Genomic DNA, 57,671 nt, shown 5'->3' on the forward strand with positions numbered 1-57,671 from the left:
AAAACAGACGCCAGGAAATGATCATTCACCCGCGCCTGCGCGTTTAATCTGTCGCAAAGAAAGGTGATTAACGATGACTTAGTATAATCCCCCGCATTGAGGACAAAAAAGTTGTCAGCTGAGAAATAATTAAGCATCGCATTAACAGGTTGTGTTTCAGACACCAGATAATATTTTATATTCTCAAGCTGCCATCTTTCCGGAAACGGTGGCAATAGAATAATACGTTTATTCTTTTCAACGATATTGACCAGACTGATAACAATATCTTCTTCAACGTGAGACATCAGACTATATTGCTCAACGGAGATCTGCCTGACGATGTGCAAACCCGGATACAGGCTCATGATTTTTTGACAGACCACCCTCGTCGATGCCATTCCCTGATCGCTGACCACCAGCGCCCGCATCCCTTGACCACTCTGATGGCAGATACTTTCTTCCAGAATCGCACCAATATGCATGACCAGATAACCGATTTCATCGGCACTGACGGTAGCGGTGAAAAACTGATCTAATTCACTGAATGCACTGAGCGTTAATTCATACATTAACGGATAGTGGCACTTTATTTGTTCGAGTAGCGGGTTAACAATCGTAATCGCGTTGTTGACGCGAACGCGCATGGCTCTGATATGGCTTAACAGCGTAGCCTGTGACAGCGCGTCGTAATTCACGTTAATAAACCACGATGTACTCACGTAGCTCAAAAAGTGATTCATGATTGTGCGTTCAACCGAATACGCCTCAGGAACCCAATTGTGGCTGGAGGTAGTGGTACAAAAAGCAATAAGGTTCATGGCCGTGAAATCTATTTCACTTTGCGGAAACGGCACGGCTGGATTAATCCATAATGACTGAAGTAAGGCTTCAGCAAGCGTCTTCCAGCCAGGCTCGGCATCACAAAATTCAAAATCCAGTAGCCATTTCCCCCGCGCCATTCTCTCCTGGGCAATAGCGACGATCAGACTTAAAAAATGCAGGTTCGCGTCGCTTATTTCGAGCTTTTTATCGCTAAGAAAGCGGCTTAACACGTTTCTGCAGTCTGGATAAGCCCTGACCAGGTCGGTATTATTACCGCCGTCAGTGGCCTGCGTGAGCCGCAGTTGGTGGTCGTATATACAGCGCCGAAAGGCAATTTCGCTGCCTTTAAGCTTAAAGATGTCATCGCCCTCCGACACGATACGCAACTGATAGAGAGAAACGTGACGCTTCAGCAAAGCCATATCATTTCTAAGACTGTAAATACTGATAAACCATTCGGCTTCCAGCTCAGCAAGCATCACGCCCTGCTCATCAGACAGCAGCGCCTCCAGCATGGCCGCGCGACGCTCCGCACCCGAACGTGTTTCTTTCCAGGGTTGTTGGCACTGATGCAGTAACAGATGCAAGGCATCGGGATCGCTAATCTGTAAAGAGAAGCCCCTTTTGCGCGTATAGATAAGACGGTTACCAGACTGCCTGACAATATCGCCCACTTCTTTGAGGTCAGTACGGATGGTCCTTGTCGACACCTTCATCTCTTTTGCCAGAGCGGACTGGGTGATATCGCCCTGCGCGAGTGTCATGAAGATGTCCCTGACCCGTTTGCTGGTGAACAGTCTCATGGTTATATCCGTTTAATCTGCACCGTCTGCACATCATTTGGCCTGAGCGTCAGGCGCGTCGGCATGGGCGTCACCTCATCCAGCATCACGAAGTGTGCATTCGGGAGTGATGGGATGGCGACGTCGGTTTCGAGATGGGGATTATAAAATCTGACAATGATTCCGCTGTGGTCTTCCGCACATTTCACCGCACTGACCAGCGCATCCCTGAACGTCGCGGGCAGATTCAGCGCACTGTAGGTTTCGGGATAATCGCGTTTCTCATCGTTCCAACAAAAACGCAGTCGTCCGTTCAGGAAGTCGCTGTCCTGATAAACGGGAAACTCGGTCAGCCAGGTTTTCGACACGCGGGCATGTTGGGCCTCATCGAATGTGCCGCGGTAAGTTCGCCAGCCAAAAGCAAAGGACAACGTTTTCAACAGCTGAGCATCAGGCGTTTCTACGATACTTTCACCGGACGCGCGGCCCGGCCGATAAAGCAGATTTTCTTTACCCATAAAGCCAAACGTGCGGAACAGCGTCAGCGAGAGCGTATTGAAATCATCCCCTACGATTTCGTATTCACGAACGCCGTTGGTGTGCAGCGTAAAGCCGTGCTGCTCGTCATGCACATTGACATAGCTTTGCATTGGTTCAATCGAGATCGGCTTTTCCTGCCAGCGTTCTTCTTCCCACACGTGAAGCGCATTAGTTAACTGCACAGGCCGGGTTACAACGCCGAACAATTGATCGGCACATGACACGTTGGCACAGATATCCGTGGCAAAGTGCACACAAAGGCGGTGGCTCAGGCCATTGTTATCAACATCCAGGGTAAACCGGATGAGATCGTCGTCCTGCAACCTGATGTTTACGGACAAATTGAGCGTTGCAGATGTCATTCTTGCCGCCCTTTCGGTCAGATCACCCGGCACCTTAAGGGCATACGTAAGCAACAGACTTTGGCTGATCGCACTTTTCTGACTTTGCACTGCCGTCATGCTGTTTTCGGAGGTAATGATCCAGTCAGCGCGCGGCGGGGAATAATTATAAGAATCGCCATCGTCACCATTTTCCACAAACAGCATCTGCCGCTTATAGCCTTTCCCACTCAGCTTATCGGTAATCGTCAGCAAGCCATTTGCTTCTACCTGGATGTGGTAATAGTCATTTTCGATACTGGTCTGGTTGCTGGTATCAGGCTTAGTGGCCCCGTCTTCAGCAAAATCCATATGCCAACGGCAATAGCCCAGCGCGGGTAAGCCAGGACTTTTGGCGGTCAGTCGCGTGCGGTAGACTTTTTCGGGTTTGTGCCAGGGCTTGCCCGGATCTAAACGGATAGTCTGGTTAAGCACATACTGAGTGAGGTCCTGCTGCTGCTCAATAACGCAGGGAATAGCCTCACCGTTGCTGTCACGTAAGGTAAAAGGCAACCCGGGCAACCAGGCCTCGAAAGTTATTTGCGGAGCTACCTGCCACGGCAGAGGATTAAACACGGTAAAGGTAAAATCATGATGGCGCGGAATGCGCTCTGTGATAAGCCTTGTATGTAACTCCAGTAAATTCTGCGCCAGCCCTTTAGCTTCTTTATAGCGGAAGAAGACATCCTGATTGGTATCATCGCTGTTACATCCGCCGATGCTGTCATGCGCCGCGTTATAAAACATGCGTTTCCAGATGTCGGCAACAATATGCTTTGGATAATCATGCCCAAGGCTCTGGCTGATGGCCAGTATGGGCTCAAGCGTGTTAACCAGCAGCGCTTCAGTCTCATTGTTGAGTAGCTTCAGGTCAGCACGGCAGGAAAAGATCGTTTTATGTACCCGTGAATGTTTGGCTTCGGTGAGTTCACCTTCTAATGTCCGCGCGTCGGTGCCCACCTCCTGCTCCAGCGCCTTGATAAATGTCAGCGGGTTGCTGATTTGATAATGGCGGCTATCATCACGGGCATTAAACTGCTCGACTAATTCTGGCAAGTTGCGGCGCACGGGAGCCTGGTCGAAGCCATGAGGAAACAGCAGGTGCTGGCGATGACTGCGCGCTTCTATAGCCGCCATCTTCTCATCGAGAAAGGCTTTCATGGTTTCAGGCGTTTCATCCAGCAGGCCACCATAGTGGTATCCCCATGGCATTTGCAGGGCAAAAACCCGGTCACCGTTATCCCCCTGCCAGAAAAATTCTGTTTCGTGCAGCGTATTATCGGCGATGCCGCGCCAGAACAAGGCGTGATTGATACCGAACTGGCGATAGAGTTGCGGCATATTGCCGCCCTGCCCAAAGCAGTCAGGGACATAGCCCAGCTTCATTACGTTGCCATGCCTTTGAGCCACTTCCATACCGTAAAACAAATTCCTGACAACAGACTCCTGATGAATCACCAACTGATCCGTTTGGGTAAACCAGGGGCCGGTCAGCAAACGCTCATCAGCGATCAGTTTCGTGAGTCTGGCTCGATCCTCAGGAGCCCACTGAAGATAACTTTCGATAAGTGAACTTTGCGCATCAAGTAAATAACAGGGAAAGTCTGGATTACCCTCCAGCACCTGGATAAGGTTTTTGATATGGTTAAACAAATAAATACGCGAACGTGATGAGGTAAAATACCACTCCTGGTCCCAGTGAGTATGCGTATAGAGATGAACCATGCGTTTCTTCATGTTATTAACCTTACTAAAATAAATTTTTAGTCAAATTTAATTTCAATATCATCGGAGGCGTTATTGATATTTTCGTTGATGATTTCCGACTCATTAAAATTCACTAAGAAATTTGCACCTATGGCTATAATCAGAGTCCCGACCAATGCGCCGAGAAAGTAAGCCCATGCATTCCCCACGGTAAAGCCACCATACAATCCACCCAGTGGCGGCATAATGGGATAAGCTTTAAACAGCGCCACGGTCATTGAGCCCATGGCCCCTGCCAGTATGTTTAACGGAATTAATCGCGCCGGATTTTTTAAGGTAAATGGAATCGCCCCTTCCGAAATACCTAAAATGCCCATAATGACCGAGCCATTTCCGGCTTCTTTTAAAGTCTCACTGAAATTACCGGGACGGAGGAATCGTGCAGCGGCGTAGCCTAAGGGGGGGATAATAATGGCGACATTCACTAAAATGGCCGGTAAATACACGCCACTCATAAACAGCACATTTGCCGTTCCCCATGCGGCTTTATTTACCGGCCCCCCCAGGTCAAAACAGATCATCCCACCCAGTACCGCAGCCAGCACCACCGTATTGGTGCCGTCTTCGGTCATACGCTGGACCCAGGCCATCAGCGAACTGTTGAGCCAGGACAAGACATCGCCCAACAGCAACAGCATCACCACAACCTGCAGCCCAACAGTAATAAACGGCAAGATGATAAGGGGCACGGATGAGGCGGCAGAACCAGTGATGCGGATCTTCCGGGATACCCATTCTGCGGAGTAGCCTGCCAGCAAGCCGCCCAGTACGGCCCCCAGAAAACCTGAGCCGGTGACAGAGGCAATCAACCCCGCCGCAAAACCCGGAGCCAGCCCTTTTTTCCCGGCTATTGAATAGGCAACGTAAGCACCTAAGACATAATTCATTAATCCAATGATTTTGAAGCCGATATCCTGGGCCAGATACAGCCATTTCTCCAGGCCGCTACTGTGAGCGAAGCTGTCCAGATTAGGTTCGCCAAGCAGGATACCGATAATTTTGGCCGCCGCGACCACTAACGATCCGGCAATAATGACAGGCAGCGCAAAAGAGATACCGGTCATTAAATGGTTTTTGATATTGACCATAGTTTTTTTCATTTTGTCACCAATATCACGGGTTACGGCGCGCCTCGACAGCCGCCACGCATTTTGTAATGACCTCGGCTGCATGTCCGACGCACTGGCTGATTTTTACCCTGATTACGGTCTTACCGGCGAAGCGCTCTTCTTCTTCAATCGAGCGATCGGCGGCAATCAGCACAAAGTCCGCTTCAGCAATATGTTCCGGGGTTAATTTATCGATCATCCCCATCGCCCCTTGCTGTTCGATATGTACCTGATGTCCCAACTTGCGCCCCGCTTTTTCCAGCGATTTCGCTGCCATCGGTGTATGCGCTAAACCGGCAATACAGGACGTGACGCCTACAATATTCATGCTTCCTCCTTAAACTGGATTCGTTGCATCATAAACTGATGCAGGGCATCCTTATTTTCGATCGTAAACAACGCTTGCCTGAAATCGTCATCGACAATCTGGCTTGCGAGCGCGTTGATGATTTTTAGGTGCAGAATACTGGCACCCGATTTTGGCACCAACAGCGCGAAGATTATTTTGATGGGTTCGCCATCCAGACTTTGCCATTCAATTGCGTCATTCAGACGAATAAAAATCACGCCGGCTTTTATTACGTTATCCGTTTTGGCATGAGGCATGGCGATTTGGCTCTCAAAGCCTGTGGAATATTCCTGCTCCCGCAGCCAGAGGTCGGTTTTTATTTCCTCCACGCTCATCGCCCATCCCTGAGCAACCGCATGTGAAGCGATAAAATCGAATACTTCGTCTTTACTGGTAAATGCTTTATTTAAGAATATGCTTTCGCGATCAATAAGCATGGTTTCCCTCTTGCCGGATTGTTCCGTACCTTGATGAAAAGCCTAACGGAAACCTAAGGTATGTAAACACAAGCGGTTTCCGCTAAGGTGCGGAAGATGTCTGCGGCAGAGCGGGCCAGAAATGGGAGCGTTGTCTAAATAAAAAACGTTATGAGCGTCAGATCACTTGATTTGATAAGGGAAGGTTTAACAGAAGTAAGTAAGGCCGGAATCTATTTAGGGTGACAGGAAGGGATATATTTGGAGATGTGTGGTGGATTTTAGAAGACGGGAGACAGCGTTATCGTGTTGAGTGTGATTCAACGCGAGGAAAAAAAGGGGATGTGGGCGGAACGGGGGAATGAGTTGGTCTGCAAAGAGGATACCACAGACCAACCTGCGGGCTATTTCATGCGACGCTGCCGGCCAACGCTGGCGAGGCGTTGTGTCCGGCAGTAAATGGCAAACAGGATGAAAGCCTGCCCGTTAAGTATCCAGCGAGCACCAGCCAAAGCAACCAATGCCAGAAGCAGCCACAGGCCCGAGTGGCTACCCGTAACAACGCTGTAGCTCAATAGTAAAACGGTCGATATAAGCAACATCGCACAGACGTAAGCCAGCCCTGCCACACCGGCTGTTTGGCCTCGTGCAAGCAGGTAACTGGCCGTGAGTATCGCGCCAATAATGACGATTGAGGGAACAAAAAAACTCAACGCATGTACCTGTGGGCTGAGCGGAGGTAACGCGTGTAGAAATGTCAGCAAATTAAATGCAAAGGCGACCAGCAACAACATCAGAACTATTGCAACCGGGAAGCCGTTTTGCCTGGGAAGCGACCCGGAAGGCTGTTTGAAATAACGTTCAAGCTCTGGAGTGGAACGGGCTAGTATGGACTTATCCTGTCGTGCGATTACCTGATCTATTTCGCGACCATGCTGCAGTAATTCAGCGATATTACGCCCGACAAGCCATGATAAAAATTGCATTAAAATACCGCCAACGATTGAATGGTTCCCACAATATAGCGCCCGGTGCGCGGCACGTTACCAGGAGCAGCAATGATACCACTGACAGCACTGCCTGCCACAGCCGCTGCGCTCGTCACAACCTGCGCGAGTTGCTTAACAAGTTCTCTTTGCACTGGCTCAACAGGGAAACGTTTTGGGTAAAGTCCTGGATTGTAAAAACAGGTTGTTACCTTTCTGTTATAACGTAATTTCCTGACCCATTCCATGCTATTTCTTTATAAGACATATTGATTTTATTCTTTTCTTTTAAGTAATCCATGATCTGAGATGGTGCCCATCCCTGTCCATATGAAAATAAAGCATCGATTTCGATCAGCTTTGTAATCGCTATAATTTGTTCACTTTCGTTTTCAAAGCTAACGCAGTAAGATTTTCCTTTTTCCAGAAAGCCACGCGTTGAAAAACAAGATATGTCTTGGCCGCAACCTACCGATTCAAACACCACTTTCTTATCATCTAATATAGTTACAATTATGGCGTTTAACATATCAATCCTTAATGCTTTTTATATTTAATTTTTGCCGTCTGTTTCAATTTCAACTGAAGCAACTTTGTTTTAAATTGCGTAATAAGGCTTATCCATTCCGCATAGGAAACATTTTTAACATAGTAATCACCTAACCATCTTGGATGACAGCGTGAAAGTAAACTTTCAATAGCTGAGAACCTCACAGGATCTATTTCGTTTAATGTGAGTACTTTACTCATTAGATTATTAATTTCTTCGGCTTCATTAGCGTAAGAGGATGACATCAAGATATCATATATTTTTTGACTCAACCCTTCTAAACCCATATTAATCCTGTTGACCGTTAATATATGGCTGACCGCAGTGACCACTTTCCATCTAACTCATCAATTCCATTACAACTCTAGCGTAATGCCAACCTCAAACCATCGGCACTCTGCTTAAAAAATTAATATCTTATAATCAAAAAGTACTAAAAGCTGCATAACTATAAGATTTAATTATTTTATACATTCTTATAAGATATAAAAACACCAAGCCTTATTTATGATTTAATTTCTTTCTATTTTGAGTGAGTAGCATGATTTCATATGCATCTTGTGCACTTTGTTGAGCTTTGAATGCCTCTTCTGGACTCACTTTACATTTAACATCTTTATTAACAACCCCACCCTCATCGTAATTTATATAGTACTCCTCATTCTGTTGAGTAATAAACATACCAAAACCACTGAAAATAACTTTTTCCATAACTTTATCCAAATTTTAAATTTTAACAATTATTTTCTTAACTACTTGATTAGGATTAATGGTTGTTTCTGAACTCATGACCAATAATAAACTAACACAGCACACATTTCAGCCTGTCAGATTCTATATCATTTAATTTATTACTTATTAAGAATTATGTTTTTTCAAGCATTTTATCAATTCATTTTTAAATTAGCCCCCATCAAAATTGAAGCTATACCCCTCCTTCTCTGGATTGGGTAGCAATAATAACTTCATAGGCATCACGTTCACTTCTTTGAGCTTTCAGTGCTTCAACAAAAGTAATTTTTGATTCTTTTTCAAACATAGCAACTGTGCCATCGTCATATCGAACGTAGTAATCATCATTTCTTTTTATTATGTCTATACCATAATCTGTAAAAATGAGTTCAGTAACAGAAAACTCCTTATTGAAGTTACTTTTAATTATGCTTATAGTAGCAACCTGAAGTCCAGCTATAGTATCACGACTGATATTTTTTAGTGCGTCGTTTTATAAATGCAATTATTTATTAATTAAAAAGTATTTTTTAAACCTCAGTATTATAAGAGACTTATAGTTCATCATTAATTTTAACAACCACGCCGCAATTCAATCAATTTCATACACTTTATGAATTTAGCCATGAATTCATTAAGCTTCAACTCATTATGTCACTCTATTGAAGTCAACATGGCAATTCGATTAAGTACTCTTTAAGTCTTTTTAACAACACATGATCATTAAGGCAATCAATTGGTCGAATATTTTCCAACATTGCTATTTTTCTTTCACTCCATTCAAGACCACCTTTTAGACCAATCTTACCATTTACTACTATAGCTATATCGCTCATACCATTCATTTTTCGTGCTAAAGCCTTCACATCCTAATCTGGGTAGGCCCCACTAAATGAATCAACTAAATTCCTCCACGCGTCATCTCCAATATAATCCGATTCTATTCCCATTACCGCCTCAAATGATATTAAATTTCTGCCTGTTGAATTACGAATTGACGGAGCGCGAAAACCTTCAATCAGAAAGATCTCTTGTTTAGTGGAAGTGAAAGAAAGAACTAATCTACTACCAAATTTTACATTTCCATTTTCTTTATTAATATTAATTTTAGCTCATCCATGGGGGATGAACTTTTAACATATACAAAACTATGTTTACTTAAAAACAAGATACACATCTGCTTCTTATGGACCTCAGTCTTCATCTGATTTCTTAATAAGACATCTTGTCAAAATCTGACTTATCAATCCATCCCAGCTCATTCCGCGTCTACTGATAAAGGTTAGCCTGCAGGTTGTTTAGTTGACCTTATCCACCAAGCTTTCCACTAAAAAGCCATAAAATTAAAAGACAAATGCCTCATTGCAAAATAACACTCTTGATTCAGAATCAAGAGCACTCTTTATTGAGGGCATTATTGTCAAATACTCCTACAAGATAGGACTCATAACGAGCAGGCTGTAACTCCTTATAAGTAAAAACAACTAAAACATCATGCAGTTCATTTGAACATTTTGTTTCAAAAAATCTTAATTGGCTATTTTTATATCGATACTCTTGGGTTTCATTTCCAGTCAACTTCAACCCTTTAATACTGCTGACTACAGCTTTCATTTTCTTTTCTTCATACATATCTAAATCCGTTGAATTGCGCAATCCATAATAAACCATGCCATCACAGTACGGACACGAAATCAGCTTATCATTCATCAAGAAAGCATTTTCTAAACCATCGTGAATTAATATCTTCTTTTTCTGATAATTAATTAATTTCATACTTTTAGTAAATAGCCATTCTCGATTAGTTTATCAATTATTGAAGGGGTTTCATGTTGAGTTTCGTAGCTTGGTTAACCTAGAAAACACAGATAAGTGAAACATAGTTCTGAATTTCCTGCAGATAGGTCAGCATAGATAAAACGCCCTACACATTGAGGTTAAAAAATAAACTCTCTGACTTACACATTCATCAATAGAGAGTTTTTTACTTTTAAAGCGGAATGCGTTTTTTAAAAGAAAGATATAAAATAATAATTTTTTATTTTTTCCTCGGTACCTTTATTATTTTGTCACTTAAAGAAATTATCACTTCACAAGCATCCCGTTGACTTTTTTGAACTTTTTCAGCTTCCTCTTCGTTAATTTCAGCTTCAAGGTATTCGGGAACAAGCTCACCGGAGTCGAGCAAAGCAAAGATTTTCCCATCTCTATCTACAAGAGTTATGCCGTAATCACAAAATATTTTAATATCCACTTTCAAAGCCTATTAAAGAGCACGCCTTTGCCTTTACCGGCAGGCCGTTAACCCGAAGATCCCGACGCGGACTTTTTCCCCGCGCACGCTACCGATCTGACATGACCTTCTCTAAAAACGCAGCGAGCCCTGGCAGGCACTTCAGCGGATGAGCGCGGTGATGGCCTGACAGAAAGTTAAAGTAAAAAAACGGAAGGTTCGTTAAGATTGCTTCCGGATTAAACCTCGAAAACATTAACCAATCAACTTGATGATATCATTCTTAATATCAAAAGCTAATTTTACTATCTCACCATTGTATTTATCTGCATCCGACAACACCTTATTTATATGAAATTTAATTTTCATAAGAGCCTCACCAGATGTGGCGCTGTAATCAATAGCATCTGTAATATCCTTAGCAATATTCGCGCTATTGACCGACTGTTTCTCCAACTTGCCAGCTAGTATTTTTGAACGAGAATAAATGTCATTTTTCATAATTAAAAGAGATTAAAGTTCTGAATATCAACAGCATCCGGCGGAACCACTACTTCGATCCCACCCCCCAAGTTTTCTCCAACCCCCGGAGCAGGCCTCGTGACAAATTCAGCCCCAGGTTTTAAACGTGCAGTCATCAAGAAATTACTTCTGTCCACATTTTCCTGTGGGATTCCATATCTATTCGCATAGCCCGGCGAATGGGGATGTTCTAAAGCCCAGAATTGTGCACCTACTGTTTCACTACGCCCGGTCGTACCAACACGATATAACGTTGCCCCGTTTTCTACTTGTGATCTGGCTGCCAAAGCCTCAGGAGCGGTTGATTGAGTTGCTGGTCCGTATGGGGTTTCTACATCTTTATGCGTTGAACATCTACTCAGCCCCAGCGGGTCAATCCAGCTTAACGGATCCGGCGCATATGCATAAGTATTTAAACCACCCGCCAGCCCTATCGGGTCCTGCTGGGTAAACCGGCCACTGTCCGGATCATAATAACGGAATAAATTATAGTGCAGCCCGGTTTCACGATCCAGATACTGGCCCTGCATACGCAGGTTCTGATTGTAGCCCGGAACGCGCTGATTTGACTCGCGCAGCAGTTTGCCCCACGGGCTGTTAATACCTTCCCAGGCTTTTTGCCCTTCACCGTCAGTCAGCAACTCCGGCATTCCATTGGCCGCATTATGGAACCAGTAAATCTCCGGGCTTTCCACGCCATCAATACGCGCCAGCGGCTCATAGCTCTGGCTGTCGCTGTAAACGTAGGTCAGCGGAATGCCGTCGTGGATCTCCTGCAGCAGGCGGTAGCCTTCCCACACAAAGCGCGTCGTGACGGCGTTGCCAGACGGCCTGCCCTGTAACAGCTGCTGGCTGGTTTTACTGATGCGTCGCCCCAGCGGGTCATAGCGGAAGCTTACCTTAGTGCGTGGCTTATTGCGGTCCCGCGGTTCGCTGATGACGTCCGTCAGGCGGTGCTCACCATCGTAACGGTAGCGCCAGCGGGTCTGACCGTCATCCTTCTCGGTGGTACGGCCATGGATATCGTACTGCCAGCGGATACCGTTCAGCTCGGTGACGCGGTTATGCATGATGTGGGAAGCAGTATGGCGATCCAGCGGGTTGCCTGCGCCATCCCAGCGCCACTGCTCATTACCCGGCAGTGCGCCTTCCTGAGACAGCAGCCGACCGGCGTTATCGTAGTTCCATAATGTCTGGCTGAACGGGTTATCGTCGCGCTCTTCACGGATCAGGTTGTTGCCGTAATCAAAGTCCCGCCGACGGGACCAGACGCGCGGCGCAGGGCGCTGTGCTTCCCCTTTGAAAACGTCAAGGCGGCGCAGCCTGCCCAGCCGGTCATACTCACTGCGCGTGGTCAGGCCGCCCTGCGTGCGGCTGAGTTCCCGATGCAATGTGTCACGGGTAAACTCGGTGACCGGCAGGTTGTCCAGCGCGATGCTCAGTAAATGACCACTGCCGTAGTAAAGCTGTTTCAGGTTACGGCCATCCGGCAGGGTTAAGGCCGTGCAGTTGCCCAGCGCGTCGTAATCCCAGGCCAGTGCGCCCTGCTCCCCCTGCTCACCTACGATGCGGCCCAGCGCATCATACGTAAACGTAATCTCCTGCTCGGCCTGCTGGCTCCACGCGGTGTCAGACAGCGGCAGATGCTGCGACACTTTACCCAGTTGACCACCACCGCTGTAGTGATAGCGCGTCTGGCCTTCCGGCGTGGTCCGCGCCAGCAGTTGTCCTGCACGGCTCCAGTGATAGCGATGGATAATGGACTGAGGATGTCCGGCGGCAAAGGTGCGTGATACCGTGCGGCCCGCGGCGTCATAATCGTATTTCGTGGCAACGCCATCCAGCCCAACCTGGGCCAGCAACAGGGAATCTGCACCCCACTCGAACTGATACTGCTCGCCGTTCTCGTTTTGCAGCGCCGTCAACCGGCCGCGGCTGTCCCAGCTGCGCTGAATCGTCTCACCCTGGGCATTACGGTTGGCGATTAAGCGTCCGACATTGTCGTAGCGGAATTCACTACGTTTACCATCGGCTGACTCATGGGCCAGTGGCAGGCCGTTGTCGCTCCAGCGCAACCGCTCTTCCCAGCCCTCTGCCCGCTCCAGCAGAACAGGACGGCCCGCTGCATCATAGTGATACCGGGTTTCTTCACCATCCGGCGCAGTCACACAGCTGAGCCAGCCAAGGGGATGATAGCGGTAGCGCGTCGTCAGCCCTGAACAGTCTGTTTCACGGATGACCTGGCCGGCATCATTGAATTCACGACGATAGCTGTTACCCGCCGCGTCAGTTTCTTCGACAACCAGCCCAAACTCATCCCGTTTATAGAAGGTACTCTGCCCGAGCGCATCGACCACGCGCTCAAGGCCATGATGGGGATCGTAATAGTATTTCGTTGTGGCACCGTCTGCCCCTGCGACGACCGTCGGCAGAGAGCGGTGTGACAGCCATTGCACCGCCTGCACACCGCCATCCGCATCTTTCTCTTCAACGCGGTTGCCCAGATCGTCATAGGTGAAGCTCACCGCGTTGCCCAGCGGATCGATACGACGCGTCAGGAGTTCGTTTTCATCCCACTCATAGCGCCACTTCTCGCCCCGCTCATCAATAAAGCAGGTGATGAGGCCTGCGGCATTCCAGTGGTGTTCGCGCTGTTGACCGTCATAGGTAGAGACGCGCGTGATACCGGCCTCTAAGTCGTAATGCATATGGCAGCCGTCGCCGGTATTGGTGCGGTTTTCAACGACGCGCCAGTGATCCAGTTTCTGCCAGCGATATTCGCTTTCCAGCCCGCCGGGCAGTTGATGCCAGACCATTAACCCGTCATCGTTGTAACGGAAGCGACGCGAGACAACGCCTGCGGCATCGGTGACGCTGGTAAGCTGGCCCTGTTCATTGTAGGTCCAGTGCGCTAATGGCCAGTGCTGATCACCATCAAAATGGCTGGCTGATGTCGGACGCCGTGTGTGAAGCCTGTCGTCGTAATGCAGGGTGACATCAATAGCCAGCGGCGCGTCATGAATACGCACCAGGCGAGCCTGCTCATCCCAGCCCATCTCCAGCGCATTGCCGTACTCGTCGCTCAGTGAAGCCAGCCGCAGCACTTGCGGATCAGCGGCCGTACGTCTGTACAGGCGCCAAACCGCACCGTCGTCGTCGGCAATGGCGATATCACCCAGTTCGTTGCGCCTTACCATCAGCCCTTCGCTGATGCTGTAGAGCACCTCTTTTTCACCGGGAACCGCAAAGCTCAGCTCGCGCCCGTTGTCATCAAACCAGGTCGCCTGATTGCCATCCAGCGTTAAATAGCTGTCAAACACCGTCGCCCAGCCAGAACCAAATAATCCGCTGCGCTGTGTCAGGCTGTTATAGCTACGCTGGAAACTGAGCGGGAAGCGGCCAGGCAGGGAGAAATCGCGCTCGGCATCATCATTAAGAACTTTGACGCCGGTGGAGGCATGAACCGGGAACAGCGACGAAAAGGCTGCGTTAATCGCCATATCCGCCATCATCCCGCCCACGGCGCTCGCCAGTGCGCAGGGCATATTTTTCAGGATCTGACTGGGGCGACCACGAATCAGGGAAAGGCCGATCATCATCACGGCCAGGCCTGGCACCTTGCCACTTTTAATTTCTCTTACTGTGACGGTTTCACCACCAATGATGACATTGGGGGAAACATCGTCACTCACCGTGGCATCACAGGTGGTTTTATCCTTTGCCCGCACCGCAGGCTGGCCATTGATAAAGACGCTTTTCGATCCCTGCGCCAGATATTGCGGTGCACTGTGCTTTTCACAGGCCACTTTGTCCTGCTCCAGCGGAGAGGTGCCAGCATCGGCAGAGGCGACCGTGGGTTGCCACATTGCACTGCCAAACTGTCCCACCGCAGAGAGCAACATCCCGCCATAGTCTGCGAAACTCTTGGGCGATTGCGGTTCCGGTGGCGGCGTATCTCCAGGCGTAAGCATCCCGGCCGCGCGTGCAGCTAAAAGACCATTAACGTGAACATTCTCAGAGCCGCTGGCGATCACACCGGCTGGAGAAGGCGGGAATATCATGTCTCCCAGCCCATCGGCCGCTTTAGTGATGTCATCCGAAATGCCCGCAGCATTCGCTAATACACCGCCAATAATGCCGCTGAGCAGACAGCTGGAACCAATGGCTGCCACGCCGGCCGCAGCCATTCCTGCACCCAGCAATGGTGCTGCTGCTGTTGCCGCCGCACCGACCGCAGCGCCGATCACGGCGTAGGCTGCGCCTTCAGCAACAATACTGGTGATATCAGCGAAAATACTGGAGTGAATGATCTCATCGCCCACGCGGGCCGCACGGTTATCCATAGCTTATGCTTTCCGCGGGTTGTTCAGACTCAGGCTTTGTTTGAAGGCACTCCAGCGCTGGCCGTCTTCTTCACTGAAGGCGCGCATCGCGGAGAGGGTAAAAATCATTAAGATGTTGCTATCCGGAACCCGGGCCGCCAACTGTCGCTGCCACACGGCTTGTCCGTTACGATCGAATGCGGTTTCAACTTCTATCGCACGCAAAGCGTTATCCGCGCCAGCCGTAACCCGAACAAACTCAGTCTGCTGAATGTGACCCATCTGGCTGCGCAACGTGTCCCACTGACGTTGAAACTCTTTTTCCGCATCGCTGTCCTCAGGAATCACACCCCGGCTCACCACTAATGCCAGTCCGCTGGCGTCATCCCGCAAAATATTCATGGTGGTGTCCTGCCAGGCAGCAGGAAACAGCGCAAAAGCGCCTTCATTAAACTGATAATTCATAGGGTGTCCGTTTTATTGATTGTTTGTGGCGGGTGGAACCAGGCTACGATAATCGCCATCAGCGTTATCGGCATTTGTGAGTATCTGTGTGTTATCACGAGCAACTTTGATATCAAAAAGCCGGGGAGAAATATCCGGGTCCCCGCCGCAACTGACGTCGTGGTTATCTTCACGAACTGTAATGATGTAGAACGCCTTCTCACTGGTGTCATCCAGGTCGTATCTCAGACATTGATCATCAAGCGCGGTGAGGTGATAAGTATGAATCGCGTCCGTCGCTACGGCGATAGCCTGATCAGCGCTGATTTCATGTTGCTCTGCACTCATGGTGGTATTCAACATGATGTGACTGACTTTTTGCTGGTCAATTTCGAACATCAACTGCTTCTCACCCATCTTATAGATAAGCCAGTGCTGATTATCACTGTTGTCTTCTTTTCCGGGTCCATAGGCTTTCTGAACCTGTTCCATGCTATCGCCGACGATTATATTTCGAGCCGTCGGCACGCTGGCACCGTCCAATAGGATCTCTGCCAGAATTGCATGGCTGTCGTTCCCAACCGCCGTCGCGCTGAATAACTCAAAGCCGTCATAGCTGTGTTGGTAATAGTTGTAGCGCTGCTCATTGATGACCACTTCTCCGGCCACAACTGAACTCAGGGCTTTGCCTGCGCGTATGAAGCTTTGATTGCTCCATGCGTCGCCAGGCGTGAAGGCATAGTCGTTTAGCAGGACAGAGAAATCGTTATCGCTCAGTGGAGGCACCGTCTCTGTCGACAGAGTATTTGCCAGACTTAAAACAGGCGTGAATAAAAACGCCAGTGTCAAAAACAACCTGTTTAACGTCATATATTTTCTAATGAGAGAGGATTATTCAAGCCAGATCATCGCATAAAAAGACAACAATTACTGCCGAGCTTTGTACCAGAGCATCATTGTATGTAGCAGCTAATTTACTCTTCCGTAGTAATAATCACTCTACTCAGGCAGTCCGGATTTTTAACCGTGAATGAAAAGGTGATAACCTGCCCGTTGGTATCAGGGGATGATGTATAGCTGGTAAGCTCATGTTCAGACTGACCACGTGGGTAATCCGTTAACCGGATCGCCTGATAGTGTTTTTTGATTTCATTCAGTGTGATGCATTTACCTTGTGGCGAAAAACTAAAAAAAGGTGCCATGCCGTCAGAGGTTTTACTCAGACGTAACTCAATATCATTGATCAACAAAGTATCTTTAAGCCTGACCTGATCAGCCCGGTAAAAATTGATATATTCATTCTGACTTTGTAATGTGAACGCCAGTGGGGCATTGTGGATATTTTGTACAGACAAACTTTTTACGTTGGAACGCATTTGCGCGACAAAGCTCCATATATCATTTGCTTGCATTTTTGCTTCCACTAATCCGTTTATTGAAAAAAAACCTGCCAGTAACATTATTGCTAGTTTACTTTGCCGGGTAATTTTTATCATACCAACCTCCATAATAATCCTCGTATAACTCATTGGTCGTGGAGGTCTTTTCACCCTTTCCGAATATACGCCCGATCTTCATCCTCGCGTCACTCTCAGTGATGTCCCCTTTTTGCAGAGAGTCGAAGATACCATTGTAATCCTTTTGGTTCGCAGCGTTGCCTGCTATACCAATGTCTCCGCCCTGATGGGCAATGATTTCGCGCTGTACACGAATATTATTTAGTGTGGCAGCGCCTTCATCACTGAGTGTACTGTTCAGGTAACTATTCTTAGAACTCAGATCAATATTGGGTTTATAAAGAGCATGTCCACTCTCATGTGACAGCGACTGTACGACGTTAGCGGCGTTATTCATCTGGCTTTTATCGACTGTGATGATACGGCCCTGACGATCCGCTGAAGTCCCCTTACCGGCCTCACCTTCTTTAAACACCCATCCACGCTTTTTCAGCGTGGTGATATCCTGTTTCATGGTAGGTGATTTCTCAACCAAATTGTCGACATCTTTGCCATAACCGCTAAAAGATGGGGTTTGAACGCCAGACGGATTAGCTACATTGTTTGAAGCGTCAGCAGGTGCGCTTGCCAGCGCACCTGCCCTTTCAGGCTTTCCCGGCGTAAATTTCTCCTGAACAGCCGCGCTGATATCGCCTTTATGCCCCGCTCCTGGCGCAGAGGTTCCCGGTTGCGCCCCTTCGGTGTTCAGATTCAGTTTTCCACCCGTGGTAATATTGCCGTCCTTCTCCACGAAGAAATTGAAATCTTTGCCGATCAGATTGATAGTGCCATTGGCGTTCAGTTCGATGGCACTTTCACCCGACACAAGACGTAGCTGAGTGCCCGACGCCAGAACATACTTTTCGACTACGGCATCAACTTTACCTTTACCGGTCAGAATTTCGGTATCGCCTTTAACAGCCTGAATCTGATTAACTTCGACACGATGCAGCTCGCTTTTCGCTACATAGTGGCTCCGTTCTCCACCCACACTATGCGTTTCATCATTTTTGACATTGGTATCCATGTTCTTCTGCGCCTGGATCCACAAATGCTCCTCGCCCGCCTTATCCTCAAAGCGTAATGCATTCGCGGTATCCGCAGTGCCGTCTTTCGAGCGACTCAGAAAGCCCATTTGTGTGGCGGCAGCCGGTAGTGCCCATGGCGGCATACTGGCTTCGTTATAAACACGGCCAATGATCAACGGACGGTCTGGATCGCCGTTGATGAAGTCCACGACGACCTCATCGTTGACGCGCGGGATCTGCACCCCGCCGAAGCCCTGGCCCGCCCAGGCGCTTGACACCCGCACCCAGCACGAACTCGTGTCGTCTCCCTTCGCCAGACGGTCCCAGTGAAACTTCACCTTCACCCGGCCGTATTTGTCCGTCCAGATGCTCTCGCCTTTCGGCCCCACCACCTTCGCCGTCTGCGGGCCGTGCGTCTTCGGCCACGGCGTGTCCGGCTTCGCACGGTACGTCACCGCCGCCGGCAGCACCGTGAAGTCGATGTTGTGCCGCGTGGCACCCACGTCGCCGCTGGCGTAGCTGTTCTCTTCAAAGTCGTAGTGCGCCGACGTCACCAGGTATTTGCCGTTGTCGCTGAAGTGCGGCGCGTTCAGCAGCGAAAAAGTGTACCCCGGCGCGATGCCCGTTGCCGTACCGCTCCCGCTCACCATGTGGTGCTCCACCTGCCACACCTCCTGGCGGATGCGCGCGTAGTACTCGCCGTGACCGTGCTCCACGAAGCGACCCGGCCAGTCGTACACGTCCACCGAACCCGGGGTCGGCGACACCGGGTTCTGCCGCGCCTGCAGCATCCACGCGTTCGGCTTGCGGAAGTCGTAGTCGTCCGTGCTGTACATCCCCGGCGTCACGCTTTCCGACAGCGCCCACTGGCTCACGCCCTCTTCCGTCACGCTGCCGCCCGACGGCGTCACGTGGTAGGCTATCGTTTCGTAGCCCGGGAACGCCTGATGCTGGTCCGGCGCGTCGCACAGCACCAGCGTGTGCTTGTCCGCCTCGTGACGGAAGAAGTAGTACATCCCCTCCAGTTCCATCAGCCGGCTGATAAAGTCGAAGCTGCTCTCCTGATACTGCACGCAGTATTCCCACACCCGGTAGCTTCCCGCCAGCCGCGTCTCCACGTTTACCCCGTACTCCTTCAGCAGCGTCTGCACAATCTGCGGCACCGTCTGGCTCTGGAAGATGCGCAGGTTGCGGTCGCGCTTCATCGGCCACAGATCCGACTCCACCGTCAGCCCGTACACCGCATAACGCACGCCGCCCAGCTCCTCGCTGCGCACGCCTATCTGAGTAACTTTGCCGTTGATGTAACGCGGATTCACCGCACTCATCAGGCCGTCCGTCGGCAGCGTGAACGTGACCGGCTTGCCCAGCAGCGACTGGCGGTCAATGCGCGCGTCGGTGGAGAGCAGCTCCGCTTGCAGCACGAAAGACTGGGACAGCGCTTCGCTGCCGCTCAGACGTCGGAACAGCAGTCCTTGTGCGGGTAACTGGACTGTAATGCGTGAAAACATAAAATTCATCCCTGTCAGAAAAGGGTTGGTAAAAAGGGGTACGCGTTAAGGCGCAAGCATCAATACTTTGAACTGGCTGGGAACAATACGCATCCCGATCGCATTCGTTGAATTTTGCAGACTCATGCTCGTCAGCCGCGTTGCCGGCGTGCCTTTCAATAACACCGTGAATGAACCGGTAAGATGACGCGAGGGTCCCATGACCGTTCCCGATGCCACACCGGTTGCGACGCCTGGGTTATCACCGTTAGTAAGTGGCGTTACGGTTGCCATATTATGCGCGGGCATTCCCATAAAAAGTATATTTAGCGCATTGGGGATTGCCGTTGGCCCCAACGCGATATCTGGATAAGGAACAGGCACCGGTGCGGGCGTCGGCGTCAGGCACACATCCGGGAAAGCCAGATCCACACCAAAAAGCTGACAATTTGCAAACATGTTTACTCCTTAACCCATATGAATCTGTTCGGAATCCACTTTGGTTATCGCTTTCGAGGTGATTACCGTATTGTGAGCATGCAAACGTGCGTAATCTTCCGCTTTCATATCAAGTTGCCCAGCACGAACTTGTTCGGTGTTGTGTGTGGTACGCAGCAGGTTATGGCTAATCTGGGTAATGGTCTGCCATACGGATTCTGCTCGTTTTCCAACGATGCGTGAAAGACTGATCCATGCCGACAGCTTGTCACCACTGTAATTCATCTCGTTGATATGGCAATCACCCTGTTCAGCGCTAACGCGCAGAGCGGCACTGCTTAAACTCAGCTCACCCACACTGTTGATATGCAAATCGCCAGGTATGCTGAGTTCCGCCTTTTGCGGATCGGCACGCTCCAGCACAGCCAGTAGCCAGATCTGATTTTCGACACTGGTGATTAAAACTGTGTCACCGGTTTGCGGCACAATCACGCAACTTGCAGCACGGCGACAATGCCAGCCTCGGCCTTCACACTCAACAGTCAGGCTGCCATCGGCGAAGCTGTGCGTGACAACGCCAGCCGCCTGCACTGGAGGTAAAATGGCTTTTGCCAGCGTATGATTGACACTATTCATTTCTTGATCTCCTCAACTGCGGCTCTGGCGCTGTGCGCTCCATGCTTCAGCTGCCAGTAATTCTTCATCAAATTCAATAATGCCCTGACGACCAGAGAATTGCGCATTCTCCTGGCGCGCCCGATGCATGCGCGTTCGGGAAAAGGTAGCACCGCGTAAATCTGCCTTGCATATATCTGCGCCGGTAAAATCGCTGTACGTCAAATCGCAACGAATGAACAACGCCTGAGAGGCCTTTACCTGCTGCAGGATGCTTTGGAAAAAACGGCTGCCCGTAAAATCTGTATGCTCCATGATTGCACCGACAAAAATGGCCTGATCGAAAAGGCTCCCTTTGCACTGTGCTCCAGTGAGGTCTGCTTCCATGAACAGTGCCTGGCTGGCGTTCACCTGATTGAGCTGAGCGGCTTTAAGCGAAGCGCCTTTAAAATTACATTGTGAAAGTTGAGCACCATTGAACTGTGCTTCATCGAGCGCGCAGTCCATGAACTGGCAGCCAATAAAACGTTGCTGTGCATAATTCTTTTCACGTTGATCGCACTTAAAAAATACCGTGCGTTCAAATGCACCTGCGCTCATGCCGGTCTGACGTAAATCAATACCGTAAAAGGTCGTGAGCAAACTTTTACAGCCATCGAAGCGGCATTCACCCAGCGGTGATTCAAAAAACAGACTGCGGTCAAGCTCCACCTGGGTGAAATCGCTGTGGTTAAGCGGACATTTCATAAACTGCGTGGTAAACAAACGACTGTGCGTAAAATCGCTACCCGTGAGTTCACACTCGTTAAACATAGTTTCGTTAAGACGCGTTTCTCTGACAGTCAATCCAGACATTTCGCACTGATTAAACACTGTCCGATCAAGCTTCGCATTACCCAGGTCGGATTGAGACAGCTGGCATTCGGTGAAAACGGCTTCCTGAAGATTGGCACCCGTAAAGTTGGATCGGGCCAGTGAAACATTTTGGAATATACCACCTGAAAGATCGCATCCGCGTAAATCCAGTTCATCCAGTTTCACATCACTGATCAGATGGCCTTGTTTGATTCGCTGCTGTAAATCAGCGGCGCTAAGCGTGGTCATACAATTTCTCCATCACGCTTCGGTAACGTTTTAATTCGTTTGGTCCAGGCGCCATCGATCTGAGTGGTGTTGCTGGTAAATGCCTGGGAAAGATCGGCACGAAACAGATTAGCACCAGGGAAACGAGCACCACCCAACTGACTTTTTTGCAGTATCGCCCCCATCAGATTGGCATCAGTGAAGTTTGCTTCCCGAAAATCGGTGCGCACAAACAGGCTATCTGCCAGGTTCGCACGCTGGAAATTCGCACACTGGCAGACAGCCTCACTTAGGTCACTGTTCTCCAGTTTCGCCAGGGTAAAATCTGCACCATTGAGTGGAGTCTGGCGCAGATTACTTTGTCGCAGCGTGGCGTGGGTAAAATCTGCGCCATTGAGGGAACTCCCGGAAGCGACCGCGCAGGTCAACCAGGTTGATCCGCTGAAACTGGCCCCATCTGCCTGGGTTTCAACCCATGAGCAGCTATCTAATTCAGCGCGGTTAAATATGGCTTGTGCAAGCGTGGATTTTAAAAACGTCGTTTTGCTGAGCTTCGCCTCTGTAAAGTCCAGGCCTGGAAGGCTGAGTTCCATAAACACGCAAGACGCCATAATAGCGCGCTGAAAGTGGCATTGGGTAAACCAGGTTTCCCGGAACAACAATTCACTGAAAGTCGCTTCATTAAACGTACACTCATCGAAGAGCGTTTCTTGCAACTGCGTATCTTTAAAGTGTGCGCCGGAGAAATCACTTTGACAGCACTGTGCCAGGGCAAAACTCGCGTTTTCAAAATTACAACCGCGCAGGGAAGCATGATGCAGTTCGGTGCGCGCCAGCATCGCACTCTGAAAATTGGCACCGTCCAGTTGGCAGTGACTTAAATCGGCGCATTCCAGCAGCGTCTTACTAAAGTCGGCTCCCCGAAGATCCATACCAGAAAAGTCAGCGCCGGTAAGATCCATACCGCTAAAGTTGCCGCCCTGTGCCAGCGTTCGTTCCGCGCGTTGACGAATTATCAGTGCCAGATCGCCTTTCAGACGCAGCGCTGGTGGCTGGCTTTTAACAGACATGAGATACATTTGATGGAGAGCATCACGCATCTGTGCCAGCGTCTTCTCACTCAGGCTATCCTTGTTGCGCTGCAGCATTTCTTGCATACGGAACAGTGTTTCCGGACCGCGTGGCTGATGCTCGTCACTTTCGCTTTGCGGATAACGGGCCTCTATCTCGCGCTTACGTTGCTCTGCCCGCGCTTTCATCTCGTCGGCCTGGCGGTTCATCTTTTCGATAAATTCCGGCAAGTCTTCCAGTTTGGGTAGCTCGGGTTCATCGGGTTCGTTAAGCAAGTCACCCACATCCCCGCCGGATGCCTCAATACGCGCACGATGCTGCTCTCGGAGATGTTTTGCCCGCGTTTGCATGTTATCCCGCATCGGACTGGGGGTTTGCTCGACCTGATTATCAATCCAGGGCCCGATGGTCTCATCAGGGATAAGATCTTTTTCGCGAAATGAAAACAGCGCGCCGTTTTCTTTATCCAGGCGTTGCGTGAGCACCTTACGATAGTGATTAACTGAGCGTGGTGCTCCCCGTTTTTCCAACGCGGGCATCAACTGCAAGACATCAGCCGCGTCATCTTCATTGATGCGCGTGTTCCCTTGCCATAACAGAACCATTTGCTCCAGATGAGGAAAGAACCATACCGTGGTTGCGCGCAGTGCAATTTCCTCAAACAGTGTTTCATCTTCGCGCTGACGATTAATAAAGCAGCGTGCCTGCCAGGGAGGAAGTTTGCCCTCCTGCATCGGCTTTTGCGGATGCATATTCCAGATTCGCCAGGCAGCTTGCTCAGGTAAGGTATCGCGATCTGCCCACCATTGATCAGGACTGGCAGCATTAAAGACTTTCCAGTCGATATCGCGCGCAAAACCGGGAAAATCATTTTGTAACCAACTAGAATCGTATTTTTTTCCCATACGACTAAAACGTCGTGGCCAGCTAATATCCAGCGGACCAAACCCCGCAGGCTCAGGCTTTTGTTTAGGCTGAGTAAGAGGTCCGCTCATCGCTTCGATGTTAGGTAAGCGGACGAACTCATGGCCCTGATGCACCTCGGGGTGAATGCCAATTCCATAAGGATTGTCATCATGGCCTTCACCGCCAAAAGCGCGACTCCAGTCAAGCCGCATCTGTTCAAAAGGCTGAGGCGCTGTGATGTTATTTCCAACCCAGTAGCGATCGCCAAATACCGCCAGCGACTTGCTTAGCGTATCGACTTCAATCTTTGCCGCGCAGGCGGTTTTATCGCTTTGATGATGTGTATAGGCATTGCCCGTCGCCAGAAACTCAGCACACACTTTCGGGATGGCCAAATCAAGGACGCCGCCACTGGTCTGTAACTCGCTGGCAGCCAGTTGCCAAAGCTCCATTTCCGGGCGGAGCTTCGGGTTATCACTCAAATCGGCTAACGCCAGCACGGTGACGCCAAGATGGTTTTTACCCTGCCAGCGAAAAGGACGATTAAGTACGCTCAGGCGGAGAGGTTTAATAATTTTCATGCCTGGGCCCCCTTTAAGAACGGCATATTAAAGAAACACCAAGTGTAATCCTGAATTTGCTTTAGATAATTATTTAAATTAATAGCTACATTTAGGTTAAATCCAAAAAATCAATTCAAGAATCTAAACATTAGAAGATAAAAGCCATTCAAGATTAAAAAGATAGCATTCACTTACCCTCTTTCCCTCATCCTCACAACTGAACTGAGGTTACTTCCTTGATTGAAGAGGATTGGGAATATCTAAAATTATTTTTTTAGGATCAGACTTATAATACCTGATTTTTACTTTGGCGCCAGGTTGGTATTTACTTACTTCCATAGAGTTTATGACTGAATCCTTTTTAATTTTTACATCCTCACCATTTTCCGTTCGAAACTCCAGAGTCAATGTCACATTAATAAAACCTGAATTGCCTCCCGAGCGACCGTATGCATTGGTTATCACAGCCTGAGTATCAACTCCGTTAGCAATGATGTTTTCCTTGTCTTTTTTATTTCTAAAATCGCGAACAATTAACGATGAAATAATACAAACAAAAATAACCAATCCAGAAGTTGCTATAATATTTGCAATAATCTTCATGAATTTTTCTCAGGTAAACCATTATAAATGCGGTCGCAGCCTTTAAACTCATAGCCAATGAATTAAACCCAACGCAAGCCATAAGTATTTTCATACCATTGCCGAAATGTATTGTGACAGGGGTATTTTCTAATTTGATATCTGTCAAACCAAAACTCAATGGTGTAAATGACATACTCAACGCTATAATATCAGCACTTTAAATAGCAAAACTCAATAAACTACTAACATGGCTTCACTAGTGCGAATTGGCATTTATTACCCAACATGGTCATTCACCGGATGAAGGCCATCCGTGGAAACCTTTAAAATTATAGGGCAATAAATCTTTTCCCAGATTAACCACAGCCATCTTAGGTGAATTATCACAACCGTATTTGACAGAAAGCTTAAGTCCTTTTTTTTATTTTATGTATTTGACTGGATTTTACGGCACACATGGCAGAATATCTTTTCTTAACATCATTAATGGTAGTATAGAAATAATCATCGCCGTATTTGGCATCATTTTGGCAGCAATTTAATTTTGATACATTGATCACGTTACCTGACCAATTGTCACGAGTAGTTTACTCTTTAATCCCTTTGAATTGTGATTTATTAGGCTTCAACATAGAGAGTGATATCGCAATCGCACAAACGTAATGATAACGCCAATCACAAAAAGAGCCCCAGTTATAAAAATCATATATATAACCTGCTTAGTTCAGTCATGATGAACGTTACATTAATCAAAAGGTAAAATTCACTAAAAACAAATTTCAATATAACAACAACATTTAAAAATTAAGATATCAGCGCAAAATTATATAAAATCAGTCATAATCTATTTTCATACATGACCAGATAAAGATACACAGGCATCAATAAAAAGCAGAACTTAATATTGTTATTTAGCCCTTATTGGTTTCCCATCCTCATCTTTAACAAATAAAATGCTACTGGTTTTTATATCAAACTTACCGTCATACACATCGCCAACCTGATATTTATCAAGCGCAATTAGTATTACCGTTTCTTCGTGTTTTTCGACTAGCCAACGTTTCCCATGCGAGTCTGTTACTCTCAAACTCATCTCCACCACTGGATTATTGTTCAGAAAAAGACCGTTTTGCTTCATCGACAGTATAGTTATCTGCACGTCACTGCCATTCTCGATGACAGCTTTTTCAAACTGATGAGAGCTTCGTACTATTTTATTCGCAAGATAATAAGATGCAAAAATAATTAAAATAGTTAAAACAATATTTATAACACTTAATATTGACATAAATTATCTTTATTAAATCACATGAAGAGAAAAAATGCTTTCCATAGATATGTGTTCTCAATAATATTTATTAAATGCAAAAACTTCAAATTTCATTCTAAAAATCAATCTTCAAAAGAAACATCAGTAACTGCAATTTTTTTAGGTGGCACTCCCTGATACTTAAAAGTCAAACTGAAACCTTTTCTCAATTTACTCACCTCTGATGCGTTTAACACAGTAGCAGCCTTGTAAATCCCTTGAGATCCACCAATGTTAGCTTCAAAAGTAAGCAAGTAATAATGATCATAGTTATTAACTATAGATGTCTGTCTCCATGACTGTAATGTTCCTTTCGCTAAGTGTCCTTGCCAAGAATTTCTGGACAACCAGTATTTAACTTCTAAAGAATCTTCTTTTTGCCCTTTAATCCCCTTTAAAGAGACAACAATAAGCAACACAGTGACACCAATGGCCAATAGAGATAAATTATCAGGAATCATTCTCAAAAATCTCTTTTTATAAACATGTGAAGCAGACCAATAGCGGCACCGGGCTCCCGATTTTTTGATAGTTCCCCATTCTTGTTAAGCCTTTAGAACTGAAAAAGCTGCTATCGCAGCTATTAAAGATAAAATGACACCGATAACCAAAGGTGAGTCAATAAAAAATACATTATCGTTCCAGAATGAGGGGTTTGTCATACAAAGCAATACGCTGAGGATCTTTAGGGTCGTACTTAATTGTTGTTCCATTCCCTGGTTTAAAACGTTCAATTTCCTCAAAACTAAGATCTTTCAGAATACTGGCTTCTACTTCTTGATTCTGTTGTGTTTTAAACCTGAAAGTCATTTTATAAATCGGTTTATTACCACCCCACATGGTAGTCTGCTGGGCTGAAACAATATCAGCACTGACTGCAATACCATTTTTTAAAACAGCACTTTGAACAAAACCATCTTTTATAAGCGGAAGAAAGTGATTGCTGAAATTTCTGGCAATAGCGAAAAAGACCACAATGGATATTGCGAGAGAAATATAAAACCACTTACTGGTAAAAAAATCCATTATCAATCTCTTAATCAAAGAAAATAAGGTAAGTGTTTTAGATTTCCAGTGTAGAGCTCCCGAGGTAATCACTGAATAAAAAGGGGATAACATATTTCTCTCTAAACACTTATGCTCAGCACGGCCATTTTAGGTGGTGTATCCTTGCTGTACTTAACAGCCACATTAATACCTTTTTTAATTTTATGTATATCATCGGGCCTTACGACACCCTTTGCACAATATTTTTTCTCGACCCCATTGATATTTGCAAAAAAACAAAAATCATAAAAGAAATCGTTACCATATTTTGAGTCATTCTGATGCCAACTATCAACTGGTACAATGATTACTTCTCCACTCCAGTTATCTCGTTTAGTCCAGTCTTTGATACCTGTTAACTGTGCTTTATTAGGCTTTAACATAGATAGTGAAAGAGTAACCGCACAGACAGTAACTATAATGCCAATGATAAACGGCGTTTCAGTTAGGAATCCCATTTTCACCTTCACATAAATAGATAAGTTTCGCTAATAAATACGTCTGGCTTTATTTATCGATTTGAAATTTTATAATTTTTCACCCACTGTATGTTGCCGATGTCATATATATGAAAAATCAGCAACGTAATAAGTTCAACTTAAAACATAAAGACTTTATTTTTATTTGCTCCAAAATGAAACAATGACTCAGAAAGTGAGACAAGTCGTTCCTTCTGTACTAACTTATTTAACCACGCCTCAGGAATATCTGAATAGCCATATAAAGCACCTGCGATTTGACCCGCAGTGGCTGCCACACTGCCTGCATCATCACCCAGGTTTGCAGCAAGAAGGATGGCATCTTTGAAATTATTGGTGTTCCAGACTGACCACATGGCTGCTTCAAGGGTATCAATAATATATCCACCAGAACGGATTTGGTCGCGACTTTTATTTTTATACTCGCCAGCATTAATAATTAAAACTCTTGACACTAAAGGTATACAGTGAGGCGATAAAGCAGTCTCTTTATCATAACCATTTAATAGCATATATAAAACAAAGCCATGCAACTGGCATGAAAACAGTGATTCGGCAGCACAATGTGTTGCCTTGCTTTGATTTTTTGTAACATAATGGATTTCTTTTAAAGATCTCCATTTAAAAATAACCGCAGGAGACTGTCTTATTAAGCCCGCGTTCCCCGCTGTGTTTTTACTCGTATTACCGTACCATCCCTTACCATGAATAATGTATTGCTCAAGCGCATAACGCGTCGTGTTACCAATATCAAAGCAAGGGTGATTTACGCTATTTTTCCCTCCTTTATACCATTCAACCAATTTATCCCTAAAAAGGTTAATATCTACCCTTCCAGACTCTAAACATGCTTCGGCCAGACAGATAGCCATAGAAGTGTCATCAGTCCATTGGCCTGGTTTTAATTTGAATGGACCTCCTCCGACCATGTCGTAGACATGTTCTGAATCACGGGGTTTGAATTTAAGTGTGGTCCCAACAGCATCACCAATTGCAAGACCGATAAGCGCTCCTTTTGCTCGATCAAGCGCGTCCATATCAGAATTTAATTGTGGGAAATCTTTGCCCCAGTCTGAGAACTGTGAAGCATCTACCTCCTCACCATACTGTACAGCTTTCCTTGTACTTACAGGTAGCAAATCATGGTAGCGCTGAGCATATTCGTCGATAACTTCGTCACTTTCATGTAAATCGATCACGGTACTTCCTTAAGATGAATTAACAGAATCCCGTTGATATCTCCTCTTTCGTAACAAAAAACTTTGTTGTGGCTTGAATAAAACCTCTGATTCTTTTTCCGTTTATTTTGAAATAAACGTGATATCACGCCCTGAATAGCTATCAACATTCATTTTGATTGAGCCATCAAAATGGTTTTAGGGTATCTGTACTCAGGCAGCCGGTAGTGTCCATGGCGGCAGCACCGTGAAGTCGATGTTGTGCCGCATGGTACCTACGTCGACGCTGGCGAAGCTGTTCTCTTCAAAACAGCTCCAGCGCATGCTTGTACGCCTCGTGACGGAAGAAGTAATAAATCGCGTCAAGCTCCATCAGTTGGCTGAAAAATCGAAGCTGCTCTCCTGATACTGTACGCAGTATTCTCGCACCCGGTAGCTTCCCACCAGGCGCGTCTCCACGTTCACCCCTGCGTTTGCACAATCTGCGACACCGTCTGGCTCTGGAAGATGCGCAGGTTGCGGTCGCGCTTCATCGGCTACAGATCCGTCAGTCCGCACACGGCATAACGCACGCCCTCAGACAGCGGAACAGCAGCCCTTCCGCGGGAAGTTGTACAGTTATACGTGAGGACATAGACATACCTGTTAACTATGGGGATCAAGTAACCAAACGCCTTCCTGATTAATGGTCAACGTTTGTTCGCGTTCGCCACGCTGGCCTGTCACAGAAAACGTGTAATTGCCGGGTGCCAGCTGAAATGCCGCAAAACCGTTGGCTGCCGGAACAACCGCCTGCGGTTTACCATTCACCTCAACACGCTCGCCAGGCTGGAGCTTAATATAAACCTGTGCCACGGGTTCAGGCGGTGGCGCAACCGGTTCCTGTGGTTTTTCCGGTTCGGCCTGTGCGGTCTGGGTTTGCGCTGGCGTTGCTACCGGTTGTTCGACCGGAGGCTGAGAGGCCACCGGCGTTGCTGGCGCGGTCTCTGTCTGAGCAACGGTCGCAGGCTCAGCAGCCTCTTTATCGCCACTCGCCATCATCAGACCGACGCAAACCCCCACCAGCACGCCCGCCGCGACCAGGCCAGGCAGTGCAAAGCGGTTACGCATCAGTTTTTTCAGCGGCGTTGCAGGTGCAGCCGCTGTCTCATCCTCTTGCTCTTCCTGAACTGGTACCAGCATGGTGCCCGGCCCGCTGTACTTAACTTCAGGCAGCGGTTCAGGTGCTTTTTCTGGCAGCACCATTGAAGCCGCGAAAGCGTCAATGCTCTGCGGACGATCTTCCGGTTTCAGCGCCAGCGCGCGATCAACTGCGGCCAGCAAGGTCTGGCTGTAACCGGCCGGCGCGCGTTGCACCAGAGGTTGATAGTTATCTTCAATACTGCGCACCACACTGACCGGCGGCGGTGCGCCAGTGATTAATGTGTGCAGTACGGCGCCCAGAGCGTAAATATCGGTCCACGCGCCCTGCTCGCTTTCATCGTTATCGCTGTATTGTTCTATGGGCGCATAACCCGGACGCAGCATGGTTTCACTTTCATCAGAAAGATTACCGATGGTTTTACGTGCCGAACCAAAGTCCAGTAATACCGGCTCACCGTTGCTCTGGATTTGAATATTATCCAGCGAGATATCACGATGCAGATAGCCCGCATCATGGATCGTCTTGATGGCACCCAACAGCGGTGGCAGCAGGCGACGAATCCAGTTTTCATCAATCAGATGAGGATTTCGCTCACGCATGTTAGACAGCGTCGTGCCACTGTAGAACACCGTGCCCATATAGGCCGTGTCGTTTTGCACCCAAAAGCGCAGAACGTGTAGCAGGTTGGGATGATTAAAACGGGCCAGCAGACGCGCTTCCTGAATAAAGCTGTTCAGGCCCGCATGGAAGGTTTTACTGAAGCGTTCACTTCGCAATACCAGGTTCAGGTCATCGCTGCGCACGGCCAGCGACGCAGGCATAAACTCTTTAATGGCGATATCGCGCTCCAGCTGGTGGTCCCAGGCACGATAGACAATGCCGAAACCGCCGCCACCGATGACATCTTTTATTTCAAATTCGTTGAACCGGTAACCAATCGGAAGTGCATTGGGTACATTCTGGTGATTATCATTTTCCGACATATTCGAAAGCTCTCTGATAACAAACGGCTTTAGACAGCAAACTGGCAAACAAACTCGCCCTGATCACAGCTGACCTGCACGCGACGATAACGTTCATCACGGGCATGGGCGCTGAGCAGTATCTGGCTCATCTGCGGCAACAGGGTATTTGTCAGGATGGCATCGACCATGCGACCGCCAGACTCGACTTCCGTACAACGCTGCACGATCTGGCTGACCACCGAATCGTCAATAATGGCTTCAATACCGTGGTTCTCTTCCAGACGACGGACAATGCGCCCCAGTTGCAGCTTAACAATCTCTGCCAGCATCTCATCGCTTAATGGATAGTAAGGCACCACCAGCAGACGGCCTAACAGTGCAGGCGGGAACACCTCAAGTAAGGGTTTACGCAGAGCGGTGCTGAGCGCATCAGGATCGGGCATCAGTTCCGGGTCGGCACAGAGCGCACTGATCAGTTGCGTTCCTACGTTAGAGGTAAGGATGATAATGGTATTGCGGAAATCGATATGGCGGCCTTCACCGTCTTCCATCCAGCCCTTATCGAACACCTGGAAGAACAGCTCATGTACGTCTGGATGCGCTTTCTCAATCTCATCCAGCAGCACGACGCTGTAGGGACGGCGACGAACGGCCTCCGTCAGCACTCCACCTTCACCATAACCAACATAACCCGGCGGTGCGCCTTTCAGGGTTGAAACGGTGTGCGCTTCCTGGAATTCGCTCATATTGATGGTGATGATGTTTTGCTCACCACCGTAGAGTGACTCGGCCAGCGCCAGCGCGGTCTCGGTTTTCCCCACGCCCGACGGACCACAGAGCATAAAGACACCGACAGGTTTATTGGGATTGTCCAGGCGGGCGCGCGAGGTACGTACGCGTTTGGCAATCAGATCCAGGCCATGCCGCTGACCGATAACGCGCTGGTTCAGCGTGTCCGCCAGGTTAAGCACGGCGTCAATTTCATTTTTCACCATACGGCCCAGCGGGATACCGGTCCAGTCAGAGACCACCGCAGCAACAACGCTGGCGTCAACGGCGGCAAACAGTAACGGCGCTTCACCCTGCACCGCGTGCAGTTTCTGTCGGGTCTCGTCGAGCTGCTCACGCAGGGAGGTTTCCCCTTCCGTGACGCAACGTGCGCGCAGGGCAATCAGCTGTTCGACTAATTCACGCTCCTGCTGCCAGCGCGCGTCCAGCGCATCGCGCTCCGCTTCCAGTGCAGTGCGCTGCGCGGCAATACTGGCCTGACGCGTTTCATCACCCAGCCCCACTTTGGTTTCGCGTTCGGCGATTTCCGCTTCGATTTCCAGCGCAGCCAGACGGTGCAGGCAATCTTCCAGTGCGGCAGGCTGTGCCCCCTGGCTGACGGCAACGCGCGCGCAGGCGGTATCCAGTAACGCTACGGCTTTATCCGGTAGCTGGCGAGCGGGAATATAACGGTGAGACAGCTTCACGGCGGCGCTCACCGCCTCATCCAGCAACAGTATCTTATGGTGTTTTTCCAGCGCGCTGACGGTGCTGCGCAGCATCAGGATCGCTTTCGCTTCATCCGGCTCCTGCACCTGCACGGTCTGAAAACGTCGGGTCAGCGCCGGATCTTTTTCGATGTATTTTTTGTATTCTGCCCAGGTCGTCGCGCCGATGGTGCGCAACTGACCACGTGCCAGCGCCGGTTTTAACAGGTTGGCGGCATCGCCTGTGCCCTGCTGACCACCTGCCCCGACCAACGTGTGAATTTCATCGATAAACAACACAATCGGCGTCGGGCTGGACTGCACTTCATTAATCAGGGCCTGTAAACGCGCTTCGAACTCGCCTTTCATTCCGGCCCCGGCCTGCAACATACCAATATCCAGCAGCCACAACTGTACGTCGCGCAGCGGTGCAGGGACATCGCCGGCGGCAATGCGCAGCGCCAGGCCTTCCACCACCGCCGTTTTACCAACACCGGCTTCGCCAGTCAGTAAGGGGTTGTTCTGGCGACGGCGCATCAGGATATCCACCATCTGGCGGATCTCTTCATCGCGGCCCGCGACCGGATCGATTTTTCCGTCGCGCGCACGGGCGGTCAGGTCTTGCGCATACTGCGCTAAGGTGCTGTCGCCTGCCGCAGGGGGCGCGGCGGCCTCACCGGCTGGCTGCACCAGCGCCTGCTGAACTTCCTTGCTGTTAGCCAGCAAGGTATCAAACTGCTCCAGCAAGGCATCGGCATTCACACGTGAAAACTGCGCTGAAATGCCCTTCAGAACGCTGGCAAGCGTAAAGGTTTTTAACATTCCAATCAGCAGATGACCGCCACGAATGCGTGTCGCACCGTACTTCAGTGAGGCATAAACCCAGGCGCGCTCAACGGCGCTATCGATGTGTTCTGCGAGATCGGATACTGCTCCAGCACCGCGCGGCAGGCGGTCCAGTGCAGCGACGATATCCCGCGTCAGCGCGTTTTCATCCAGTGAAAAATGCTTAATCACCTGCTGAAGATCGCCATCCTGCTGCTGCATAAGCTGATGCAGCCAGTGCACCAACTCGACGTAGGGGTTGCCACGCAGTTTACAAAAGGCGGTCGCACTCTCAAGCGAGGTAAATAACAGCGTATCCAGTTTGCCGAATAGCACGGCACGGCTGATCTCTGACATATCGGTTCTCTTTATTGAAAGAAGCGGGCTAACTATCGGGGAAAGCGGTTGGGCTATGACGGCATCGCCTCAACCTCAAAGGCAAAATCTTCACGATCAACGGGCTGCGGTTGCTGTCCAAGCCAACTGGTGTAGCCCAGCCGGGCCGTACCGCCAAGGGTGATTCCCTTAACGGCTTCGGCCGCCAGAATCAGGCTGAGATCCCACTGCATCTCAATGCCCAGATAGTGACGTACCCAGTCACACACTTCGCGCGAGCCCTGTGCGTGGGGTAAAAAGCGTTCATATTGCTCGGCGCTGAGTGGGCCGATACGCAGACGAAAACGATGTTGCACATCACGCACAGCCACACCGAGAAAGGCGGATTCGCCAAGGCGTGGCATATGGCGTCCGGCAGACAGCCGGGCCTGATCGCGGCTGTCCAGTGATAACCACTGCGGCACGTTCTGTTGCAGCATAACCGGCACGGCAAAGTAATGACGCAGAATGCGAACCAGTCCTTCCGCATCGTGACCATGGCGACTGAGATGGCCTGACAGCATAAGACGGGCATGTAAACTCAGCGAACTGGCCTGCTGCTGAGCAGGTAAACCAATGCCCGCCACGCAGGCCAGATAATCCTGGAAGCGGCGATCGTCGCGGCGATCCAGAGAACTGGTGGGCTGTGAATTCGCCCAGGCCCGGTAAAACAGTAGCGTGGCACGATGGTGAAACAGATCGGCGAAGGCGCTCAGGCTGTGATCCTGATGGTGATCGATACGTCCGCGTACATATTCCGTCAGGTGCGTGGGCAAAGGGCCGTTAGGACCAAACAACCCAAAGCTGTAAATGGAGACGTCGTAGCGTTCGTCCTGCTCACGGGCTTTAACCTGTGACACGGTCGACGGTGCAAAGGCCAGGGATGGCTTTTGTCCAATACGCACGGCTTCAAATTTGGGCAGTGGCGCTTTACCTAAGGCATAACGCTGCCCACTCTGAGCGTCCAGCTTGCGTAACAGCTGAAACAGGTCATAGCGCCAGGGCGCGGCCATGACCGCCTGCCAAAAACCATCAGGCAGGCGAACGGCCCGCTGTAAAGGAATAACGTGCGCCGTCTCACTCATAGCAGGGCCTTTTTACCCATGCGCGGTGGCCAGTAGCCCACTTCGCCGCGCTGTTGGCTGCTCAGGGTGAATTCGGTAAAGCTGTTTAGCGCGACAAGGCGAGAAAAGACCCGCTCCAGCACGCTGCCAAACAGCCACGGACTGGCACCTGAAAATGCCTGTTCATCGACTTCAAGCGCAATACTGACGCCGCGTGCAAACACCACCGGCCCCGGTTCAGGCACCCGACGATGCACGGCTTTGAGGTTGCAGTGACGTATACCGTCAATCTGACGGGTTAACGGCGTTTCCGCCAGGCTGGCATATAAACTCAGCATCTGGCGCAGTGCAGCCGCGCCTTCGCCATCACTGCTGTCCATCAGGCTCAGATAGTTCATCTGCAGGTGGCTAACCAGTCGCCATGCTGACAGCCCTTCGGCCAGCGCCGGGCGCGGCGGCGTCGGGCCTTTGCACAACTTAAGCTGTCCGACCGGGATGGAGTCCGGCATAACAAAGTTGCCCTGCTCCTGCTGTAACAGCATCAACGGCAGATCACGGCTGGTACACATGACTTCAGCCGACAAATAGCGGATGTCACTGTTCCATGGCGTATGGTTTTGATCGACCAACGAGAGAAACACTTCAGAACCGATATAGCCTGTGCGAGTGCCATAGCGCATGGCGTGCTCAGATAATGTGCGCTGCTCACGACGCAGTGAGAAGTAAGCGCCATAATCTCCGCCATCATGGCTGAACGTGCTCCAGAATGGCCGGAAGATCTGCTCCTCGCGCTGCCCTTCCACTGAGGCAAATAAGCGCTTCACCGAATGTATCTCGTAGTCCAGCGGACGAATGTTATCGACCACCAGATGGTATTCATGCTGGCTGTCACTGACCTTAAGCCGTTCGGCCGTTTTGGGGAACAGGTTAATGACCGGTGTGCAGTGCAGGGCAAGGTGCGCGCTGTCTACCACGCTTTCCAGTGCCGCATCGGCTTTATCCAGCAAGATGACGATATCGAAAGACTGTGTGGTGTCGCAGCGGCGCAGGAAAGGTGCCAACTGGCGCAGACTGACAAACTGGAAACGAGCCGGAAAGGCGAAATATTCCTGCAACAGGCGATAACCGTCGAAATTGCGCAGATCGTCCGGCAACAATGCCTGTTCGGGTGCGAAGCCTTCCTGTTGCAGGGCATCATCGGGCAAAAACTGACGTTGCGGTTTTGCTTCCACGGACTGCAGGATGATGCCAACACGGTGTTGCATCAGCAGCTCCATCAGTTTCAGCGCCTGAATATCGGGTCCGCTCAGGAAGAACATGATGTCATCCAGGCTCATCTGGCTCAGCGAGGAAATGCCTTCGCAGGTAATGCGGATACGGAGTGCGCTGGAAGCTGCTGTCGATCCGACCGCTTTCAGTTCGCCTAAAGGGATGTCTGCCGGCACGCCGCCTAACGACACATCGCTGATACGCAGGGGCTGGAGCATGACATCGTGTGCGGTGGTGTAGCTACAGGTAACCCCGGTTTTTTTCAGGTTTTGGCTTTCCATCATCGTGCCGCGCGGCACTAAGAAACCGTTGCTGATATCACCTTTACGGCTGTCCGGTGTGAGCTGTGCTATCGCCATTGAGGGTGTCGGTGAAAGATAGCCTGGTGCCACCATTTCCAGCATCCGCTGGGAAAACCGTGGAAACTCGGCATCCATCTTTAACTGCACGCGCGACGTCAGAAAGGCAAAGCCTTCCATCAACCTTTCGACATAAGGATCGGCAACGTCAATACCGCGCATGCCAAGCCGCCCGGCGACCTTGGGATACTGGGCAGCAAACTCCGCGCCCATCTCGCGCAGATAGGCCAGTTCACGGTTGTAGTAATCGAGCAGCTTGCTGTCCATGATTAACCTGCATCCTGTAGTTCAAAATGGCCGCTCTCTAAATCAACCTGAGTGCGGAACAGAAACTCCAGCGGGTACGGCACGCACCATAACCGGCCTTTAATCTCAATCGATAACACGTTGTGCAGACTCAGGGAGGTCAGGTCGCTTACGCAGCGGACCTGCAAGCCCTGGGGTAAAATACGTGGCTCAAAATGCAGAATGGCATCGGTCATTTTGCGTTGCATATCCTGCCATTCAATATCCGAAATATTTTGTCCCGCCAGCGGTGCCACGCCAAAGTTCAGGACAGAACGCTGTACCTCAGTCAAACCAGTCAGATCGTGCTGCGCCTCGTTATTAATGGTGTTGAATAACCACTGGAGATCGCGCAGAACATTACGCCGCAGCGTACTGTGAGTAATAATGGAACTGTTGCCGGACTCGTTGGTTTTGTCTGGCGCGTCATCCGTCAGCCGATCCAGCAAGGAGGACTGAAGTTTGTCGCGCGCCGTTAGCGTGTCGCGATTTTTGCGCGCACGATAACCGCCATGCAGCTGCGAATAGCCGTCTCCGGACGAATTGTCATTACGACTCATGAGCTAACTCAGTTTCGTTGAAAATAAGCTGTTGCAGTGTCAGTACAGGATAGTCAGCGTCATCACTGAGCCACATCTTTTGCCCGTGTCCGATAAACTGACCGTCTTCGCTGTCTGAAGCCTGCCACTCGGTGACGCTGGCGCGCAGGAAACGTTCGTCTGCCTTGTCCTGCAAAGGATAACGTACCGGAATCTGGCAGATCTGTTCACTGCCATCCACCAGCTGCAGTCGGGTATGACGCCAGACCAGATCCGTGACGCTCGCCGGTGCCTGAAACTCCATTTCACTAATCGCAGCGAACGGAATCCAGTAATAACGTCCATTGGCGATGGCTTCACAGACCGGTCCGAAGCGACTGTCACCGTCCATTATCCAGGCAAACTGGCTTTCCCCTTCCTGGGTCGTGGCGGTGCCGGCACTGGCCTCTGCACTTTCCAGCGCCTGAGCACGCAGTGCCGTACCGGCGGCCTTGTCGCCTGCAATGTCTGCTTTCAGCGCGGCCAGTAAGACTTCGCACCACGGCCAGGCGCTGCCCGGCAGTTGCGGCTCAGCGTCACCGCGTAAAACCGCTGCACGTAGCTGTTCACCTTCGATGGCCTGTTGCAGCAGGGTCACGGTCGGCTGTGCCTGCGGCAGCATGGCCAGCCAGGATTTTAACTGCGTCTGTGCCCGGCTCCAGTTACCGGCAAGGCACAGCAGCTGTACAAAAGCCGCGCGTAAATCGACATCCGCGGGATTGGCCTGAATTTGCGCAGTGATGCTGGAGAGGTTTTCAGCCAGAGAAGCGCTAGCCAGCCGCTGTTGTAATGAGTCCATTCAAACTCCTTATGCCTTAGTTGATGGTGCGATAGACGGCTGCGGCCGGATCTTTAAGTTCCGGATGCAGTTTTTCCACCAACTGCACTTTGATTGATGCAGGGCTGCTTAACCAGGGTGACCAGATTTTACGGACTTCCTGCAGACGGGCACGCAAGGCGTTTTCGTCTGCGGCTTCACTGGCGGGCATCTCAACGACAACCTGATTTACCGCCTGCCAACCATTGAACTGTTGATTGAACGGCAACACCAACCAGCTGTCCGGTGATTTTTCATCACTGAGGACCATGCGCTCACTGTTGACGGTGGTGATGGTCAGCTCATCAACCGGCTGTTTATTATTCAGGCCCGACACCGGGAAACCCTGAAGAAAACTCACAGAAACCGATTTGGACGCGTCCTTACCCATTTGCGTTAGCGTGCTGTGTCCGCTTAACCAGCCATCTTTACCACAGGTTACGCCCTGCTTAGCGGGAACAAAGAGCGCACTGGACTGGGCGGGCTGATGCCACCAGGTGCGGAAATGGCAACCATCCAGCAAGCTGAACTGAAGCCAGGGCGTCGTATCTGCCGCCGGCGAGTTCAGTACCACCGGGGCGGCAGGTGCGGTCTGGGTGACGGGCTGCTGCACGGGCGCCTGCTGTACGGGCGGCTGCTGCGCAGACTGAACCGGTTGCACCGCGGCTGGCGGCGTGACCACAGGTTTCCACTGTTGGTTTTTTGCCGCCGTACCCGCAGACAGCGCGCCGCCGTCAGTATCGGTTAATTGCCAGTGCAACTGCTGTAACGGTTTACATTGTGACGCCATTAACCCGGCGACACGCGGCAGAAAATCATTCAGCACCGACGCCTCTTTGTCACCGTGCGTCACAATGCGCAGATTGACCGTGCTCTTACACCAGCTCGAAAGCTGGTTATCTTTTACATCATCAATCCAGACATCCAGTTTCTGAGTTGGCGACTGCACAATGCGATAGTTCTCTGCAAAGGCATGTGTACTCAACAGCAATGCAGTCAGGCCCACTAATCCATATTTCATGTTGGCGTTCTCAATCTCGAAGAGGGAAAAACTGCGCCGCATCAGACAGCGAGTGCAATAAGGTGGTGTCTTCTGGTGAACCTACCCACACAGCCATAGCGCTGAAGTTGTCCTGCTGACCACCCTGCGGTTGGCTGTTTTTGATAATTTGTTGCATCAGGGTCAGCCACTCTTCTGGCGTATTCACCATATGCAATGACTGCTGCATTTGTTCGAGCGTGACGCCATGCCAGAAACCATCCGTGCACAGCAAGAAAGCATCCCCGTCTTCAATAGGCACCACATCGCTGTAGCTGGCATCCCGCTGTTCATCGCCCATGCCTAACGCAAAATAGAGCAGGTTACTGTTAATGCCTTCCGTCTGGTGCCCGGCATCTTTCATTTGCTGGATCAGGCTGTGGTCGGTGGTAACGTGATAGAGATAGCCCCGACGAAACAGGTACAGGCGACTGTCACCTGCATGCGCCCAGTAAGCCAGTTCATAGTCTCTGTCGATAAACAAACTGACCAGCGTTGTCCCCATCCGGCTGTGCTGACTGTTTGCTTTTTGCTGTTGCCGAATCGCGCCATTGGCATAATTCACGTAATCGCGGATGGTTTGCGCATCCAGATGCGCATTCCCATCGAAGGCTTCCATCAGGCTACTGCGTGCAATTTTTGCTGCCACATCACCGCCCGGAAACCCTGCTACACCATCACACACCACAAAGCAGGCTGAACGTTCACCGATGCTCTCACCGGTTTGATCCTGATTGCTGGCGCGATCGCCCTGATTCGACGTGGAAGCAGTAGAGATATTCATGCGTCATCCGTGTGGGTTTGTGAGTCTTTATACTGATTTACTTCCATGTCATACGCGTGCAAGAAGGCTTCGCCAAACAAGGTATGGAAGTCATCTTCAATTTCACCGGCGGTTTCGCCATAGCGCTGGACAAAATGCTCCCACAACGCGGCTTTACGGCTACCCGGCAGACCAAGGCGCGACACAGAACCCGCCTGGCGTGCTTCGTCTTCAAGTTGATCGGGATTGAAGGATTGCAGCATGGAAGCAATGATGGCGCGAATACCGGCAATCATGCCTAACTGATGCGCCTGCAGATCGATCAGCGCGTCACGCACAGCCTGACGTGGTGGCATAAAGCCGGGCATACGGCTACCAAACATCTGCATCAGGACCGTCTTACCCGACGGCAGGAGCTTGAACGGGTTGTTGGCATCATCCAGGATCACGGTCATGTCGGCTTTCACACCGCGCTTTAAAATTGACCGTGAAGAAAGCAGTGCCACCGTTCCCTGCGAGAACATGCTGAGCATCTGGCCGAACTGCCGCATCTGCTCACGGTCGAACTGCGGCGTCGGTTGCAGGTCCTGTAAACCCATACCTTCCAGTAACGCATCCAGCAACTCACCTTTCAAGGCATCGCCACTGCTGCTGGTACTGCTCTGCTCTGCCCCACCGCTATTGTTGTGAGAGGCAACCGGATCGATACGCAACCGCCCTTTTGGCGTCGGTGAAGGCGTGCGCTGCACCGCCTGCGGTGTGGGTAAGGTAATGCCGCCATAATCAATCGGACTCTGTGCACCTTCAGGCTGGACAGGTTCCGGTTGAGGATCGAAAGCGGGATCGTGAGTGACCTGCGTTTCTGTGTGATCAAACAATGGCGAACTGCTTAAATCGGCCAACTCAACCGGTGCCGTATCAAGGATATCTGGCATCGGCTGGTGATTTTCTTTGTGCTGTAATGGCGCCGCTTGATGGAGCTCTTTCTGCTGTAAGGGTGCAGACTGATGGCTCTCTTTCTGCTGCAAGGGCGCAGCCTCAGGTGAAGAAAGCACCACATCAGGCTGGGCCAGCGGCACCGCACCGCTCATCATTAATCCCAGGGGATCGTCATGATGGCGCGGGTCCGGCGTTGCCTGGCTACCAAACAGATTTAACGGGTCCACGTCGGTGGACATTTCCTCTATTTTTGGCTGCCCTTGCGCGTTTTGTTTTGCCGACAAGGTACTGGGTGTGCGGTCATCAAAAATGCTTTCCTGAGCAAACAGCGCATCTTCTTCATCAAACAGGCTGCTTGTTTTAGGTTGCTGACCGATATCCAGGGGTTTATCGCTGATCAACTGCGCCAGCGGATCTTCGGGATTACGGTTCGCAGCGGTAGAAGTTAATGGATTCGCTTCAGGCATTTCTGGCGCGGGGCTTTTACGCTTCGATAAGTCGTCAGAAATCGAAAACTCTTTGGCAAGGCTGTCCCAGATCTCGCTTGGAATCGCTGCCGTACTGGCAGCGGCCGGGGCGGCCGAAGCCTGAACAGGGGCCGCATTGGGCACAGCCTGCGGCTTTGGCGCTGCCGCTAACGGTGGCTGTTGCGGTTGCTGCTCGCCATTGAGATCGTTTACCAGCAGGCGATAGTCGTCAATGCCAAGAACGTCCCCATCCTGCAACTCCACCTGGCGTCCCCGTTCAAGCGGGATGTCATTCAGCAGCACGCGCGTGACATTGCCACGGTTAGTCAGGCGGCATTCACCCTCAGCAGTGATGTGCACGATAGCCTGCAGGCGGGAAATAGTGCGGTCGTCGTCAGGCAGTACCAGATTATTATCCACGCCTCGACCAATTGTGCCGCCGGGAGGAAGAAAATCAAAACTTGTATGCGGCGGTTCATGGCCGGGTTTAGCGGTTATTATCGTAAAGCGCATCACGGATTCCTGCGGTTAGCTGTTCGACATCTATATCGCGCGTCTCTCGGAAAGAAAGGCGGGATATAGGTGTAAAGGAAGGTTACTTAAAAAATAAGATTTAAAGCTCAGCTAAAAATGAAAAAATGAAAAAATGAAAAAATGAAAAAATGAAAAAATGAAAAAATGAAAAAAATATTTTAATTGAACTTAGTTAATCCTGTAAGATCAATAAATTTTTTAACAACCACCAGATTTAACATCATGAAATAACACGACCAACGAAAGCCGATGGTATTTATACATGATACCATCGGCTTATTTTTATTACTTAGATTTCAAATAAAGCGTTTTCAACTCTTTGATATCTTTAGCTCCAGACGCACCAATTTTTTCCGTAAGTCCTTGATCAAGGGTAATATCACCACTTTTGTTATCAACTGAAAAAATAATTGATTCATCAGACGAAGCATTTGGAGAAGAAGCTTCATAAATCACAGCAATTTTTGTCGAAGTGTCATTATCTTTAGAGATGATACCAACCGACTTGGTTGAAGCACAGGTCTCGGCTTCCCAATTGTCAAAACCTATAGTAGGGATAACTTCACTTATGAGTGGTTCTTTCTTTGACCACCCGATAAAACACACATTATTATCCTGAGCGTTAAATCCATGACCAGAAATAAAACTACCAATTGTTTTATTATCGCTAATCAAAGCAAAACTTTGTCCATCAACCGGGGAACCACCGCTTATCATTTTATCGGTAGACTTTTTAAACAAATCCTTCTGAAATACTGCACTTTTTATTGGATGGAGATATGTTTTTGCAACCGCATTGCATGATGCCAGCATTGTTAAGACAATCAGTAAATAACGCATAATTTCTCCATCAACCTTTTAAAGCAATCTGATAATTATTAGCCAGTTTATTATCATAGTCGTTTTGTCTGTACTTAGGGCCATTATAGGTTCTGGCGAATGTGCTCCATTGCTTGTTTTGAAGAGCAGGAAGTAAATTCGGGGTGTTTTTGATGAAATTAACGAAGGCGTCTAATTGCCCCTGAACTGTTTCCATTGATTTTACAAAATCGTTAACACTTCCAAAGCCTGCAGCACGATAATTCTCGCCCATAATCTGAAAAGCACCCCAAGATGCAGATTGTAATGCAGCATTCTTATCAAGCGCTATTGCTTTGTTAAGCTTGCCATATTGAGCGCTAAATTTACCGTAACCACCAGAGTTTTTGTTAGAAATTTCAGGGTCACTATCATACTTACCATTAGTTAAGCGATGGAAATAATGTCTTTCGTATAGTATTGTCGGGCGTCCGTTTTCATCAAAAGCGCCACGAGGTGTCTCAGTCAGAACGACAGATTTTATAGCAGCTATTTCACATCCAAGCTCTTTTGCAGCCTGTGTTAATTGTTCATTACTAAATACTACAGCGCGAGTGGAGCGGTTCGTATTTGTGTGAAATGAAGAATGGACGATAAGATTACGCATAGTTATTCCATTAGGAGAAATAATCCCATCCGGATCTTTCATATGCACAACTTTATCCTGAAATTCTTTTATTCTATTAATTGTACCGGGGCCAATAATGCCATCAACATTCAACTTATTTGAAGGCGTCGTTACAACACTGTTTTTGTTCAATAATGTTTGAATAGTAACGACGTCAGCATAGAGATTCCTTTGTCCAATCCCAACAGCTGCACTGATCCTTGCCATATGCGAGCCTCATTTCCGAAAGAGTGATTAGAAGGAGCAGTAAAGGCCTCTTTTAAAAGAGGCCTTATCTATATTACGCTTCTTTATTTTCTTTAATGTTCCAGCCAGCGCTACTTTCAGCACCTTTACCGCCAGCAGAAGTCTGCTCCCAGTATTGCTGTTTCACTTTAGATGCCTGGAAAGCATAAGTCACACCCACGGTGTCGCCATTATCAGCACCGGTATACTGTACTGAGGTTACCAGGACATCATCTAGTGTGATACGCGTATACTCAACTTGCTGACCACCTGCTTTACAAACAGATAATTCAACTTTGGTGAGGTGCTTACCGCTTGCGCAATGCTTCAGGATTGCTGTGGTTGATTTGTCAACAAGCGCATTCACATGCAGGTCGTTGAAATTGACTTTACCTGCACCACCACCTCCGCCAACACTCATATTGCCGGGCTGAGACGCTCCCCATGAAAAGGAAGTGATATCAGTCCAGCCAGTGTGGTTTGAATCTTTTGATTCACCGGTAACACCTTCTACTTTCATGAACATATCAATAGCCATAATATTTACTCTTCGTTATGGAAAAAGTTGTCGCTTTCGAAAAAGCATCTATATGGCAAAGAGAAAAGCATGGGGCTGAATAAAACAGTCCATATTTTACTTTTGCCTCGACTTCGGGTGTTGCTACAGGCATCCCGAAAGATCCCACCACAATTAACCGCAATAGCAGGAGATTTTTTTGCTGTATGGGTATTTCAAATTAAGGTCTTTGTGCAAAAGGCAACGACACTTATAGAGTGAAACCATTATGTTGTGCACTCTGTTTCACCCAGATTACGCTGCTGAAATAAGCCTGAACACCGACAAACTGGTTGTAATAATTATTTCATCCGTTGTGCTCACACCGCCGTTATTTATAACGTAAAGGCAGGCGGAACATTATACTGACTAATGCACGAAGAAAGCGCGACACTCTTCGCGACAAACACCACTTTCGGAAAAGGTTTATTCCGCTTCGTCCCAAGCGATATTGTTAAAATGTGGGGTAAAACGTAAGCCAGCCATTTTTACTAAACGGCTTGCCTTCATGCAGAAGTACAGTGCGTTATGACAAAAAGAGCACACCCCGCAGGGCGTGCCTCATGTTTTAACGATTAGTTTTCATTCGACTTCAGCGAGGGCAGTTTTGATACCAGACGCAGTGATACCGTCAATCCTTCCAGCTGGTAATGCGGGCGCAGGAAGAATTTCGCAGCGTAATAGCCTGGGTTATCTTCCTGTTCTTCCACATTCACCTCTGCAGCAGCCAGTGGCTTGCGTGATTTGGTTTCCTGAGAAGAGTTAGCCGGGTCACCATCGACATAGTTCATCACCCAGTCGTTCAGCCAGCGTTCCATTTCGTCACGCTCGCGGAAAGAACCAATTTTGTCACGCACAATACACTTCAGGTAGTGAGCGAAACGGCAGCAGGCGAACAGATAAGGCAGACGAGCGGCCAGACGGGCGTTGGCGGTGGCATCAGCATCATGGTATTCCGCTGGCTTTTGCAGCGACTGCGCACCAATAAAGGCCGCAAAGTCGGAGTTTTTACGGTGAACTAATGGCATAAAGCCATTTTTCGCCAGCTCGGCTTCACGGCGATCGCTGATGGCGATTTCCGTTGGACACTTCATGTCCACACCGCCGTCATCGCTTGGGAAAGTGTGGCATGGCAGATCTTCCACTGCCCCGCCCGACTCTACGCCACGAATCGATGTGCACCAGCCATACTCTTTAAATGAACGGTTGATGTTAGCCGCCATCGCATAGGCTGCGTTAGTCCAGCTGTAGTTGCCGTGATCAGAACCGTCGGTCTGCTCTTCAAAATCAAAGCTGTCCACCGGATTGGTGCGGATACCGTAAGGCAGACGAGACAGGAAACGCGGCATCACCAGGCCCAGATAGCGCGCATCTTCCGACTCACGCAGGCTGCGCCATGCAGCATATTCGGTGTTCTGGAAGATTTTGGTCAGATCGCGTGGATTAGCCAGTTCCTGCCAGGATTCCATCTGCATAACGCTTGGGGCCGTACCGGTGATAAACGGACAGTGGGCCGCAGCACCGATACGTGCCATCTCGCCCAACAGCTCGACATCCTGCGGGCTGTGATCGAAATAGTAATCGCCAACCAGGCAGCCAAAGGGTTCACCACCAAACTGGCCATATTCCTGCTCGTAGATTTTCTTAAACAGTGGGCTCTGATCCCAGCCCACGCCTTTATAACGTTTCAGCGTGCGGCTCAGTTCCTGCTTAGAAATACTCATAAAGCGAATCTTGAGCATTTCATCAGTTTCAGTGTTGTTCACCAGGTAGCTCAGACCGCGCCAGGCGCTTTCCAGCTTCTGAAAGTCATCGTGGTGAATAATCTGGTTTACCTGCTGAGACAGCTTTTCGTCAATTTCAGCGATCAGCGCCTGAATCGTGCGGTAGGCATCGCTGGACATAGTAACGGTGTTTTCCAGCGCCTGCTGTGCCAGCGTTTTTACCGCGCTTTCTACCGCTTCGCGCGCCTGATCGCTTTTAGGACGGAATTCTTTGTTCAGTAACGCACTGAATTCATCCTGGCTAAAGCTGGCGCCGCCCTGCGATTGCGGTTGTTGAGAAGTCTGGTTCATTACTGCTCCTCCTTACCTTCAGGGGCATCGGGCTGCTTAGGCACGTGTGACAGCGCCTGCATCAGTGATGGGTCCTGTAAAATCTTACCGATAAGCTCTTCAGCCCCGTTTTTGCCGTCCATATAGGTCAGCAGATTCGAGAGCTGGGTGCGTGCTTCCAGCAGACTGTTCAACGGGTCAACTTTGCGGGCAATGGCATCTGGAGAAAAATCGTCCATGCTTTCAAAGGTCAGATCGATGTTGAGTTTGCCGTCGCCGTTCAGCGTGTTGTCTACCTGGAATGCGGCGCGTGGCTTCATGGCTTTCATACGCTCATCGAAATTGTCGATGTCGATTTCCATGAATTTACGATCGTCAACGCTGGCCTGCGGCTCCAGCGGTTTACCGGCTAAATCGGCCAGGACACCCATGATGAATGGCAACTGAATTTTGCGTTCGGCACCATAAACTTCCACGTCATATTCAATCTGAACGCGGGGCGCGCGATTGCGGGCGATAAATTTCTGCCCACTGGACTTCATTGTTGGCATGGTTCTCTCCATAAATAATGCGCGGGTATAGGCTCGCAGGAGGCGCGCAGGTCTCGCTGCGTAAAGGCTTGACTGTTAGCTTAGTCGCGGCGTCCAAAAATGTTCTCTAACTGATGTACACCATCGGGCGCGAGATCGCGAATGATGTCCAAAAAATCCAGTTCGATCAGGCGTTGTACCCTGTCTATCATCAGCGGCGCCGGATGACTCGGCTCATGCTGGCTGAAGTACTGTTTGACTTTTTCCAGCATAAGTTGGGCTTCTGCCCGAGAATTCAGTTGAGCACTGCGCCAGTCAGTCGCGGCACGCGGGGCGGCAGGAGTGGCCTGACGCTCGGTTTCCGGTGCTGACTGCACCGCAGCCGCCAGTGAATGTAATGATTCGATATCCGTGGCCTGGCAGCGCTCATTCAGCATCGCAATGCTGCGCTGCAGCTGACTCATATCCGGTAAGGCCGTTTCATCCAGTTTTTCCACCACAAAGCGGCGAATATTCTGCAAACGCTCGGCAATGTTCTGGATGGCCGCAATGCCCGGTTGTTCGCCGCGCGCCAGTTCGTCATTGAGACGTGGCAGCCCACCTGGGTAGTCGGCCACCTCTGTTTTGCTGCCGTCACACAGGGCTGAGGCATCACGCAGTGTAATACCGTCGGACGCATAGCGCATGAGCCATGACTGACGCACCGCGCCGGTCAGTGCCGACTGATCGCCCAACACCGCGAGCGCATTGATGCGGTAAAAAGGATCATGCTCGCCATCTTCTTCGAGGCGGGGCCAGAGCGGCTCCCAGTACTGCAGCATGGCCTGCTCAATCAATTGCAGACCCTGGGCATAACCTGGCAGTCCTTTGAGGCGCGTCCAGGCATGTGTCAGCGTCAGCATGACGCGTAAATCTTTGCTGCGGGTCAGTAGCTCCAGCGCCAGCTTTTCCACTTTATTCCAGTCGGCGGGTTCAGCCGGGATAATAGTGCTACCGAACTGCTGTTCGCCTTTCCCCACACTGGCCTGTTCCATCGCCTGAAAATCCGCATCGTACTCCAGGTTTTCACCGCACGGATTATCGTGGCTTACCGGTATCAGCAAGGTGTCAATATCAATACTCATCCGCTTCGCCTCATGATTCAAACATAGGAGGATAAAGTCCATTTCGTCCCGGCTTTGCACCGCCCGCCGGATCAAACAACAGTGAAAATAACTGCGCCGTTAAGTTTCCACTGTGGACATGGGTATAAAGCGGGAAGCCATCGCTCTGATTCGTCCACCAGAAACTGGTCTGGAACTGGGGATCAAAGCTTTGTGACGGCAAATGCCAGCTCAGTGTTGAATCTTGTTCTCCGCTGCCGATAACCGCCAGAATATCCGATGACTCCTCGTCCTGCTGAGGCTGAGGCAGTGGAATACTCAACAGCGCCTGGTCGAACTGCTCGGGTGTTCCGCCATCCTGCACCGCGCGCAATAAGGTATTCCCCATCTGGTGATACCAGTCGCCCGTGCGTGCCAGTAATGAAGGCATCCATTCGGTCGGCGTAAAATAACGTAAGGCGCAGAGTGGATAATGGCGTCCCACGCTGTCACGTGCGGCCGTCAGACAACCCATTTGGATCAGTTGTGTGCCGAGCATGGGCGGCACCACAAAGTTCCACACCGGCGCTTTAAGAAAAGCCCGTGAGGGGGCATTTTCGCCTTCAGCACTGGTTTGCCAGTGATGCAATCCCACCTGAAACCAGTTAGACCACTGGCGCTGCAAGGTATCGGGAAAGCGTCGTTTCACAAAATCACCCGAACTGGGCAGTTTACCGTACCAGCCAGGTGCTGCGTAATGGGTCATAGTCAGATCCTGTTTCAGGGACAGCTAAATGCGGGTAGCTGGAAAGGATTACGAATGCTGCCAGGCGTGAATGACAGCGTCACATTATGACCATCCACACTGAAGCTGGCTTCGCGAGTCAGCCCACCTACCGACGTTACCCGCGCGCGGTCAAAGAAGCGGTTGAGCGCCCATGGGCCGCTGGTGGTCAGGGTCGAGGTGGTGCCATTCGTCAGACCCAGTTGCATACGTACCTGACTTGTCCCGCCCGGACCGGGCCAGCTCACTAACTGCACAGCCTGTGGTCCATGACTATAGCGTAAAATCTGTCCATCCACGTCCAATGTCATATTCAGGATATCGTTATCCATCTTCACCGTACGCAATGTCACGCGGAAGGATGGCGTGGTAGCGCCATTGGCAAAGAAGGCATCACGAATCGACTGAGCCTGCTGGAAAGGACGCAGTAAGGCTTCGCCGCCGGGTAACGTTTTACCGTCAATGCCGGGCGTGAAACGCCATGCGGCACGTGTGGTATCCACTTTGCTGGCCAGATTGTCACGGAAAAAACTGTCCATCAGTCCGGTGCCCGGTGCAAACATGCGCGCCAGATCATCCGGTGTGACTTCGCTTCGTCCATTACGCACCAACGGGTAACGACCTGCGATAGCCTGACGGCAGAAACTGCCCACCTCCATGGTGATGCGTTTCCGGACATTATCCATATCGCGACGTTGTGCATCGCTGCTGGCGCCGACAGCCATACCGGACACCATATTTTGCAGCGAGCCAGGCAAGCGTCCGGCGCTGGCCTGCAGACGGCTTATCGCATCACCAGAAGGCGGTGGCATACCGCTGTTGGCGGCATCCTGCACGGCAGTCAGGTAGCGATAAAGATCGTCAATCTGCTTCAGGAAATCATCGACGGCCAGCACTTTGCTGCCTTGCTGCAACGGCTGTGCGAGTTCAATAATCGGCGCAAAATGCGCGGTGACCGCTTGCTCAGGCGTTTGCTGCACGGCTGCCTGTTCACCGTTGGTACGTGGCGAAGTAAACAGCGCCTGTAGCGTTCGGGTCGCACTGTTATCTGAAGATGCAGACGGGTCTTTTGCGTTCTTGTCTTCAGGCTGTGCGCGGGTCAGCGTGAGCTGTTTGCTCAGGTTAATCACCAACTGGCGCAACGGTGAATGATTGCCTGACAGCAGGCGTGCCGTATTAATACGCTGCGTCAGATCGGCATTACTGTTGAGCTGAATGTCGCTGAGAAACTGCTCCCACTGACGGATGTAGTCCTGAATATACAGCTGGCGCACCGCAAGGTCGGTTTGTTTGCTGTCTTCATGGGCTGTCTCGGCACCCAGCACCCAGGTATCATCCTTGTAGAGCGCATCCGTCACCGGCGCGATCTGTTTATCAACATGATTCCAGTAACCGTCTGGCGTAAAGAGCCCGGACACGCCGTCGTTGACTGACTTACCGCTTTTACGTGAAAACACCAGTTCACTTTGTGGCCCGCCCAGGGCTGACAGGGTAACCGGTGACAGTGAGCCATCGCGTTCCAGCAGGCGTTTCAGGCGTCCGTAAACGCGCTGTGACAGCGGCATCTGACTAATCAGCGCCTGCTCGCGCTTTACCAGCGCATCATCCTTCGCATAAGGCGAGGACTGTATCTGCGTCTCCAGGAGCTGCTGCAGATGCCACGCCAGTTGCTTCACTTCTGCCTGGGTCACGTCCTGCGGCAATTCGCGAGAAATGTTTAACATCATCCATGCCTGGAGAAATTTACCGTCGTAGTGTTTTGGCTGGTACAGCATCTGATAAGCCTTGAGCGCTTCATAGCTGTAGTCGGCATCACTCCCGGTGTCATTGCGCAGCCAGCGGGTAATGTTCTGTGCAACCTGTGGCATCAGCAACTGCTTCAGCGCCCGGTCATACAAGGCCTGGGTGGCATCACTGACTTCCGTTCCGCGGTACAGGCCCATCCGGCGCGTAAGCGGGGGATGATCCAGAGAAAAGGATTCACTTTCAGGAAGGTGCAGCAGCGTGTTGAGATAAGGCACCAACGCAAACAGGTTGCCATTCACCTCTTTTTGCAGCTTGTCGCCCAGTTGCTCAACCTGTGGGCTTTTCGCGGCCATCTCCTGCAGGTAGGTTTTGTTTTTGTTATAACTCACCAGCCACAGTGCACCCGCAATCAGTACAATGACCAGTAACGCAACATAGCCAGACCACAAGCCCACCCGGTTACGTAATTCCCACCAGCGGTTACTGCCAGCCAGACCGGACTCCTGGAAGATGACATTTTCCAGCACGCCCTTAAGGAAAAAGCTCTGGCCTTTGTTTTGCGGAATCGGTGCGTCTTTATCGACCTTGTCCCAACTGCCTGATTCCCCTTGCTGTTGGCCCGGCAGATGCAGCGCGCGTGTCAGTTCACCCATCACGCGGTCAAAGGGTAATCCTTCCTGCGTACCGCTGGCGAAGTAGATACCGCGCGGCGCAAACTGGGTTTCAAAATCGGAACGTGCAAACAGGATATCCAACGCTTCGGCCAACTGTGGGCGCAGCGCGGCAAATTCCTGTGGAAACAGGTAGCTTTCGGCACGAGCCTGAGCATCACTTTCCGCCAACAGGACATCAGCAAGTCCCGCATCCAGTCGCTGTTGCAGCAGCGAATATTCCTGCTGAAACTGGCTGCTGAGTTCAAAGTCTGCCGTTGATGCTTTTGCCCAAGGGAAAGTAAAGCCCCAAATCTGCTCGCGCTGTGCCTTGTCCAGGCTGGAAAAATAGCTGCGGAAGCCTTTTAACAGGTCGGTTTTGGTAACCAGAACGTACACCGGGAAACGGATACCGAGTTGGTCATGCAACTCCATCAGTCGCTGGCGCAACGCCACCGCCTGATTACGCATGGCCTCAGGTGACTGAGATAACAGATCCGCCACACTCAAGGTCACGATGACGCCGTTAACCGGCTGGCGTCCACGGTATTTACGCAGGAGTTCAAGGAACTGATGCCATTCACCGGCATCCCGCTCCTGCTGGCTTTCCTGGGTGGTATAACGTCCTGCTGTATCGAGCAACACGGCTTCGTTAGTAAACCACCAGTCGCAGTTACGCGTACCACCAATCCCGCGCAGTGCGGCCTTACCAAACTTATCCGCCAGTGGGAACTGCAACCCGGAATTCACCAGGGCCGTCGTTTTACCGGCACCCGGTGCGCCGATAATCATGTACCACGGCAGTTGATAGAGATATTGATGACTGAAGCGCTGTGCCCAGAAAGGCGCACCTTTACTGCTCTGACGCTGAAAGTGTGCTTTTTTAAGCATCTCTGTGGCTTCAGAGAAGCGAGTCGCCAGGACCTGATCTTCACTGGTCAGACGCTTGCGGTCTTCTTCCGGCGCATCCGACTTATTACTCTCCAGGCTGGACATCAGTTTCCGGTTCAGCCAGTAGTTGTAAACGCGCGGAATTGCCTGACTGAGGCCCCAGACGACATAGAGCAGCGCAATGCTGATCATGCGGTTCTGTTCAGACTCCAGCGGGCGAGAATCCACAATTGAGAACACCGGGCCGATAACCCAGATAATAAATGATAACGCGGTAATACCGACAAAACCCCAGGCCAGACGGCTGGTCAGTACCGCAAATAGTACGTTCAGCATGGATTAGTTCCCTCTCGCCAGGCCGTTGAGTTCAGCTTGCGTCGTATCAGGTGCGACCTGCAATGTAATCTCGACACGACGATTACGTGCGCGGTTTTCTGCACTGTTATTCGGCACCAACGGATGCGTTTCGCCACGCCCTTCCGCTTTAACGCGTGATGGTTTAGCCAACTGTTTTTGCAACACGGTCTGCACGGACTGGGCTCGCGCCAGTGACAGCTCATAGTTGGACGCGAATCGGGCACTGCGAATCGGAACGTTATCGCTGTAGCCCACCACCAGAATTTTCCCACTGACATTATTCATGGCTTCAGCAATACGCTGGATGACCGCGTCATAACGTCCGCGAATCTCTGTCGAGCCGGATGCGAACAGGCCATCCCCTTTCAGCGTCACCACGCTTTGATCTGCCTCGTCGCGCACGGCAACCAGGCCTTCGTCGATTTCAGGCTTGAGGAAGGACTTCAGGTTCAGGGACGGCGGCGGCGGCGGTGCCGGATTGCGGATCTGCACTTCTGGCAGCGTCGTCTGATAAATTTTTGCCAGGACTGGCGAGGTGTAATCCCCCAGGCGCCAGTTCAGCACAATATAGAACAGGCAGGCAGCCAGCCCGGCCAGCGCCGCGCAGGCCCACAGCGGAATCATCGGTCGCCACAGTTTGCGCAATACTGGCTGGTCAGTCGGATGCGGCGATAACGCAGCGGCAAAGCTGCCCCTGACGCTTCGAATCATCTGCAACAGACGCTGTTTAATGGTATCCAGTTGAGAACGGCCATTATCTAAAACCCGATAGCGCCCTTCAAAACCAAGCAGTAAGCAGAAATAGATCAGCTCCAGTAACAGGATGTGCTGACGCGGATTTTGCGAAAGCTTAGCCAGCAACTGGAAAAACTTTTCACCGCCCCAGGTTTCATTGTGGAAGGTCACCAGCAAGCCATTACTGGTCCACACGCCACGGCTTCCCCAGGGCGTCAGTGCTGCAGCTTCATCAAGCGCCGTACATAAACAATAACGCGCGCCTACGATCACCTCATAACTCAGACCGGACTGCTGGCAGGCCAGCTCGAAACGGCGGATCTGGTCGATAAGCTGTTGACGTAAACGTGCGGGATCGTCATGCGACACGGAGTGACGAATCTGTGGAATCGCGTTAATCAGCGGATTAGCGGCTGCCACCAAAATATTCTGATGGCTAAGATCCTGCTGAAATGCATCACTGTTCGGTTTATTTTGTTCCTGCATCATGCCTGCTCAGTTTGAATTATTCTGACTGACTGCGAATGGCCCAGAACTCCATGTTCAGGCCCGGAAAATCACCGGCAAGGTGCAGCGCGAAGGCACCCGATCGTTCCATCTCCTGCCACAGCTCGCTGTTCTTATCCAACTCAAAATAGCTGTAACCTGCATGCCATGGGATCTGCGGCGGCGCGCCCGGCATGGCTTTCAGGGCAAGGCCCGGCAACTGCAACTGCACGAGGTCGCGAATTTTCGTGACGGGGGCGACCTTCATTTGCGCCGGGAAATGCGTTTTCAGGGCTTCGGCTGGCACACTGGCTTTCACTGCCAGCACAAAGCCAAACTCGCGCACCATGCTGTTATCCGGCACGGTTGCGACATTCAGGCCGTGTGAACGTTGGGTCAGTGGTAACTGGATAGCGCTCTCTTCCATGACCTGTGACAGCCCCTGGCGCAACAACAGCGTGAGGCGCGAGAAACAGCCCTGGAGGTCATCATGGTCATAGAGGGGAAAAGCATCGGGCGTGCGAGCCTCCGTCCACGTTGCCAGCTCAGCAGCCAGCTGCAGCCAGTGGCTGTAGAGGGTTTCGGGATGCAATAGCGGCAGGTGTTGCAGATGCGCATGCAGGCCTAACTGGCGATTGAGCAGTGCCAGCAGCATAAAATCCACCATATCTGCGCTGTTAAAACGGCCTGTGCCGGGTGCACGTTGGCTTAACTGCTGGCTACGCTGCTGAATCATGCCGTGCAGGTCGGTCATCATGCTCTGGAGCGGACGACTGCCAGCAAGGGTAAGTGTGGGGGGAATGTAGTCATTGTCTAACCGAATGTGGTTGTCACTGCGTTTTTCAACGATCTGGGCAACGCCCATCGCTGTCCATTCTGCGGTCAGATCTTGCTCCAGCATCAAACGCAGGCGCAGCTTGCCAAACTGGACGGTGGCCGTCCCGACAGCCTGCGCATTATCATCTTCAACTTCCGCTTCCCAGGCCAGATAGCGCGCCAGCGAATCCGGTGAATCCTGAAAGGTCACGGCTTCACGTCCGTTACGGCGAGCAGGAATCGCCAGGACCACTTTAGCGCGGTCTATATTGCCCGGCACATCCAGCGGTGCAGGCCCGTGTTGCGGCTGGCTGAAGGAAAAAAAGGTACCATCTGGCAAGCATCCGCTGGCGGCACTGAGCGCCAGTTTACCCTGCCGTAACAGAGCTTCATCAAATTCGAGATCGAAAAATCCCCAAACGTAAGGACGTTGCGACTGGCCCCATTCACGCAGTGCGTTTTGCAGAAAGTTTTCTGCCTGCTGGAAATGGTGGGGACGTAAAAACATCCCTTCCGCCCAAACAACCTTTTCGGCTCTGTTCATAATCATCCTTTGAAGACGGTTTTATTGCTTAACGGGACGCATGCCGGCATCGTCTACGATAATGTTGGCGTTTAACTCACCATCATTGCTCTTCCAGAACTGCCAGAACGAACTGCTGTCGCTGTCAGGAAAAGGCAACGCCAGCCGCCACACTTTGCCATCCAGCTTTTGATATTCCGCCATGATGCCGATGAAACGTGCTTCAGGAAGACTTTTGGCACTCAGCGTTTTAGTGAGCTGACCGGACATCAGGAAAAACTGCTGGTTGTTAAGCAGCGTATTTCCCAGCGCGGTAGCAGGTTGATTCTGTAAGGTGAAAAAGTCAGCAGACATAAACTCCGCATCAGACGTCAGTAACATCACCCGGACTTTCAACGGCGCGCCACCATTGATTTGTGGATGCGCCTGAAAATTCAGGTTGTAGCGCGCGATATCAGGCTTACTGCTACTGCATGCCGTCAGCAAGAGTAGCAGGAAGGGCCAGAGCCATATTTTCAGACCAGCGCGTAAATAGGTATGTGCCATTTCTGTCCCTCCCTGCCCCTGACTTAGTTGATGATCCAGGTACCGTTATTTTTGTTCTGGCACGCCTGACTGTTGCCATCGACTGACACACAGGTCTTTTTCCTGGCAGCGGCACGCACACGACGCTTTGGCTGGTCAGCTTTAACGGTTTGATCGTACATATCGCTTTTCACCACGGCACGGAACGGCACATAGCCAATGACTTTTACAGCGCTGGTTGGGGCCTGAGCAGCGGCACCTTTGTTATCAGCTGCTTTTGCATCGGCAGCTGGCGCGGGTGCGGCTTCGGCCTGCGCGTCTTCACCCAATGCCAGCCAGTTATTTTCAACCTGGCCGACAACGGTATAGCTTTCACCGGTTTTTAGGGTTTCAACCACTTTGCCGCTGAAATCCGGGCGCGTCATGACGGACGCCGGATACAAGGCGCGATAGGTTTCATTCAAGGCAGAAAACTGAGCGGGTGCAGCAATGGCATGACGATGCATCAAGGTGGTGCCATCAACCGTGCTGGTCACCATTGTGTCATCCGTCATTTTTGGCGGTGTTTTACAGCCTGCAACAGCAAAAACGAACATCAGGCTTAATGCAATTCGAAAGTTCACCATTTTCTTCATATTTAGTTCCATTAATACCCAAAAAGTGGCCATTGGCCGGTGTTAAGCAAACCATGTCGTCATACGAGGTATGCTGGCCGCCATTTGGAGCCAACATCCTGATTAACAAAACAATTTGCCTGAATAAGATAATTTATTGAGTGTAAAATTTATATTCGATGAGATTGAACAGTGTAGAAACTGCTCATAAAAACCTGATGACCGGAACAAGACGGCTAAATGTAAGATTAAACATTCAGCAAACTGACAAATTCCTAAACGCAAACGTCATTAAGACAGCCTGGTTAACTCTTACGCGCAAACAATTCATATTGCTGAATCGTTAAGTTTTGCAAGGCTGATTAATCGTTATAAGTGTGGGGAGAATGGCAACATCCTGCTTAACTTCCAGTCGATCTCACACAAATAGCAATAAATCAATGGCTTACAAATTAAACTGCAGCACCATAGCTACCGCACGAGCCTGAACATCCTGCTCGCCTGTGTAAAGTTCTTTTCCTTTTATTAACATCTTACACAGCTTTACATAATGCCTGCAAAATTTCAACATAGCTCAGACACATCCTAATCAGTAATAAAACTAATATTTATGGTTAACGCAAACTTCATCCTGGCCTGAGAATACTGCCATGAAAATGGCTAAAAACCGCGAATTCAGGCTGCCTCCCGCTCCGCTTAAGCCTGTAAACATTAGCATAACGAATGCTTAATGAAGAAATTACGTCTGAAAAGCAGGATAATGGGCGCGCCGGGGAAGCGTTTTTAAGTATTAAATCGTAATTAAGTCAAATTTTACCCATAAGTAATAAATCCTAATTCATTTAATTTATTTAAATTCAATAATTTAAAAACAAGGGCTTATATTAATTTAAGAATTATCTTAATAAGCTGATCAATTAATAGCGTCTTTCTGCAACTGTTATGGGAAATTAAACGGCATCGCGTCAGTTGTTACAGACCAGCCAGGCCCGCAGGGATAACGCCTGGCCGGTTTTAAATGAAAGTATGGATGCGGGAAGTGACGTCGGGATGGACGAAAACAGGAAGCCGCAAGCGTTACGCTGAACGCCAACACAGACCAGCGTTAGCCAGCGCGGTGTACGCAGAAATCACGACTGCTGGGCTTTGGCAATCATCTTACGGTAATTGTTCAACCACTTACCGCTGTTGAATCGTCTCCAGAAAAAGAGACCTCTGACCATCCAGTCGAGGAACATGCCAAGCCAGACGCCAGTCACGCCCATCCCCAGTTCAATGCCCAACAGGTAGCCCACAACAACCCTGGCACACCACATGCTGAACATGGAGACATACATTGTGTAACGGGCATCACGCGCGCCCTTGAGACCGGCGGGAAGAACCCACGAGGCGGCCCATATTGGCATGAACAAGGCATTCAGCCAGATGAGGTGTTTAGTCACATTGATGACTTCGGGATCGCTGGTGTAGAAACGGGCCAGTAAACCTG

General features: G+C 50.1%; 50 protein-coding genes and 1 pseudogene (2 of these 51 running past the window's edge). All 51 read right to left on the reverse strand.

The features are described from left to right. A protein-coding gene (locus NR177_RS03690; protein ID WP_256852312.1) for a PTS sugar transporter subunit IIA crosses the window boundary here: on the reverse strand, positions 1–1,607 show its 5' portion. 301 nt of this gene lie to the left of the window's left edge; 1,607 of the gene's 1,908 nt are visible here — the first part of the coding sequence; the start codon lies at positions 1,605–1,607; its stop codon lies beyond the left edge, outside the window. Between the two features lie 2 nt (positions 1,608–1,609). Then, positions 1,610–4,243 carry a mannosylglycerate hydrolase gene (gene mngB / locus NR177_RS03695; RefSeq protein WP_256852313.1) on the reverse strand — a complete coding sequence of 878 codons (2,634 nt, stop codon included), beginning with the start codon at positions 4,241–4,243 and terminating at the stop codon, positions 1,610–1,612. A gap of 26 nt (positions 4,244–4,269) precedes the next feature. After that, the gene (locus NR177_RS03700) at positions 4,270–5,373 is read right to left on the reverse strand and encodes a PTS fructose transporter subunit IIC (protein ID WP_256852314.1); all 1,104 of its coding nucleotides are present in this window, start codon (positions 5,371–5,373) and stop codon (positions 4,270–4,272) included. 13 nt (positions 5,374–5,386) lie between these two features. Further along, a complete protein-coding gene (locus NR177_RS03705; protein ID WP_063880021.1) occupies positions 5,387–5,710 on the reverse strand; it encodes a PTS fructose transporter subunit IIB in 324 nt (107 codons plus the stop codon). Continuing rightward, positions 5,707–6,168: a PTS sugar transporter subunit IIA gene (locus NR177_RS03710; protein WP_109718319.1), complete on the reverse strand. Its 462-nt coding sequence runs from the start codon at positions 6,166–6,168 to the stop codon at positions 5,707–5,709. Before NR177_RS03710 ends, NR177_RS03705 begins: the two co-directional genes overlap by 4 nt. A 383-nt stretch (positions 6,169–6,551) precedes the next feature. Further along, positions 6,552–7,133 (reverse strand): hypothetical protein, encoded by a 582-nt coding sequence (locus tag NR177_RS03715; RefSeq protein WP_256852315.1) that lies wholly within the window; start codon positions 7,131–7,133, stop codon positions 6,552–6,554. Positions 7,134–7,341: 208 nt separating this feature from the next. After that, positions 7,342–7,662 carry a hypothetical protein gene (locus tag NR177_RS03720; protein WP_145393832.1) on the reverse strand — a complete coding sequence of 107 codons (321 nt, stop codon included), beginning with the start codon at positions 7,660–7,662 and terminating at the stop codon, positions 7,342–7,344. A gap of 8 nt (positions 7,663–7,670) precedes the next feature. Beyond that, positions 7,671–7,970 carry a hypothetical protein gene (locus NR177_RS03725; protein WP_218994409.1) on the reverse strand — a complete coding sequence of 100 codons (300 nt, stop codon included), beginning with the start codon at positions 7,968–7,970 and terminating at the stop codon, positions 7,671–7,673. Positions 7,971–8,184: 214 nt separating this feature from the next. Then, on the reverse strand, positions 8,185–8,394 hold the full coding sequence (locus NR177_RS03730) for a hypothetical protein (RefSeq protein WP_096010417.1): 210 nt from the start codon (positions 8,392–8,394) through the stop codon (positions 8,185–8,187). Positions 8,395–9,083: 689 nt separating this feature from the next. Further along, entirely contained in the window at positions 9,084–9,281 is a 198-nt protein-coding gene (locus NR177_RS03735; protein WP_256852316.1) for a hypothetical protein, read from the reverse strand. Positions 9,282–9,804: 523 nt separating this feature from the next. Then, positions 9,805–10,191 carry a hypothetical protein gene (locus NR177_RS03740; protein WP_256852317.1) on the reverse strand — a complete coding sequence of 129 codons (387 nt, stop codon included), beginning with the start codon at positions 10,189–10,191 and terminating at the stop codon, positions 9,805–9,807. A 262-nt stretch (positions 10,192–10,453) separates the two neighbouring features. Continuing rightward, entirely contained in the window at positions 10,454–10,669 is a 216-nt protein-coding gene (locus NR177_RS03745) for a hypothetical protein (RefSeq protein WP_096010413.1), read from the reverse strand. A gap of 234 nt (positions 10,670–10,903) precedes the next feature. After that, complete coding sequence (locus NR177_RS03750) at positions 10,904–11,149, reverse strand: hypothetical protein (protein ID WP_072404034.1); 246 nt, start codon at positions 11,147–11,149, stop codon at positions 10,904–10,906. A 2-nt stretch (positions 11,150–11,151) separates the two neighbouring features. Further along, positions 11,152–15,513, reverse strand: coding sequence for an RHS repeat-associated core domain-containing protein (locus NR177_RS03755; RefSeq protein WP_256852318.1), 4,362 nt, complete (start codon positions 15,511–15,513; stop codon positions 11,152–11,154). A 3-nt stretch (positions 15,514–15,516) separates the two neighbouring features. Then, positions 15,517–15,957: a DcrB-related protein gene (locus tag NR177_RS03760; protein WP_256852319.1), complete on the reverse strand. Its 441-nt coding sequence runs from the start codon at positions 15,955–15,957 to the stop codon at positions 15,517–15,519. A gap of 12 nt (positions 15,958–15,969) precedes the next feature. Then, on the reverse strand, positions 15,970–16,785 hold the full coding sequence (locus tag NR177_RS03765) for a hypothetical protein (RefSeq protein WP_256852320.1): 816 nt from the start codon (positions 16,783–16,785) through the stop codon (positions 15,970–15,972). A gap of 125 nt (positions 16,786–16,910) precedes the next feature. Next, positions 16,911–17,432 carry a hypothetical protein gene (locus NR177_RS03770; RefSeq protein ID WP_256852321.1) on the reverse strand — a complete coding sequence of 174 codons (522 nt, stop codon included), beginning with the start codon at positions 17,430–17,432 and terminating at the stop codon, positions 16,911–16,913. Continuing rightward, a complete protein-coding gene (locus NR177_RS03775; protein ID WP_256852322.1) occupies positions 17,407–19,971 on the reverse strand; it encodes a type VI secretion system Vgr family protein in 2,565 nt (854 codons plus the stop codon). Before NR177_RS03775 ends, NR177_RS03770 begins: the two co-directional genes overlap by 26 nt. Positions 19,972–20,016: 45 nt before the next feature. Beyond that, positions 20,017–20,409, reverse strand: a complete 393-nt coding sequence (locus tag NR177_RS03780) for a DUF4150 domain-containing protein (protein ID WP_063880038.1) — start codon at positions 20,407–20,409, stop codon at positions 20,017–20,019. 9 nt (positions 20,410–20,418) lie between these two features. Beyond that, positions 20,419–21,024 (reverse strand): DUF3540 domain-containing protein, encoded by a 606-nt coding sequence (locus NR177_RS03785; RefSeq protein WP_109718314.1) that lies wholly within the window; start codon positions 21,022–21,024, stop codon positions 20,419–20,421. Between the two features lie 12 nt (positions 21,025–21,036). Next, positions 21,037–22,107: a pentapeptide repeat-containing protein gene (locus tag NR177_RS03790; protein ID WP_256852323.1), complete on the reverse strand. Its 1,071-nt coding sequence runs from the start codon at positions 22,105–22,107 to the stop codon at positions 21,037–21,039. Beyond that, entirely contained in the window at positions 22,104–24,644 is a 2,541-nt protein-coding gene (locus NR177_RS03795) for a DUF2169 domain-containing protein (protein ID WP_256852324.1), read from the reverse strand. Before NR177_RS03795 ends, NR177_RS03790 begins: the two co-directional genes overlap by 4 nt. Before the next feature lie 210 nt (positions 24,645–24,854). Next, the gene (locus tag NR177_RS03800; protein WP_256852325.1) at positions 24,855–25,229 is read right to left on the reverse strand and encodes a DUF3592 domain-containing protein; all 375 of its coding nucleotides are present in this window, start codon (positions 25,227–25,229) and stop codon (positions 24,855–24,857) included. A gap of 889 nt (positions 25,230–26,118) precedes the next feature. After that, the gene (locus NR177_RS03805) at positions 26,119–26,499 is read right to left on the reverse strand and encodes a hypothetical protein (RefSeq protein WP_256852326.1); all 381 of its coding nucleotides are present in this window, start codon (positions 26,497–26,499) and stop codon (positions 26,119–26,121) included. Positions 26,500–26,603: 104 nt separating this feature from the next. Continuing rightward, complete coding sequence (locus NR177_RS03810) at positions 26,604–26,981, reverse strand: hypothetical protein (RefSeq protein WP_256852327.1); 378 nt, start codon at positions 26,979–26,981, stop codon at positions 26,604–26,606. A 172-nt stretch (positions 26,982–27,153) separates the two neighbouring features. Further along, positions 27,154–27,546 (reverse strand): DUF3592 domain-containing protein, encoded by a 393-nt coding sequence (locus tag NR177_RS03815; RefSeq protein WP_256852328.1) that lies wholly within the window; start codon positions 27,544–27,546, stop codon positions 27,154–27,156. A 101-nt stretch (positions 27,547–27,647) separates the two neighbouring features. Then, positions 27,648–28,025 carry a hypothetical protein gene (locus NR177_RS03820; protein WP_256852329.1) on the reverse strand — a complete coding sequence of 126 codons (378 nt, stop codon included), beginning with the start codon at positions 28,023–28,025 and terminating at the stop codon, positions 27,648–27,650. 140 nt (positions 28,026–28,165) lie between these two features. After that, on the reverse strand, positions 28,166–29,245 hold the full coding sequence (tri1, locus tag NR177_RS03825; RefSeq protein WP_256852330.1) for an ADP-ribosylarginine hydrolase Tri1: 1,080 nt from the start codon (positions 29,243–29,245) through the stop codon (positions 28,166–28,168). Between the two features lie 289 nt (positions 29,246–29,534). Beyond that, a pseudogene (locus tag NR177_RS03830) lies at positions 29,535–29,799 on the reverse strand (contractile injection system protein, VgrG/Pvc8 family); the annotation flags it as partial. A 70-nt stretch (positions 29,800–29,869) separates the two neighbouring features. After that, positions 29,870–31,351: a serine/threonine protein kinase gene (locus NR177_RS03835; RefSeq protein WP_256852331.1), complete on the reverse strand. Its 1,482-nt coding sequence runs from the start codon at positions 31,349–31,351 to the stop codon at positions 29,870–29,872. A gap of 29 nt (positions 31,352–31,380) precedes the next feature. Beyond that, positions 31,381–33,990 carry a type VI secretion system ATPase TssH gene (gene tssH / locus NR177_RS03840; protein ID WP_109717282.1) on the reverse strand — a complete coding sequence of 870 codons (2,610 nt, stop codon included), beginning with the start codon at positions 33,988–33,990 and terminating at the stop codon, positions 31,381–31,383. A 53-nt stretch (positions 33,991–34,043) separates the two neighbouring features. Then, positions 34,044–35,093, reverse strand: a complete 1,050-nt coding sequence (tssG, locus tag NR177_RS03845; RefSeq protein WP_096010731.1) for a type VI secretion system baseplate subunit TssG — start codon at positions 35,091–35,093, stop codon at positions 34,044–34,046. Continuing rightward, complete coding sequence (gene tssF, locus NR177_RS03850) at positions 35,090–36,967, reverse strand: type VI secretion system baseplate subunit TssF (RefSeq protein ID WP_063880048.1); 1,878 nt, start codon at positions 36,965–36,967, stop codon at positions 35,090–35,092. The genes tssG and tssF overlap by 4 nt, the downstream gene beginning before the upstream one ends. Positions 36,968–36,969: 2 nt before the next feature. Next, positions 36,970–37,545 (reverse strand): type VI secretion system baseplate subunit TssE, encoded by a 576-nt coding sequence (tssE, locus tag NR177_RS03855; protein ID WP_063880049.1) that lies wholly within the window; start codon positions 37,543–37,545, stop codon positions 36,970–36,972. Beyond that, positions 37,535–38,362, reverse strand: coding sequence for a type VI secretion system accessory protein TagJ (locus NR177_RS03860; RefSeq protein ID WP_063880050.1), 828 nt, complete (start codon positions 38,360–38,362; stop codon positions 37,535–37,537). Before NR177_RS03860 ends, tssE begins: the two co-directional genes overlap by 11 nt. 16 nt (positions 38,363–38,378) lie before the next feature. Next, positions 38,379–39,401 carry a hypothetical protein gene (locus NR177_RS03865; RefSeq protein WP_256852332.1) on the reverse strand — a complete coding sequence of 341 codons (1,023 nt, stop codon included), beginning with the start codon at positions 39,399–39,401 and terminating at the stop codon, positions 38,379–38,381. Positions 39,402–39,411: 10 nt separating this feature from the next. Further along, a complete protein-coding gene (locus tag NR177_RS03870) occupies positions 39,412–40,203 on the reverse strand; it encodes a PP2C family serine/threonine-protein phosphatase (protein ID WP_013026239.1) in 792 nt (263 codons plus the stop codon). Next, positions 40,200–42,101, reverse strand: coding sequence for a type VI secretion system-associated FHA domain protein TagH (gene tagH, locus NR177_RS03875; RefSeq protein ID WP_256852333.1), 1,902 nt, complete (start codon positions 42,099–42,101; stop codon positions 40,200–40,202). The genes NR177_RS03870 and tagH overlap by 4 nt, the downstream gene beginning before the upstream one ends. Before the next feature lie 306 nt (positions 42,102–42,407). Beyond that, entirely contained in the window at positions 42,408–42,962 is a 555-nt protein-coding gene (locus NR177_RS03880) for a hypothetical protein (protein ID WP_096010735.1), read from the reverse strand. A gap of 10 nt (positions 42,963–42,972) precedes the next feature. Next, entirely contained in the window at positions 42,973–43,815 is an 843-nt protein-coding gene (locus tag NR177_RS03885) for an N-acetylmuramidase family protein (RefSeq protein WP_096010736.1), read from the reverse strand. Between the two features lie 73 nt (positions 43,816–43,888). Continuing rightward, positions 43,889–44,371, reverse strand: coding sequence for a type VI secretion system tube protein Hcp (locus NR177_RS03890; protein WP_172897195.1), 483 nt, complete (start codon positions 44,369–44,371; stop codon positions 43,889–43,891). A gap of 593 nt (positions 44,372–44,964) precedes the next feature. After that, positions 44,965–46,464, reverse strand: a complete 1,500-nt coding sequence (gene tssC, locus NR177_RS03895; protein WP_063880060.1) for a type VI secretion system contractile sheath large subunit — start codon at positions 46,462–46,464, stop codon at positions 44,965–44,967. Then, positions 46,464–46,994 (reverse strand): type VI secretion system contractile sheath small subunit, encoded by a 531-nt coding sequence (gene tssB / locus NR177_RS03900; RefSeq protein ID WP_063880061.1) that lies wholly within the window; start codon positions 46,992–46,994, stop codon positions 46,464–46,466. Before tssB ends, tssC begins: the two co-directional genes overlap by 1 nt. Positions 46,995–47,074: 80 nt before the next feature. Beyond that, positions 47,075–48,097, reverse strand: coding sequence for a type VI secretion system protein TssA (tssA, locus tag NR177_RS03905; protein WP_256852334.1), 1,023 nt, complete (start codon positions 48,095–48,097; stop codon positions 47,075–47,077). Between the two features lie 10 nt (positions 48,098–48,107). After that, positions 48,108–48,821, reverse strand: a complete 714-nt coding sequence (gene tagF, locus NR177_RS03910) for a type VI secretion system-associated protein TagF (protein WP_063880063.1) — start codon at positions 48,819–48,821, stop codon at positions 48,108–48,110. A 14-nt stretch (positions 48,822–48,835) separates the two neighbouring features. Next, entirely contained in the window at positions 48,836–52,462 is a 3,627-nt protein-coding gene (gene tssM / locus NR177_RS03915) for a type VI secretion system membrane subunit TssM (RefSeq protein WP_063880064.1), read from the reverse strand. 3 nt (positions 52,463–52,465) lie between these two features. After that, entirely contained in the window at positions 52,466–53,707 is a 1,242-nt protein-coding gene (locus NR177_RS03920) for a DotU family type VI secretion system protein (protein ID WP_063880065.1), read from the reverse strand. 16 nt (positions 53,708–53,723) lie between these two features. Further along, complete coding sequence (tssK, locus tag NR177_RS03925; protein ID WP_063880066.1) at positions 53,724–55,064, reverse strand: type VI secretion system baseplate subunit TssK; 1,341 nt, start codon at positions 55,062–55,064, stop codon at positions 53,724–53,726. Positions 55,065–55,085: 21 nt separating this feature from the next. Continuing rightward, on the reverse strand, positions 55,086–55,589 hold the full coding sequence (tssJ, locus tag NR177_RS03930; protein WP_096010740.1) for a type VI secretion system lipoprotein TssJ: 504 nt from the start codon (positions 55,587–55,589) through the stop codon (positions 55,086–55,088). A gap of 23 nt (positions 55,590–55,612) precedes the next feature. Beyond that, positions 55,613–56,215 (reverse strand): hypothetical protein, encoded by a 603-nt coding sequence (locus tag NR177_RS03935; protein ID WP_063880068.1) that lies wholly within the window; start codon positions 56,213–56,215, stop codon positions 55,613–55,615. Between the two features lie 1,097 nt (positions 56,216–57,312). Then, positions 57,313–57,671 carry the 3' portion of an EmmdR/YeeO family multidrug/toxin efflux MATE transporter gene (locus NR177_RS03940; RefSeq protein ID WP_109717439.1) on the reverse strand. 1,057 nt of this gene lie beyond the right edge of the window, so the window shows 359 of its 1,416 coding nt (coding positions 1,058–1,416); the start codon falls outside the window, past its right edge; it ends in the stop codon at positions 57,313–57,315.

It is taken from the genome of Pantoea sp. Fr+CA_20 (assembly GCF_024520835.1).
In the GTDB taxonomy this organism is placed as follows: domain Bacteria; phylum Pseudomonadota; class Gammaproteobacteria; order Enterobacterales; family Enterobacteriaceae; genus Pantoea; species Pantoea allii.

Bases quoted from the DNA above. Each gene is read 5' to 3' on its own strand.
- mngB (WP_256852313.1), bottom strand. From the start codon at position 4,243: ATGAAGAAACGCATGGTTCATCTCTATACGCATACTCACTGGGACCAG.
- NR177_RS03700 (WP_256852314.1), bottom strand. From the start codon at position 5,373: ATGAAAAAAACTATGGTCAATATCAAAAACCATTTAATGACCGGTATC.
- NR177_RS03705 (WP_063880021.1), bottom strand. From the start codon at position 5,710: ATGAATATTGTAGGCGTCACGTCCTGTATTGCCGGTTTAGCGCATACA.
- NR177_RS03710 (WP_109718319.1), bottom strand. From the start codon at position 6,168: ATGCTTATTGATCGCGAAAGCATATTCTTAAATAAAGCATTTACCAGT.
- NR177_RS03715 (WP_256852315.1), bottom strand. From the start codon at position 7,133: ATGCAATTTTTATCATGGCTTGTCGGGCGTAATATCGCTGAATTACTG.
- NR177_RS03720 (WP_145393832.1), bottom strand. From the start codon at position 7,662: ATGTTAAACGCCATAATTGTAACTATATTAGATGATAAGAAAGTGGTG.
- NR177_RS03725 (WP_218994409.1), bottom strand. From the start codon at position 7,970: ATGGGTTTAGAAGGGTTGAGTCAAAAAATATATGATATCTTGATGTCA.
- NR177_RS03730 (WP_096010417.1), bottom strand. From the start codon at position 8,394: ATGGAAAAAGTTATTTTCAGTGGTTTTGGTATGTTTATTACTCAACAG.
- NR177_RS03740 (WP_256852317.1), bottom strand. From the start codon at position 10,191: ATGAAATTAATTAATTATCAGAAAAAGAAGATATTAATTCACGATGGT.
- NR177_RS03750 (WP_072404034.1), bottom strand. From the start codon at position 11,149: ATGAAAAATGACATTTATTCTCGTTCAAAAATACTAGCTGGCAAGTTG.
- NR177_RS03755 (WP_256852318.1), bottom strand. From the start codon at position 15,513: ATGGATAACCGTGCGGCCCGCGTGGGCGATGAGATCATTCACTCCAGT.
- NR177_RS03760 (WP_256852319.1), bottom strand. From the start codon at position 15,957: ATGAATTATCAGTTTAATGAAGGCGCTTTTGCGCTGTTTCCTGCTGCC.
- NR177_RS03770 (WP_256852321.1), bottom strand. From the start codon at position 17,432: ATGATAAAAATTACCCGGCAAAGTAAACTAGCAATAATGTTACTGGCA.
- NR177_RS03775 (WP_256852322.1), bottom strand. From the start codon at position 19,971: ATGTTTTCACGCATTACAGTCCAGTTACCCGCACAAGGACTGCTGTTC.
- NR177_RS03780 (WP_063880038.1), bottom strand. From the start codon at position 20,409: ATGTTTGCAAATTGTCAGCTTTTTGGTGTGGATCTGGCTTTCCCGGAT.
- NR177_RS03785 (WP_109718314.1), bottom strand. From the start codon at position 21,024: ATGAATAGTGTCAATCATACGCTGGCAAAAGCCATTTTACCTCCAGTG.
- NR177_RS03790 (WP_256852323.1), bottom strand. From the start codon at position 22,107: ATGACCACGCTTAGCGCCGCTGATTTACAGCAGCGAATCAAACAAGGC.
- NR177_RS03795 (WP_256852324.1), bottom strand. From the start codon at position 24,644: ATGAAAATTATTAAACCTCTCCGCCTGAGCGTACTTAATCGTCCTTTT.
- NR177_RS03800 (WP_256852325.1), bottom strand. From the start codon at position 25,229: ATGAAGATTATTGCAAATATTATAGCAACTTCTGGATTGGTTATTTTT.
- NR177_RS03805 (WP_256852326.1), bottom strand. From the start codon at position 26,499: ATGTCAATATTAAGTGTTATAAATATTGTTTTAACTATTTTAATTATT.
- NR177_RS03810 (WP_256852327.1), bottom strand. From the start codon at position 26,981: ATGATTCCTGATAATTTATCTCTATTGGCCATTGGTGTCACTGTGTTG.
- NR177_RS03815 (WP_256852328.1), bottom strand. From the start codon at position 27,546: ATGGATTTTTTTACCAGTAAGTGGTTTTATATTTCTCTCGCAATATCC.
- NR177_RS03820 (WP_256852329.1), bottom strand. From the start codon at position 28,025: ATGGGATTCCTAACTGAAACGCCGTTTATCATTGGCATTATAGTTACT.
- NR177_RS03835 (WP_256852331.1), bottom strand. From the start codon at position 31,351: ATGTCGGAAAATGATAATCACCAGAATGTACCCAATGCACTTCCGATT.
- tssH (WP_109717282.1), bottom strand. From the start codon at position 33,990: ATGTCAGAGATCAGCCGTGCCGTGCTATTCGGCAAACTGGATACGCTG.
- tssG (WP_096010731.1), bottom strand. From the start codon at position 35,093: ATGAGTGAGACGGCGCACGTTATTCCTTTACAGCGGGCCGTTCGCCTG.
- tssF (WP_063880048.1), bottom strand. From the start codon at position 36,967: ATGGACAGCAAGCTGCTCGATTACTACAACCGTGAACTGGCCTATCTG.
- tssE (WP_063880049.1), bottom strand. From the start codon at position 37,545: ATGAGTCGTAATGACAATTCGTCCGGAGACGGCTATTCGCAGCTGCAT.
- NR177_RS03860 (WP_063880050.1), bottom strand. From the start codon at position 38,362: ATGGACTCATTACAACAGCGGCTGGCTAGCGCTTCTCTGGCTGAAAAC.
- NR177_RS03865 (WP_256852332.1), bottom strand. From the start codon at position 39,401: ATGAAATATGGATTAGTGGGCCTGACTGCATTGCTGTTGAGTACACAT.
- NR177_RS03870 (WP_013026239.1), bottom strand. From the start codon at position 40,203: ATGAATATCTCTACTGCTTCCACGTCGAATCAGGGCGATCGCGCCAGC.
- tagH (WP_256852333.1), bottom strand. From the start codon at position 42,101: ATGCGCTTTACGATAATAACCGCTAAACCCGGCCATGAACCGCCGCAT.
- NR177_RS03880 (WP_096010735.1), bottom strand. From the start codon at position 42,962: ATGCGTTATTTACTGATTGTCTTAACAATGCTGGCATCATGCAATGCG.
- NR177_RS03885 (WP_096010736.1), bottom strand. From the start codon at position 43,815: ATGGCAAGGATCAGTGCAGCTGTTGGGATTGGACAAAGGAATCTCTAT.
- NR177_RS03890 (WP_172897195.1), bottom strand. From the start codon at position 44,371: ATGGCTATTGATATGTTCATGAAAGTAGAAGGTGTTACCGGTGAATCA.
- tssC (WP_063880060.1), bottom strand. From the start codon at position 46,464: ATGAACCAGACTTCTCAACAACCGCAATCGCAGGGCGGCGCCAGCTTT.
- tssB (WP_063880061.1), bottom strand. From the start codon at position 46,994: ATGCCAACAATGAAGTCCAGTGGGCAGAAATTTATCGCCCGCAATCGC.
- tssA (WP_256852334.1), bottom strand. From the start codon at position 48,097: ATGAGTATTGATATTGACACCTTGCTGATACCGGTAAGCCACGATAAT.
- tagF (WP_063880063.1), bottom strand. From the start codon at position 48,821: ATGACCCATTACGCAGCACCTGGCTGGTACGGTAAACTGCCCAGTTCG.
- tssM (WP_063880064.1), bottom strand. From the start codon at position 52,462: ATGCTGAACGTACTATTTGCGGTACTGACCAGCCGTCTGGCCTGGGGT.
- NR177_RS03920 (WP_063880065.1), bottom strand. From the start codon at position 53,707: ATGATGCAGGAACAAAATAAACCGAACAGTGATGCATTTCAGCAGGAT.
- tssK (WP_063880066.1), bottom strand. From the start codon at position 55,064: ATGAACAGAGCCGAAAAGGTTGTTTGGGCGGAAGGGATGTTTTTACGT.
- tssJ (WP_096010740.1), bottom strand. From the start codon at position 55,589: ATGGCACATACCTATTTACGCGCTGGTCTGAAAATATGGCTCTGGCCC.
- NR177_RS03935 (WP_063880068.1), bottom strand. From the start codon at position 56,215: ATGGAACTAAATATGAAGAAAATGGTGAACTTTCGAATTGCATTAAGC.